Origin of the sequence: Methylosinus sp. Ce-a6, assembly GCF_009811655.1 — a bacterium.
Taxonomy (GTDB): Bacteria; Pseudomonadota; Alphaproteobacteria; order Rhizobiales; family Beijerinckiaceae; genus Methylosinus.
On the sequence record NZ_BGJX01000001.1, the window covers coordinates 165293 to 222727 of the forward strand.

Genomic DNA, 57435 nt, shown 5'->3' on the forward strand with positions numbered 1-57435 from the left:
CATAGAGCTTGCCCTCGGCTCTGCGTCCGTCGCCGCCGATCTGCACGAAATCGGCGATCATGACGGGAGACGAATTGAGCGAGGCCTCGGCGCGTTTGATCGCCTCCTCGCGCGTCGGCGGCGCCGGCGGCTGAGCCGCCACGATCGCGGCGCCTGCGGCTCCGCTCACGGCGGCCGCCCCCACGGCCGCTTTGGCGGCGTCGGCGGCGGGAGCGGCGCTCTTGGCGTCCGCGCTTTTGGAATCCGCGCTTTTGGGACTGGCGCTGGCGGCAGGCTTGGCCTCGGCCGATTTGGCCGTGACCTTGGCCTTGGCCTCGGGCTTGCCCTTCGCCGCGGCGGCCGCAGGCTTGGCCCCGTGCGCAGGCTTGGCCCCGTGCGCAGGCTTGGCCCCGCGCGCCGGAGCCGCGGCTGCATGGCCCGGAAGCGGCTTCTTCTTCTGCTCGGCGGCGGGGGCGCCGGAAGCGGCGAGCCCGGCGAGAAGCGCGAGGGCCAGAACGGCTGCGAGAGACGATTTCACGAGGCTTGGTGCTCCGGACCTGATTCGGCGCGGCCTATAGGCGCCGTCTATGCCGTCCCTTAAGACGGCGATATGGCTAATGTTGGATCATTTTCGGCGAGACCGGCTTGCCTCGCCCTGACGTCGCCGCCCTTTCGGCCGGCGGCCGCTCTCTGAACGTGCGCCGGCGCACATCCGACGGCGCTTTTCCGCGCGAGACGAGAGACAGAGCGCGAACGCGCCGGATTGCCGGAGAAGAATTTGATGGATTACGAAGCCCTTTCCAACCGCAGCCTGCTCGATGCGACATTATGGGCCAGGCAGGAATGGGTCACTGTGGGCGACAACGCCCATGGCGGCCGGGTTCGCGCGCCTTTCCTGGATTCGGTCCAGGGATTTCAGCTCGTCCCCGGACAGATGCGGCCTTTGGATCTCTACCGCGCGCCGAGCACGAATTTCGACGGTTTCGCGACGAGATGGGAGAAGCGCTACAGCATTCTCGTCGCCAATCGCAGCACGAAAATGTCGATCGCGCCGGTCGTCGATCAAAAGCCCTTCTACGCCTATGACCATCCGGTTCTCAACAAATTCGCCGCCTATCCGGTGGTCGGGCATTTCGGGAGAGTGCCGGTCGGGAACATCATCGTTCGACGCAAATTCGCGACCGAGAGCGACGGAGAGCGCCGCACAAGCGATCTGCAGGCGATATTGGACCAGGATATCGCCTATGTCGAAGAGGATTATCCGAACGCGGGCGATTGGGGGCCCTTCGCGAAATATCACAATGTCGGCCCGAATTACTTCGAGCTGCTGATCGATCCCGATGGCGTGATCCTGGCGATTCAGGGCTCCGGCGGAAGCGAGCCGGGCCTCGAGTCCGAAGACCCGCTGAGCTACGTCATGGCCGGCTATGGCCTCATCAAGCTCGCGACGCAGGGCGGCAGGGTCGTAATGAAGCTGCTGGCGAAACGGGCAGCCCGCAAGGCCGCGGAAACAGCCGCCTCGAACCCGGCGATCGCTCGGCTCATGAAGACCGCTGTCGATCTGCAGGGCAAGAATCCGGTCAGGACCGTCGAACTGCTGACGTCGTCGAGGGTCTTCCGGCATACGCTCACATCGGAGCTGAAGGGCGTCGCCTATGCGCGCATCGAGATGGAGGGCTCGCTGCGACTCTCCACGGGCATGGCCGCGCATTATGGCGAGGGCGTCTACGCCTGGCACGCCGGAGCGTCAGGGGTCGGCACATACATCGACATAGAGATCGCCGCCGGCGCGGCCGTCGAGACGCTGAAAGTGGGGGCGCAGAGCTGGGTCCGGATCGTCCCCGCGCAAGGCTCCGTGCTGAGCGTGCGGATCGTCGGAACGAATCTCGCCACGGAAGCGATCGAGATGGGGCGAAAACTCGTGAGATAGGCGCGGCGCGAACGTTCCCTGCTCGGAATCGCGAAGGCGAGCGATGCGTCTCACGCCGCGTCTATGTCGAACGCCCCGCGATCCACGCCGCCGCCCACCAGTATCTCGCGCTTGCCGGCGTGATTGGCCTGGCCGACGACGCCCTCGCGCTCCATCTGCTCCACCAAGGACGCCGCCTTGTTGTAGCCGATCGACAAACGGCGCTGAATGTAGCTCGTCGAGCATTTGCGGTCGCGCAGCACGATCGCGACGGCGCGATCGTAGAGATCGGCCCCCTCCTCCGCATCCATCGAGCCCGGCGCGGCGCTCTCCGCCGCCTCCTCGGAGGGCTCGTCCTCCGTGGTGATGGCGTCGAGATATTGCGGCTGCCCCTGCGTCTTCAGATGCGCGACGATCTTCTCGACCTCATTGTCCGAGACGAAAGGCCCATGCACGCGCGAGATGCGGCCGCCGCCGGCCATATAGAGCATGTCGCCTTGCCCTAAGAGCTGCTCGGCGCCCTGCTCGCCGAGAATGGTGCGGCTGTCGATCTTCGAGGTCACCTGAAAGGAGATGCGCGTCGGGAAATTCGCCTTGATCGTGCCGGTGATGACGTCGACCGAGGGACGCTGCGTCGCCATTATGAGGTGAATGCCGGCCGCGCGCGCCATTTGCGCGAGGCGCTGGATCGCGCCTTCGATATCCTTGCCGGCGACGAGCATCAGATCCGCCATTTCATCGACGATGACGACGATGAAGGGCAGCGGATGCAGATCCATCTCCTCGCGCTCGAAGATGGCCTCGCCGGTCTCCCTGTCGAAGCCCGTCTGCACCGTGCGGGTGATGATCTCGCCTTTCGCCTGCGCCTCGACGACGCGCTGGTTGAAGCCCTCTATGTTGCGCACGCCGAGCTTGGACATTTTCTTGTAGCGGTCCTCCATCTCGCGCACCGCCCATTTCAGCGCCACCACCGCCTTTTTGGGGTCGGTGACGACGGGCGTCAGCAGATGGGGAATGCTGTCATAGACCGAGAGCTCTAGCATTTTGGGGTCGACCATGATGAGGCGGCATTCTTCCGGCTTCATCCGATAGAGCAGCGACAGGATCATGGTGTTGATGGCGACCGATTTGCCGGAGCCAGTCGTGCCGGCGACGAGCAGATGCGGCATTCGCGCGAGATCGACGATGACCGGCTCGCCGCCGATCGTCTTGCCGAGCGCGATGGCCAGGCGATGCTTCGTCTTCTCGAAATCCTCGCAGGCGAGAAGCTCGCGCAGGAACACCGTCTCGCGGCGATGGTTGGGCAATTCGATGCCGATGGCGTTGCGGCCCGAGACGACGGCGACGCGCGCCGACACCGCCGACATCGACCGGGCGATATCGTCGGCGAGGCCGATGACGCGCGAGGATTTGATGCCGGGCGCGGGCTCGAGCTCATAGAGCGTGACCACCGGGCCGGGCCGGACATTGATGATCTCGCCCTTGACGCCGAAATCCTCGAGCACGCCCTCGAGCAGGCGCGCGTTCTGCTCCAGCGCATCCTGCGAGATTTTGGCGGCGGCGGCCTGTTTCTTGGGCTCGCTGAGCAGCAGCAGCGGCGGCAGCTCGTAGCGATGCGGATCGGCGCGGCCCTCGAACAGCGAGGGCTGGCGCTCGCGCATCACGCGCTTGCCCTGCTTCAGCGGGCCGGCGGCCTCCATCACCCGGGCCGTCGGCTGCGGCTCGTCATACTCCTCCTCGCGCGGCGCTGCGGCCGCGGCCCGCGCGGGCGCCGGCGGCGGAACAAAGGAGAAAGCGTCGAAGACCGGCTCGCGCCGGGCGGAGAGCAGCGGCGGCCCCGAAAGCTCGTCGAATTCGGCCGGCTTGCCGCGGCGTGAAAGAAGCGCGGCGAGCCGGCGCGCGACGAGCGTCTTGATCGTCAGCCCCGCGTGAATGAGCGCGCCGAGCGAGACGATGGCGACGCCCGGCTCATCGTCCTCGTCCTCGTCGGAGCGGCGCTCGTAAGGCTCGTCCTCCATGCGCCCCGCGGCGGCGGGCGCCTCGAAGCCGAAGCCTGCGGCGCCGGTGAGAGCGATAATGGCGGTTCCGGCGCCGATCAGCGCGACGACGGCCATGGCGGCCGCCGATTCGCCGAAGAGACGGCGCGGCAAAGCGAGCATGGCGTCGCCGAGCACGCCGCCGAGCCCTGTGGGCAACGGCCAGCGATCGGTGACGGGAAGCAAGGAGACGACGGCCGCCGCCGAAAAGGCGCCGACGATCCACAGGCCGAAGCGCAGCAGCGGGCGATGCAGCGCGCGCTGCGTGAGGAGCCGCAGCCCCTGGGCGGCGATCGGCAGTATGGCGGCGATGGCCGCGAGGCCGAGCATCTGCATCAAAATATCGGCGGCGACCGCGCCGCCGGAGCCGAGCAGATTGCGCACCCGCCCGCTCGTCGCGTGATTGAAGGAGGGATCGCGCGCCGACCAGGAGACGAGCGCCAGAGCCGCCGCGAAAGACGCCGCGACGAGCGCCGCGCCGACGAGCTCCGCCATCCGCCGCGCGGCGAATTCGCGCACGGGCTCGGAGAGGTGACGGAATGCGTTGCTGCGCATCATGAGACCGAGCCCGTTCATGCGACGAGTGTGAGACGAGGAAGCGCCCCGGGCGGGGGTCTTCGCCGAGGCGACGGCCGAGGGTAGGTAAGCGGGGTTAAGGGGTGATTAACCCTGACGGCTCCTCGGGGCGACGCCGCGAGGCGCGGGCTCTCGAGACGCGAGGGCGGACAGGCTCGCGCAATGCCCATGGCGTCGCCGCGAATGGCCCGGCGCTCGGCGGGCGATGGTCCCGCCATCGAGGCGACATTCGTCGCCGAATTCCAGCTAGAGCGTTTCCAGCCGAAGTGGACGCCGGTTCGGCGTCGGAAACGCGTGAAAACAAAAGCCTAGAGTCTTTCCGTGTTTCAATGAAACACGGAAAGACTCTAGGCTCAGACGCTCGACATTCCGCCGTCCACCAGCAGATCGACGCCGGCGACATAGCCGTTGGTCGCGAGAAACAGCACCGCCTGCGCAGTCTCCTCGGGCCGGCCGATGCGGCCGAGCGGTGTGCGCCTCGCGAGATAGTCGCGCAGCTCCTCGACCTCGCGCTCGGAGAGGCCGAGCTTGCCGTAGATCGGCGTCTCGGTCGCGCCGGGGCTCACCACATTGACGCGGATTCGGCGCTCTTTCAGCTCGCTCGTCAATGTGCGCGCGAAGGAGCGCACGGCCGCCTTGCCGGCGGAATAGACGCCGAAGGCCGGCGTGCCCTCGACGCTGGCGTTGGAGGAGTCGAGGATGATCGCGCCGCCGTCGACCATCAGCGGCAGCGCCTTCTGCACGGTGAAGAAGAGGCCTTTCACATTTATGTCGAACAGCCGGTCGAAATGATCCTCGAAGACCGCGCCGATCGGCGCGAATTCCGCGATCGCCGCATTGGCGAACAATATATCGACGCGGCCGAACTTTCGATTGACCTCGGCGTAGAGCGTGTCGAGCTCGGCGAGCTTCGAGACATCCCCCGCGACGCCATGGGATTTCGCGCCGAGCCGCGCGACGGCCTCCTCGAGCTCGCGCGCACGCCGACCCGTGACGACCACCTCGGCGCCGCGCTCGATGAAGAGCGCGGCGGTCGCGAGCCCTATGCCGCTCGCGCCGCCGGTGATGACGGCGATTTTTCCGTCGAGCTCCGCCATAGCGCGCCCTTTGCGCGTCGATCAGACGGCGACGAGACCGCCATCGACATAGAGATCGACGCCGGCGACATAGCTGCTGGCGTCGGAGGCCAGGAACAAGACCGCCTCGGCGATCTCTTCCGGCCTGCCGAAGCGGCCGAGCGGCACATTGTTCTCCAATTGCCCGGCGAGCTCGTCGCGCTGCTGCGACGAGAGGCCCATCGTGTCGAAGATCGGCGTCTCGATCGGGCCGGGGCTCACCACATTCACGCGGATTTTGCGGCTTTTCAGTTCGCTCGTCCATGTGCGGGCGAAGGAGCGGACGGCGGCTTTCGTCGCGGAATAGACGCCGAAGCCGGGCGTTCCCACCGTATTGGCGATGGAGGAGTTGAGCACGATCGCGCCGCCGTCTGAAAACAGCGGCAGCGCCTTCTGCACCGTGAACAGCAGGCCTTTGACATTGATGCCGAAAAGCTGGTCGAAGAGCGCCTCGTCGACGCCCTCGATCGGCGCGAGCCGCACGACCCCGGCGTTGGCGAAGAGAATGTCGATGCGCCCGAAACGCTCCTTCACCTCGGCATAGAGGCGGTCGAGATCCGCGAGCGCGGAGACGTCGCCCTGCACGCCGACGGCGCCGCCGCCGATGCGCGCAACCGCCGCGTCGAGCTCCGCCCGGCGTCGGCCGGTCACCACGACCTGCGCCCCTTCCTTGGCGAAAAGCTCGGCCGTCGCGAGGCCGATGCCGCTGTTGCCGCCGGTGATGACAGCGATCTTTCCTGAAAGCCGACCCATATTCGCGCTCCTTCCGCGCTAAATTCATTAGTTCAGAAATACGGAACTAATGCGCGAATGTCAATTCGTGCTAATTTGGCGCATGAGGAAGCTGCATCATCCGAGGCTCGAGGAGATCACCGTCGAGGCCATTCTCTACGCTCTGGCCGATCCCGTGAGGGTCGAGATCTTCACGCGGCTCGCCGCGTCGGAATGCGCGCAGAACTGCTCCAAATTCTTGAATATGCAGGAGCAGGCGCCACTGGCCAAGTCGACGCTCTCCCAGCATTTCCGCGTTTTGCGCGAGGCGGGGCTCATTCGCAGCGAGCGCCGCGGCGTCGAGCTCATCAATTCGACGCGCTGCGCGGAGCTGGCGGAGCGATTCGGCCCCATGGTGCAGTCGATCATCTCCGCCTATGAACAACAGAGGATCGAGGCGGCCGGAGGCGGCTCGAGAGGCGAAGACGCGGGGGACGGCGCCCGCGAGACGCCGCCTACTCCCTCCCAAGGCGAGTCCGGCGCCTGACGCCCGGTTGACAAGGGCGCTGCGCCCGTTTAGGGCTGTCCTGCTTCGTCGCGGCGGTTTCGCCGCGATTTTCTTTTTGCGTCCGCCCTTCATCGACGCGAAAAGCGAAGCCACAAAAACCGGTCAACTGCCAAAAAGCCGGCCGGCGGTCCGCCGCGAGAGCCGGGTCGAACACAGGAAAAAGAGATGTTCGCAGTCATCAAGACCGGCGGGAAGCAATATAGCGTCGCCGCCGGAGACACGATTACCGTCATGGCCCTCGAGGGCGCCGCCGGGGACAAAGTGTCCTTCGGCGAGGTGCTGTTCGTCGAGACCGACGGCGGCGCCAAGGTCGGCGCGCCGCTCGTGGCGGGCGCGAGCGTGACGGGCGAGATCGCCGAGCAGGCGCGCAGCCCCAAGACGCTCTCCTTCAAGAAGCGCCGCCGCCAGAACTCCAAGCGCAAGCGCGGCCATCGTCAGGACCTGACGATCGTTCGCATCACCGGCATAGAGGCCGGCGCCTAAAGAGCGAGCATGGCGCGACGCCGCCGATCGGCGTATAGACGAAACATGCGCGCCCCCTCGAGCGGGCGCGCCAGCAATTGATCGAGGCCGCCCGGGGCGGCCCCCGAGCCGCGGAAGAAGCGGTTCGGCTCGAGATTCGGGAGCGAGAACAATGGCTCACAAGAAAGCGGGCGGCTCGTCGCGCAACGGTCGCGACTCCGATGGTCGCCGTCTCGGCGTGAAGAAGTTCGGCGGCGAGGCGGTCATCAGCGGCAATATCATCATCCGTCAACGCGGCACGAAATGGCATCCCGGCCGCAATGTCGGCATGGGCAAGGACCACACGCTCTTCGCCCTCGTCGACGGCGTGGTCTTGTTCAAATCGAGCGGCGGCCGCGCCTCCGTATCGGTCGAGCCGGCGGCGGCCGCGGCCGCCGAATAGGCGGAGGATCAGCAAGGACCTCCGCCGGCGTTTTCGATCCCCGGCGGATTTGGTCCTCGGCTTTCGCGATATAGCGAAGCTCCAGGCGCAAAATCCGGAAAAAGGCCTCAAACGGTCGATAGGGGAAGCGGAACGCCGCTTCCCCTTCGTCATTTTTCGGCCTCTTTTCGCATCGGCCGCCATGGAGCCCTCGGATGTTTCCGGAAATTGCCCGCGACGATATTTTCAGATTGGAGACCCCGCGACTCTGGCTGCGCTGGCCGCGCGCCGCCGACCAGGGCTCGATCTGCCGTCTGGCCGGCGATCCAGAGGTCGCCCTGAAGACGGCGCGCATTCCGCACCCATATGAGCCATATCACGCCGAGGCCTTCATCCTCGCCGTGCGTTCGGAGAATGCGAGCGGGGCGGGCCTGACCCTCGCCTTGACGCAGAAGCGCCAAAGCGATGAGGCGATCGGCGTGATCGGCGTGCATGGCGCGAGCGCGCGCGGAGCCGGCGTGATCGGCTTTTGGCTCGGGCGGCCGTTCTGGGGACGCGGATTGATGAGCGAAGCGGCGAGCGCCTTCATCGATGTGGTGTTCGGCATGACCGGGCTCGAACGAATCGTGTCCTGCGCCCTGCCGACCAACGCCGCCTCGCTCCGCGTCCATGAGAAGCTCGGCTTCACCCGCACGGGTCGCGGGACATTCCCCGCCCCCGCCCGCGGCGGCGAGGTCGATGTGGAGCTCTTCGACCTGAGGCGCGGGGCCATCCCGACGAGCTTCGGCGCGCGCCGTCCGAAGCTGCAATCGACGTGAGTTCGAAAAGACCATGAAATTCCTCGATCAAGCGAAGATCTACGTGCGCTCGGGCGACGGCGGGGCCGGCTGCGTCTCCTTCCGTCGCGAGAAATTCATCGAATTCGGCGGACCGGACGGCGGCGACGGCGGCCGCGGCGGCGATGTGGTGGCGATCTGCGTCGACGGGCTCAACACGCTCATCGACTATCGCTATCAGCAGCATTTCAAGGCCAAGACCGGCGTGCATGGCATGGGGAAGAACCGCCATGGCGCCAAGGGCGCGGACGCCGTGCTGAAAGTGCCCGCCGGCACGCAGATTTTCGAGGAGGACGGCGAGACGCTCGTCGCCGACCTCACCGAGGTGGGGCAAACGGCCGTGATCGCGCGCGGCGGCAATGGCGGCTTCGGCAATCTGCATTTCACCACCTCGACCAATCGCGCCCCGCGCCGCGCCAATCCCGGCCAGCCGGGCGTCGAGCTCACGCTCATCCTGCGGCTGAAGCTCATCGCCGACGCCGGGCTGATCGGCCTGCCCAACGCCGGCAAATCGACTTTTCTGGCGAGCGTCAGCGCCGCCAAGCCCAAGATCGCCGACTACCCCTTCACGACGCTGCATCCGGGCCTCGGCGTCGTTCGCGTGGACGATCGCGAATTCGTCCTCGCCGACATTCCGGGCCTCATAGAGGGCGCGCATGAGGGCCACGGGCTCGGCGATCGCTTCCTCGGCCATGTGGAGCGCTGCCGCGCGCTGCTGCATCTCGTCGACGCGACCGGCGAGCACGCCGGGAAGGATTATAAGGTCGTGCGACGCGAGCTCGCCGCCTATGGCGCGGAGCTCGCCGAGAAGCGGGAGATCGTCGCTCTGTCGAAGATCGACGCCGTCGAGCCGGACCATTTGAAGAAGCAGAAGGAGCGGCTGAAGCGGGCGATGGCCTCCGCCGGGCCTGCGGGGGCCGCCGAGCGCCCTGCCCCGCTGCTCTTGTCCTCCGCCACCGGCGAGGGCGTGACCGCCGCCTTGCGGGCGCTGGCGAGCGCCAAGGAGACCGCGGCGAGAGAAGAAGCGACGGCCGCCGCGCCCACGCCGGTCTGGCGGCCCTGAAAAAACGGAAATGTGACGATTTTTTCTTTTCGAAGCTGGACATGAGCCGCGTCATTGGGTATTTGCACGCCTCGTTCCGCTCATTCGGCGAGAGCCGAAGCGACGGACGGGCGCATAGCTCAGTTGGTAGAGCAGCTGACTCTTAATCAGCGGGTCCAAGGTTCGAGCCCTTGTGCGCCCACCAATAAATAACAAATGCTTATTGCGGCCAAATTGCCACCCGGCCATTGGCTGGGCGAATGCGTCGCCGCCACATCGGCCACGGTCGCGGAAATCGCGGCGCTCGCTCCCTCACTTTCCGTCCAACCAATTCGGCTGCATGTCCATGGCAGGGCGCCGACTGCGAGCGAATCCGTTCGACTGCGACAAAATGCGCCGTGCCTTTACCGATCCGCGGCGCCATCTTTCTATCATGGCGCTGCCACGCGATCCCGCCCGGGAGCTTACGGTCGTTTCCGAGGCTCGAAGGTGCGCACCCGGGAGAGTGGCGGCAGGGCCATTTTACACCGTCGAGGTATCGAGGCCTCGACGGCGCCGTCGGGACGCGGCCCTCCGAAGCGCGAGCTTCCGGCGAGAGAGCGAGCGCCGGCTCACGCGACGTCATTCCGATTTCACGTGCGCTTCCCGCTCTTTTCATGTGCGCTTCCCGCTCTGAGGACAGCGATGGCCGCCCGGATCGCGTCTTCGGACGCCGCGGCTTCCTTCATCCCCGATTCGACGAGGGCGCCAGGTGAAGGCCGCGCGCCCGATGCTGGCGTGATCGCGATCCGGCGCCTCGACTCCCAGGACGGCGAGCTCGGCGGGCGCGCCGACACGGCCGCAAAGATCACGCCGCCCTCGAGGCTGCGGGCATGACCTGACAATGGCGAGGGGCCGGGTGAGGCCGATGACGGAAAAGCCGATATGGGCGAAGTCAAAACGAATCGCCAGCGCCGTCTCGCAGGCATACACGGGCCGCAGATGTGGAGAGCGCATCCACGGCGCGAACGCACTTCGCCTAGAGCGCTTCCAGCCGAAGCGGGCGCCGGTTCGGCGTCGGAAAAGCGTCAAAAACTCTAGGCGCGCAGCGCCTCGATACGTCCGAGAAGCTTCGCGAAGAGCTTGCCGACGCCTTGGCGTCTGGTCGGGGCGGGGATGCGCATATAATCGACGATGAACTCGTCGAAGACGTTCGGCGGGAGCTCGAAGTGACGCCGCAAATCATCATGTTCTGCGGCGACATAGAAGCGGTTGACGCCGTCGAAATAGGCGAAGCGATAATTCGCCTCGAGAATATGCGGCTCCCAGGCCGCGTGTGTCTCCTCGCGCGAGAGCGGCTTCGTCGCCTCGACCAGAATGATCCATGGACGAAAGCGCGCGAGGTCGAAGGCGTTGACCACATCGCTCTCGGCGCCTTCGCAATCGATCTTCAGGAAATGCACCTCTTTCGGCGCGAATGTCTCGAAGATCGAGTCGAGCTTACGCGTCTCCACCTCGACCTGCTCGTGACGATAGTCGAGGCGCTCGTGCATGGCCGCGATTTCCGGGCGTAGCGTCGAAATGCCCGTGCCGTGAATGAGCGTGATCTCGGCGACGCCAGGACGATCGCTCACCGCGACACAGAGATTGACGTCGCGGGGACGAGCCTGCTCGAGCATGTCGTGATAGGCGGGGTGCGGTTCGATATTCACCCCTCGCCAACCGCGCTCGTAGAAATGGCGAGTGACGGAATGGACGTTCGGATCCCAGGCGCCGACGTCGACATAGAAGCCCGCATCGATTTGCGCGAAGGCGCGCTGCAGCATCACGTCCTCGAAATTCTGGGAATAGGAGATCATGGCGCTGGTCCGTCGCGAGCCGTGGCGGCAACTCGAATTGCCCGACGCTCCATAGAGAGCACTTCGGCTTATACTTAGCCGATCAGGCTTTTGGCAAGTCCGCGGCTCGGCGCGCAGCCGCCGAGCCGCAGTCTCAGCCGCTCGACATAGAGGAAAACGACAGGGGTCGTGTAGAGCGTGAGAATCTGACTGATCAGCAGGCCGCCGATGATGGCGATGCCGAGCGGCCGGCGCGTCTCCGCGCCTTCGCCGGAACCGAGCGCGAGCGGCAATGCGCCGAAGAGGGCGGCGAGCGTGGTGATGAGAATAGGACGAAAACGCGCCACGCAAGCCTCGCGAATGGCCTGCTGCGACCCGAGGCCGCGTCGTTTGGCCGCGAGCGCGAAATCGATGAGGATGATCGCATTCTTCTTGACGATGCCGATGAGCAGCAGCACCCCGATCATGGCGATGATGCTGAGCTCCGTTCCACAGGCGAGCAGCGCGAGAAACGCGCCGACGCCGGCCGACGGCAGCGTCGAAAGAATGGTGAGCGGGTGCAGGAAGCTCTCATAGAGCATTCCGAGCACGATATAGACCGCCGCCAGCGCCGCCGCGATCATCAGCGGCTGATTGGCGAGCGCCTCCCGATAGCCCGCCGCATTGCCCGCGAAGACGCCTTGCAGCGTCGCCGGCGCGCCGGTCTTCGCCATCGCGTCCTTTATCGCATCCGCGGCGTCCCGCAGCGACTTGCCTTCCGCGAGATTGAAGGAGATCGTCACCGCCGCGAAATGGCCGTGATGATTGACCTGCAGAGGCGTCACGCCGTCGTCGAATCGCGCAAAGGTCGAAAACGGGACCATGGGCGTGGCGGCGGCGCTCACCGGGCTCGAGGCGCTCGTCGCATCGCGCGGCGAAAACGCCCGCGGCGCCGCGCCGGCGCCGCTTCCGATATAGAGCTCGTCCAGCGCGCGGAGAGTCTCGCGACGCCGCGGCGCCGCCTCCATCACGACATGATATTGATTGAGCGGCTCGTAGATCGTCGACACTTGTCGCTGTCCGAAAGCGTCATAGAGCGTGTTGTCGATCGCGTTCGCTGTCAGCCCGAGCCGCGACGCCTTCACGCGGTCGATGACGACGTCGCTGCGCAATCCCTTGTCCTGCTGGTCCGAGCTGACGTCGAGAAGCGCTCCGCCACGGCGCAGCGCCTCGACGATGCGCGGCGCATAGGCGCGCAGAACGTCGAGATCGTCGCAGAGAAGCGTGTATTGAAACATGGCGGCGCCCGTGCGCCCGCCGAGACGAATGTCTTGCACCGATTGCAGGAACAGGCTCGCGCCCGACACACGCGCGAATTGCGGACGCAGCCGCGCCATGATCTCGTTCGCCGAAGCCTTGCGCTCGGCGAGGGGCTTCAGCGTGACGAGCAGATCGGCGACATTGATCGAGCCGCCGGGACCGAAGCCGCCGCCGATCGCGCCCGTCGCTGTCGCGACGCCGGGATCGGCCTGCAAAATTGCTATGAACTGCTCGAGCTTCTCTTTCATCACGGGGAAAGAGACGCTCTGATCGGCGACGATGGCGCCGCGCATGCGCCCCGAGTCCTGGATCGGGAAAAAGCCCTTGGGCACGAGATCGAACAGATAGAAGTTGAGCGCGATTGTCGCGAGCAGCAGGCAGAGCGTCGCCGCCGGCCGACGCAATGCGGCGTCCAGCGTGCGGACATAGACGCCATGCAGCGCGGAAAATCCCGTCTCGCTCCAGCGCAGCAGGAAGAATCGCGGCGGCCGGGAATGGCTGCGCAGAAAGCGCGAGCACAGCATGGGCGTCGCGGTGACGGACAGAGCGAGCGAGACGAGAATCGCGACCGAGAGGGTCATCGCGAACTCCCGCATCATTCGTCCGACGATACCGCCCATGAACAGAATTGGCAGGAAAACGGCGACGAGCGAGAGGCTCATGGAAAAGACCGTCGACGCGACCTCGCGCGACCCCTCGAGCGCGGCGGAACGCGGGGATTCTCCCGCCTCCATTCGCCGGGCGATGTTCTCGACGACGACGATGGCGTCGTCCACTATGAAGCCGGTCGCGATGGTGAGCGCCATCAGCGAGAGATTGTTCAGGCTGTAATCGAGCAGATACATCGCGCCGACGGCGCCGATCAGCGACACGGGCATGGCGAGGCTCGGCGCGAGCGTCGCGCGCGCATCCTTGAGCGACAGATAGACGATGAAGACGACGAGGAGAATGGTGACGAGAAGCGTCGTCTCGATCTCTGCGAGCGAGGAGCGGATCGTCAGCGTGCGGTCCTGCACGATCCGCATTTCCGCGTCGGCAGGCAAAGCAGCCGCGAGCGGCGTCAGCAGCGCCTTGATGCGATCGACGACCTCGATGAAATTGGCTCCAGGCCGGCGGAAAATCTGCACCTGCACGGCGGTGCGGCCATTGCTCATTCCATAATTGCGCGTGTCCTCGACCGAGTCGACCACCTCGGCGACGTCGCGCAATCTGATCGGCGCGCCGCCGCGATAGGCGATGACGAGCCCCTCATAATCGGCGGCCCGGCGCGACTGGTCGTTGGCGTAGAGCGTGAGACGCCGCTCGCCTTCCTCGATCGCGCCCTTGGGGCCGTTGAAATTCGTCGCTGCGAGCGCGGCGCGCACATCCTCGAGCGCGACGCCATGGGCAAAGAGCGCCTGCGGATCGAGCTCGACGCGCACGGCGGGAAGCGAGGAGCCGCCAACGACCACCTGTCCGACGCCTTCGAGCTGCGCGAATTTCTGCTGCAGCACATTGGAGGCGATCTCGAACAATTGCCCCGGCGTCAAGCGTTGCGAGAAGAGCGCGATGACGACGACCGGCACTTCGGCGGGGTTGGAAGTGCGGAAGGTCGGATTGTTGCGCAGCGAGGCGGGAAGGTCCGCGCGCGCTGCGGCGATCGCGGCCTGAATGTCGCGCTGCGCCCCGTCGATGTTGCGGTCGAGATCGAATTGCAGTGATATTCGCGTCGCGCCGAGCGAGCTCGACGAGGTCATCTCGGTCACGCCGGCGATCTGTCCGAGGCGGCGCTCGAGCGGCGTCGCGACAGAAACCGCCATTGTCTCGGGGCTCGCGCCCGGCATGGTGGCGGAGACCGAAATCACCGGATAGTCGATATTGGGAACCGGCGCCTTCGGCAGCAGGAAAAGCGCCACGAGCCCAGCGAGCGCGAGCCCCAGCATCACAAGGCTCGTCGCCACCGGGCGCTCGATCGCTCTCGCGGTGACGCTCATGCGGCCTCGCGCTCTTTGATCTTCGCCGTGCGACGACGCAAGGATTTGGCCAGACCGTCGAAGGCGAGATAGATGACCGGCGTCGTATAGAGGGTGAGGATCTGGCTGAAGATCAGCCCGCCGACGATCGCGACGCCGAGCGGCCGGCGCAGCTCCGCGCCTTCGCCGGAGCCGAGCATCAGCGGCAGCGCGCCGAGGAGCGCGGCGAGCGTCGTCATCAATATGGGGCGAAACCGCAATATGCAGGCCTCGTAGATCGCCGCGCGCGGAGAGAGGTTCTCGTCGCGCTCCGCCTGAAGAGCGAAGTCGATCATCATGATCGCATTCTTCTTCACGATGCCGATGAGGAGAATGACGCCGATCACGCCGATGACGCCGAAATCCTCTCCTGCGATCATCAAAGCCAACAAGGCGCCTATGCCGGCGGAAGGCAGCGTGGAGAGGATCGTCACCGGATGAACATAGCTCTCATAGAGCACGCCCAGAACGATATAGACGGTGACGATCGCCGCTAGGATCAAGAGCAGCGTGGAGACCGACGAGGCGTTGAAGGCCGCGGTCGCGCCCTGGGGCGCCGTGATGACGCTCGCCGGCGTCTCGAGCTCCTTTTGCGCCGCCGCGAACGCCTCCATCGCCGCGCCGAGCGAATGGCCGGGCGCAAGATTGAAGGAGATCGTCGTCGCCGGGAATTGCGCGAGGCGGTCGATAGAGAGCGGGGCGGCGATCTCCCGGATTTTCACCATGGAGGCGAGCGGCGTCTCGCGTCCGCCATTAGCGGGAATGCGCAGATCGGCGAGCGTCTCGATGCCGGAATGGCCGCGCGTCGCGGTCTCGAGAATGACGCGATACTGATTGGTCTGCGTGAACAAGGTGGAGACGATGCGCTGGCCGAAAGCGTCATAGAGAATATTGTCGATCGTCGCGACGGAAATGCCGTAGCGCGCGGCCGCGTCGCGGTCGATCTCGACGTAGAGCGCGCGGCCGCTGTCTCGCGCGCTGCTCGACACATCGCGAAATTGCGGTAGGCTGGACAATCTGTCGACGAGGCGGCGTGAATAATCGGCGAGCGTCGCCGGATCGGCGTCCTGCAATGCGAAATAATATGCGCCGCGCGCGACGCCCGCATCGATGGAGAGGTCCTGCGCCGGTTGTAGGAAAAGCGAGCCGATCGCGTGATCGCGCGCCGCGTCTTGCAGGCGGCGCGTGACGGCGGAAATCGTATCGGCGCGCGCCGATTTCGGCTTCAGCTTGATGATGAGCCTGCCGCAGTCGAGCGTGCGATTCACCCCGTCGACGCCGAGATAGGACGAGACGCTCTCGACGGCCGGATCGCCGAGCAGAATTTCGACCAGCGCGAGCTGCTTGCTCCGCATCGCCTCGTAGTTCAGCGATTGATCCGCCTCGAAGAAGCCCTGCGCCAGTCCCGTATCCTGCACGGGGAAAAAACCCTTGCCGATGGCCGCGTAGAGGGCGCCCGTCAGCGCCAATGTCGCGGCGAAGGCGGCGAGCGTCGCGCGCGAACGAGCGAGCACGAAACGCAGCGAGACGCCATAGGCGTCGATGACGCGATCGAACCAGTCATGCGGGCCTTTCGCCTCATGCGTATGAGCGTCCTGCGCGCGCAGGAGCTTGGCGCAGAGCATGGGCGCGAGGGTCAGCGAGACGATCGCCGATATCACGATCGTCACGGCGAGCGTCACCGCGAATTCGCGGAACAGGCGGCCGACGACGTCGCTCATGAAGAGGAGCGGAATGAGAACCGCGATGAGCGAGATGGTCAGCGAGACGATGGTGAAGCCGATCTCGCGGGCGCCGACGAGCGCGGCCGAGAGCGGCGTCTCGCCACGCTCGATATGGCGGGAGATGTTCTCGATCATCACGATGGCGTCGTCGACGACGAAGCCGGTGGCGATGGTGAGCGCCATCAGCGTCAGATTATTGAGGCTGTAGCCGAGCAGATACATGGCCGCGAGCGCGCCGATGAGCGAGAGAGGCACGGCAACGCTGGGAATGATCGTCGCGCGCGGGCTGCGCAGAAAGAGAAAAATCACCGCGACGACGAGGCCGATGGAGAAAAGCAGCTCGATTTCGACATCGTGAATGGAAGCGCGGATCGCGGTGGTGCGATCGGTGAGCACGGTGAGATCGACGGCCGCCGGCAGAGATGCGGCGAGCGCAGGCAGCAGCGTCTCGATCTGATCGACGACTGCGATGACATTGGCGCCCGGCTGGCGCTGCACATTCACGATGATGGCGGGCTCGAGGTCCGCAAAGGCGCCGAGCTCGCGATTTTCCGAACCTTCCGTCACCTCGGCGACGTCGACGAGCCGCACCGGGCCGCCGTTGCGATAGGCGACGACGAGGCCTTCATAATCTTTGGCGTTGCGCAGCTGGTCGTTGGCGTCGACGGCGAATTGCTGCACGCGTCCGTCGATATTGCCCTTGGGCAGATTGACATTGGCGTTGGAGATGACGGCGCGCAAATCCTCGAGCGACAAGGAATGGGCGGCGAGCTTCGCCGGATCGGCGCGAACCACCACGGCCGGCCGATTGCCGCCGGCGACGCTGACGAGGCCGACGCCGGAGAGCTGCGAAATCTTCTGTGCGACGCGGCTGTCGGCGAGATCCTGAACCTGCTGGAGCGGCAGAGTCTTGGAGCGCAGCGCGAGCGTCAGAACGGGCGCGTCGGCGGGATTGATCTTGGCGTAGATCGGCGGGGCGGGAAGATCGCTCGGCAGAAAGCTCGCGGCGGCGTTGATCGCCGCCTGCACCTGCTGCTCGGCGAAATCGAGCGAGAGCTTCAGGCCGAACTGCAAGGTGATGATGGATGCGCCGCCGGAGCTCGTCGAGGCGATTTGCGCGAGGCCCGGCATTTGTCCGAGCTGACGCTCGAGCGGCGCGGTGATCGTCGCCGCCATCACCTCGGGACTGGCGCCCGGATAGAAGGTGCGCACCTCGATCGTCGGATAGTCGATCTGCGGCAGCGCCGAGACCGGCAGCAGTCTGAAGCCGATGGCGCCGGCGAGGAAGATCGCCGCCATCAGCAATGTGGTGGCGACCGGCCGCTCGATGAAGGGACGCGAGATATCGACGGCGCTCGAGGGTTTTGCGCTCACGGCGCTGCGGCTCTCGAGGCCGCGCGGCGCGGCTCGGCGGGCGTTCCCTCGCGCCCTTCCTTCGTCTGCGTCGCGCCGGCTGCGTGGGCGAGCGTGATCCGCGCGCCGTCGCGCAATTTATCGACGCCCTCCACCACGACGCGCTGGCCGGCCTCGACGCCCGCCTCGATCACCGCGCGCTCGCCGTCTGAGGGACCGAGCCGCACCGGTCGGACGACGACCTTGTCGTCGGCGTCGATCGCATAGACGAAAGGTCCCTTCGCCCCGCGCTGGATCGCGGCGGCCGGCGCGAGAACGACGCCTTTCAGCACTTCCACCGTCAGTTCGGCGTTGACGAATTGATTGGGGTAGAGCGTCTCGCCGTCATTGGGGAACTCCGCGCGCAGCTTCACCGTGCCGGAGGTCGCATCGATCTGATTGTCGATCGCATAGAGAACGCCGCGCGCCGGTTCGCCCGCATGTTCCCGATCATAGGCGATGACGGCCAATCGTTCGCCCGAGCGGAAGCGGCGAAGCAGATTTTGCAGCTTCACCTCCGGGAGGGTGAAGATCACGGTGATCGGCGAGAGCCGCGTGACCACCGCTATGCCGTTCGCATCATTGGTCTGCACGATATTGCCGGGATCGACGAGACGAAGGCCGATGCGGCCGTCGATCGGCGCGGCGATGCGCGTGTAGCTCAGATTCAATTCGGCCTGGCCGAGGAGCGCGCGATCCATCTCCACCGCGGCGCGATATTGGCCGATGAGCGAATGCTGCGTGTCGAGCTGTTGAGCAGAGACGCCGTCCTTGATCTTCGCTCGCAGCGTCTCGTAGCGGGAGAGATCGCGCTCGGCGTTCTGGAGCAGCGCCTCGTCCTTCTGGAGCTGCGCCTTCGCCTGCGCAACGGCGAGGTCGAAGGGCCGCGGATCGATCTCGGCGAGAATGTCGCCGGCCTCGACCGTCTGTCCCTCCGTGTATCTCACCTTCAGGAGCGGTCCGGAGACTTGCGCCTTGACGACCGAGGTCACCAGAGCGGTGACGGTTCCGAGGCCTGTGTAGACGACCGGGAAATCGCCGCGGACGATCTCCGCCGCGGCGACGGCGGTCGCAGCTCCGCGTCCGCCGCCGGGAGGCGGCGGCGGCTCCGCCGCACGGTAGCGCCAAGCGCCGAGCGCGAGCGCGCCGAGGAGCGCCGCCGTGATCCATCTGGCGAGATGGCGGCGCGGCAAGAGCCGCCTCGCCGCTCCGACGAAAGGAGGGGCGGCGTCGGTGATGTCGGAACTCATCGGATCGAACTCCGCGCGGATGCTCTTCCTGACGACGGTCTGCGCCGGTCGCGTCATCGTCTCCTCGTGAGGCCGTCGTCGAAAGCGTCGTCATTCGCCGATGAGCCACATCGAGAGAATAACTATATAATGTCGATAGAGATATGCAACTGATCTGTCCGGATCGCGTGGAGGTCTCGTCGCGTCAGCTGGTGGCGCGGTCGAGCTCGATGAGATGGCCGGCCTTGTCGCGCTTTGCAGCCAAATAGCGCAAATTATGCGTATTTCTCCTTCCGAGAAGGCGCTCTGCGTCGACTGCTTCGAGTCCCGCCTCCGCGAGCGCCGCGATCTTCTCGGGATTGTTGGTCAGCAAGCGCACGCGGCGGATTCCCAGAGCCTTCAGCATCTCCGCGGCGAAGGCGAAACGACGCTGATCGGCGCCGAATCCGAGCGTTTCATCGGCGTCGTAAGTGTCCAATCCCTGCGCCTGGAGATCATAGGCGCGGATTTTATTGGCGAGGCCGTTGCCGCGGCCTTCCTGATCGAGATAGAGCAGCACGCCGCCGCCGTTCTCGGCCATGTGACGCGCCGCATAGCGCAGCTGATCCCCGCAATCGCATTTGAGGCTGCCGAAAAGATCGCCGGTGAGGCAGGCCGAATGCAGACGGACGGGGACCGGCCTCGAGACATCCGGCGCGCCGATGACGATCGCGACCTGATCGCGCAGCCCCTCGCCGCCGCGGAACACGATGAATTCGCTGTCCGTCGCTCCTTCGAGCGGCACGCGCGCGCGAGACACGATGCGCAAGGAGGCGAGGCGGGCGAGAGAAAAGGATTTCACATCGGCGAGAGCGACGTCGAACATGCGCGGAAAAATCGCTTTCGCGCCGCCGCCGCGCGCGATGACGGCGGCCGGCAGAAGCTGTGCGAGCCGCATCAGCTCGAGCGCGCCCTCGTCGAGCGGCGCCAGCGGAGCGGCGGGCGCGTCGAGCCGCGCCGACGCATGGAAAGCGAGCGCATGCGCGCGCGCGACGTCGAGGACCGGCAGAGCGATCGCTCCGGCCTCGCGTCGAGCCGCCCCGAGACGTCGTAGCCGCGGCGCCGCAAGCGCCAGCAGCGTTCCGCCGCCAGACAGACGATCGAAGCGCGCAGCGAGATCGCCGTCGAGCGCTTCGCAAGCCAGAGCGACGATCATTTCCGCGTCGTCGTGGAGGATGACCGGCCGACCGCCGCGGATTTCCGAAATCGCGCGCTCGACGTCGATCTGGCCGGCTGCGTCGCGAAATTCCGGTCGCGAGGTTGAAATTGTCACGAGGCCTCCGTCGCTTTCTTTCCTGAGCGCGACTGATATAGTTTTTAGACTCTATATACAAGCACGAGTTATGTGGCGGCGGCTGGTCGGCGACGCGCCGCCGCCGGCGACGCGACATCGTGAAGCAAATCGGCTAGATTGCATTGGAAATACAACTTATCCTGCTTTCAGACGCGCCGCGGTCGACGAATTCCTTCTAATGTGGAGAACTCGAGCACTTTGCTATTTATCATAGCGACTATATGTGAATATAATGCGCCATCGCAGCAAGACGGGAGCGTCCGATGGCTGGCGAGAAGCATCGCTTTTCGATCAAAACCTTTCTCGAAGCGTCTATTTCGCGCGGCGCCTGCGCGGCCGTCCTGGTTCTGGCGGCGACTGTCGGCGCCACGGCGGAGCCCAGCGTCTATCCGACCGGCACGACGATCTACGATCCGGCGCGCGCCTATAATTCCTACGTCCTCTTCGCCGGCGGCGACGATGTGACGAGGCTCGTCGACCTCACCGGCAAGGTCGTGCGCGAGTGGAAATATACGGGCCAGCCGGCCGCCTTCATCGATCCGGCGCTCGCGGGCGGCGCGCGCGGGCATATCTTCATCACGCTGGAGAGCGAGGAGGGCAAGGGGACCGATCTCACCCCCGGGCGCGCCCGGACCCGCGTGCGCAAGACTGTCGGCGAGGTCGATTGGGACGGCAAGCCGGTGTGGAGCTTCGGGCCCGCGGCGCCGGGCGGCGTCGCGCGCCAGCATCACGACATTGCGCGCCTGCCCAACGGCAACACGCTGCTGCTCGCCAATGTCTCCTATCCGCTGCCCGGCTTCGCCGCGCCGCAAGTGCTGGACGACGTCGCCTATGAGGTGAATCCGGACGGCGAGATCGTCTGGACCTGGGCGGCCTCGGATCATCTCGACGAGATCGGCTTCACCGCCGATGAATTGAAGCTGATCAAGGGCTCGAAGAATCCGGATTATCTCCACGTCAATGATCTGAAGCCGCTCGGCCCCAATCATTGGTTCGACGAGGGCGACCAGCGCTTTGCCCCAGAAAATCTGATCTTCGACTCGCGCAACGGCAATTTCATCGCCATCATCGACCGCAAGACGCGCAAGATCGTCTGGACGCTCGGGCCGCATTTCCCGCCGGTGTCCGAGGACGGATCGACGACGTCGCGCAAGGTTCCGCGGCCCGTCGATCAGATCTCCGGCCAGCACGACGCGCAGATCATTCCCAAGGGCCTGCCCGGCGCCGGCAATCTGCTCGTCTTCGACAATCAGGGCGAGGCAGGCTATCCGCGCGCGTCCGTCTCTTTCACGGGCGGCTCGCGCGTGCTGGAGATCGATCCCGTCTCCAAGCAGATCGTCTGGCAATATACCGGCGCGAGCTCCGGCAATCCCGGCTGGACCTTCCGCAGCACGCATATCAGCAATGCGCGCCGCCTGCCCAATGGCGACACTTTCATCGACGAAGGGCAGATCGGGCGGTTCTTCCAGGTGACGCCCGACGGCGACATCGTCTGGGAATATCTCAGCCCCTATCCGCGCCGCGGCAAGGACGCCGAGACCGGACGGCCGACGCTCAATTACAGCGTCTATCGCGCGCAGCCGGTTCCCTATGACTGGGCGCCGGAAGGGACTCCGCGTTCCGAGACGGCCGTCGCGCCGCCGGAGAACGGCGCCTTTCGGCTGACGTCCAAATAACGCCTTCGATCGGCGTGGCGGCGTGAGCGCCGCTTTCGCCCGGGGCTCCCCGAGCATCGGCGCGTCGCGACGCGCCGGCGACGAGCTGTCTCACCTCAAAACGAAAGATGAGGTTCTCATGTCGATACCCAGATTCAAGACGATCGCCGGCCTCGGACTGACCGCCTCGGTCATTGCGGGCGCGGCGCAGGCCGCCTCGCTGCAGGAGGCGGCGACACTCGCTTCCGCCGCCAGCGTCAAGACGCTGGAATTCGCGGGCTCCGGCCATTGGTATCAGTTCGGCCAGGCGCCGATTCCGGGCGGCGATTGGCCGAAGTTCGACGTTTCCGCCTATAGCGCGGCGATCGACTTCGACAAAGCGGCCGAGCGCGTGCTGATCACGCGCTCGCAGACGCCCGACGGCCGTCCGCGGCCGGCGCCCGTCGAGCAGAAGCTCGAATGGTCCATCCTCGGGGAGAAGGCCTGGAACGTCGCCACTCCGCAGGGCGCCGCTCCTGGCACCGCGCCGGTCGCGACGCCCGCGCCTGCCGCCGTCGACGAGCGCGTCGCCGAAATCTGGACGACGCCGCAGGGCTTCCTGAAGGCGGCGCTCGCCAATAACGCCAAGTCCGAAACCGTCGGCGCCGGCGTCGAGGTCTCCTTCGCCATCGGCAATCGAAGCTTCGTCGGCCTCATCGGCGCCGACAATCATGTGTCGCGGATCAAGACCTGGATCGACACGCCGGTGCTGGGCGATACGCTCCTGGAGACGCATTTCTCCAGCTATAAGGATTTCGGCGGGCTGCATTTCCCGGCGGAGATTCATCGCAGCGAAGGCGGCCATGAAATTCTGCATGTCGTGGTCGCCTCGGCCAAGGCCAATGGCGCGGTCGACATCGCGGTTCCGGCCAATGTGGCGAGCGCGCCCACGCCCGTCGTCACCGTGGCGTCGGAGAAGCTCGCCGACGGCGTCTATTATCTCACCGGCGGCACGCATCACAGCGTCGCCGTGGAGGAGAAGGATCATGTCGTGCTGATCGAGGCGCCGCTGAACGAGCAGCGCTCGATCGCTCTGATCCAGAAGGTCGGCGAGATCATACCGGGCAAGCCGATCAAATATGTGGTCAATAGCCATGTGCATTTCGATCACTCGGGCGGCCTGCGCACTTTCGTCGACGCCGGCGCGGCCATTGTGACGCAGGACATCGGCAAGGCCTTCTACGAAAAGGCCTGGGCGGCGCCGCATACGCTGCGTCCCGACCGTCTCGCGGCCTCGAAGAAGGCGGCGAAATTCGAGACCTATGAGCACAAGCGCGCGCTCGGCGACGCTCATGCGATCGAGATCCATCACATCGCCGGCAGCGGCCATTCGGACGATCTCGCGCTCGTCTATCTGCCGAAGGAAAAGCTCGTCGTCGAGGCCGACGCCTATACGCCTGCCGCGGTCGGCGCGCCGCCGCCGGCGACGCCCAATCCTTTCTCGGTCAATCTCTACGACAATATCCAGAAGCTCGGCCTCGACGTGGAGCGCATCGCGGGCCTGCACGGCCGCGTCGCGAGCATCGACGAGCTGCGCGCGGCGATCGGCTTGAAGAAAGCCGCCGCCAATTGAGAAAAGCCCCGGCCGCGCAATGCTGCGAGGCCGGGGACATCGCCTCGGAGCCGAGAGTCTTTCCATGTTTCATTGAAATATGGAAAGACTCTCAGCTTTTGTTTCGACGCGTTTTCCGACGCCGAACTGGCGTCCACTTCGGCTGGAAACGCTTGGGCAAGGCGTCGCATCGCAGCGGTTTCGGCACCGTCCGAGGCGCGGAAGACATTGGAGAGAAGCGCCCGTCGGAGCCCCTCTACCAGTTGCAGTTCGCCGTCTGGCCATAGGTAGAACAGCGCATGGATCCGCCGCTCTGATAAGCCGGCTTGATGTTGGAGGCTATCTGACCGAGATCATTCGAAAGCGATTCCTGGAAGGCCGCATGTCGAGCGACGGCAAGCGCCGCCTCACGCTCTTGCGCATATGTTACTTCAAAGAATGTTTTCTCGACACATGCCGAGAACACGGGCGATCCGACAGCATGGCCGAACTTCGCGCAAACATCGCGCGCGGACGCTATGACGCGCTCGCGCTCTTCACGTGCTTGGGCGGCTCGTTCTTCTGCACTTTTGCATCCCTGAAGGGAAAGTATCGCGGCGACAAAAACTACAATACGCATACACCTCTCCAGTCTCTCGAATCTGGCACTGAGACCTCGGGTCGTAGAGCTGTAGGCAATCCAAATGCCGGACGAATGGAATTATGCGTCGTCTCTCCTAAACCCCGCGACAACCCAAGCAGCCGTATATCCAGCGGCCCATAGCAATGAAATCGGCACAAAGCACAACACAATATACAAAGCCGATGTGGCGATCAGTTCGTCACGTGTCATCGCTTGTTTCCTCGGGATCAGATCAGCGTACGGTGAAGGAGATCGTTCATATGGTATGTCATCAAATAGATGGCCGGCTCTATCATCTTGTTTTTGAATGAACTCTCCCTGCATTCCTGTGGACGCACTGGACCACGTTTTAGATGACCAACTCGGCCAATGGAGGCCGACAAATAGCGTCGTAACGACAAGAAGCCAGATCGTCGAAGTAACGACGCCGAGCCTCTGCCATCCGTTCAGCTTGCTCATCGATCGAATCTCTGCAACGCGCGCCGCAGAATGCAGCTCACGATTGGGGAGGTTGCCGCTGAAAGGTGATTCCGCACTTCTTTTTGATCGCCGCTTGTTCGATCGCCTCGGCCTCGCCTCGCAGTCGCGCGAGTTCGGCGGTCTGCGCATCATCTCCGCTCAGAGCGAACAGCGCCGGCCAAAATACGATCGCGCCGACCGTAGTCACGACAGCATCCTGTGTCGCCTTGTGATCTTGGATACCGGCCGCTTGTGCTGCGCGAGAGCTGATCCGTTGCGCTTCCTCGGCGATTTGCGGGCATGTGTAGGTCTCATATTGCAGCGGTGAGACGTAAACCGCCGCTACTTCGTCTGCCCGTTTTGCACAACTACTTGTTACGGCGGCGATTGCCGCCACAAGGAAAAGAACTCTCAACATTGAATAACCCGCCTCCGATGATCGACAATCATAAGCGGGGCCGTGCAGTTTGCAATCAAAGCGTTAAGAAATGGTTAATCTCGAAGCTTGCGGGGAAGCGCTCGGCGCCGATGTCGACGCCGTGACCGGAGCCTCTTCGACAAAGGCGTCGAGCTGGACGCGCAGGCGATTTACTCCGCGGGCGTCTTTGCAGGGCTGAGGGAAATCCTCACATTCAACGCGCGAAGCACGGCGCTGACCGTCTCGAACCGGGGATGCGAGCCGGGAGCGAGCGCCTTGTAGAGGCTTTCCCGGCCGAGGCCAGCGGCCGCGGCGACTTGCGCCATCCCGCGCGCCTTCGCCACTTCGGAGAGCGCCACGAGCAAAACATCCGGGTTCGCATCCTCGGCTGCGGCCGTGAGATATGCGGCGATCACCTCGTCATTATCGAGGTGATCGGACACGTCGAAGGCCGCGAAATCACTGCTCATCGTCCCGGCTCCTTCAACTCTCGCGCCATTTCCTTCGCCCGCTCGATATCGCGCCGCCCCTTTGTTTCCGCCGTTCAGCAATAAATAGATCGCGGCGCCGTTCCTGACGAAATAGACGCGATAGCCCGGCCCGTAGTGAATGCGCATTTCCGACACGCCCTCACCCACGGCTTCGCAGTCGCCGAAATTGCCGAGCGCCGCGCTCGTCAGACGCGCCAATATTCGCGCCTTGCCCTTCTGATCGGCGAGCCCGGAAAGCCACTCGTCAAAGGCCGACGATCGAACGAGGATAAACATGGGCGGCCATAGGCGAGCATCGGCAAGCGCTACATATGTATCCAAATGGATACTAACAATCAAGGGCAACCCCGGACAAATCGCGACCCGGCGCTACCGCCCCTTTCGTAGCCTCACGCCCGCCCCGCGGCTGTCTCCGGAATGAACGCGACGACTCCGAGGGCGCGCAGAATTTTTGCGAGCGTCTCGCCTTGCCCGCTCGATTGAACGGGAGGGAATCGCTCAGCTTGCGAAGGATATTGCCAAAAGGGCTCGACGGGGGAAGGCCTGCCGTCGCTTTGGAGCGAGCGCTGCCACGTGGCGACACAGGTCGAGCCCGGAATGCCGATTCCCCGCATAAGCTTTTGATTCGATGGTACCGCCACCCCGGCTCGAACGGGGGACCCCCAGATCCACAATCTGGTGCTCTAACCAACTGAGCTATGGCGGCACGCCAGCGGGGCGGAAACTAAAAGCATCGCGGCGCCAATGCAATGCGGAAATGCGGTCGGCGGAATGAAATTCCGTGTTTCTCGCCGCCACGCCGGTCTAGAATGGCCGCCCCGCGGCGGCGCGCGCCCCGCCGCCGTACCGCCTCTCGAAGCCAGAGCCCCCGAGATGAAAGTCACTTTGGTCCAGATGAATTCGGTCAGCGACAAGGCCGCCAATCTCGCCACGGCCCGCGCCCTCGTCGATCGTGCGGTCCGCGAGGAGCGCCCGGACTGGATCTGCCTGCCCGAGGTCTTCGATTTCATCGGCGGCAATCGCGCCGACAAGGCCGCGGCCGCCGAGGAATTGCCCGGCGGCCCCGCCTATTCGCTCTGCAGCGCCCTCGCGCGTGAATACGGCGTCTATATCCACGCCGGCTCCATTCTCGAGAAGGTTCCGGGCGAGGAACGCCTCCACAACACCACCGTCGCCTTCGACCGCAGCGGCGACGAAGTGGCGCGTTACCGTAAGATCCATATGTTCGACATCACCGCGCCGGACGGCGCGCAATATCGCGAGAGCGCGGCCTTCAAGCCGGGCGACGCCATCGTCACCTATGACTGCGACGGCCTGACCGTCGGCTGCGCCATTTGCTACGATCTGCGCTTTCCCTATCTATTTCAGGCGCTCGCCGACAAAGGCGCGGACATGGTCGCCCTGCCCTCCGCCTTCACGCTCGTCACCGGCAAGGACCATTGGGAGGTGCTCGCCCGCGCCCGGGCGATCGAGATCCAGGCCTATGTCTGCGCCCCGAATCAGACCGGCGCGCACAAGGCCGGGCATGAGACGCGCGTGAGCTATGGCAATTCGCTGATCGCCGATCCCTGGGGCCATGTCGTCGGCCGCGCCTCGGAGGGCGTCGGCCTCGTCTCGGCGCGAATCGACCGCGAGCGCATCCGCAAGGTTCGCGCCATGATCCCCGTCGCCAGCCATCGCGTCGCGCTGCCCGACTGAGCGCGCCTTTGCGCGCCAAGCCTCTGTTTCAACCTAACCAACGGAGCTGTCAGGGGAAATCCCAGGCGCACTTGCACGATTCGGGAAAGTGTGGCTACATTATTGTTTAGACTGCCGACAATCCGCAAAAACAGGATCGGCGCGCCGCAAAAAAATGGCGCCGGCAGAGGGGGGAGCAAAAGTAATGGCCTCGCGAACGATGAGCCGCGAAACGGGCGGGCTCGCGCCCGTACCGGTAGCATGACGAAGAAAATAGAACCAGGGCGCACTTTGACGCGGGCCGCCCTGCGTGAAGCGGTGTACAGCTGTTGTCCGACGCTGTCGCGAGCCGAAGCCCGCCAAATCCTCGACGCCACATTCGAGGAGATCAGCGAAGCCCTGGTGCGGGGGGAGTCGGTCAAGCTGCGCTCCTTCGGCAGCTTCAACGTCCGCTCCAAGCGCGAACGTGTCGGCCGCAACCCCAAGACCGGCGTCGAAGCGCCGATCTGCTCGCGCAAGGTCTTGACCTTCAAGGCCTCGCCCGTGCTCATCGCGCAGGTGAACGGCCTGCCCACCGAGCATCTGGAAGAGGCGGACTGACGTCGCTTCCGCATCTCGGCTCATGAAGCGAGCCTCCAAGGCTCGCGGTCCGGAGCGCGCATCGGACCGCGAGCCGTGGAGGCTCGCATCCGTTTGCGCAGGCCTGCCCGGCGGCGCGACGGCCCCCTCGCCTCTTCAGCCCGAGAGCTTTGCGACCAGCGCGTCCGACACTTCGAAATTGGCGTAGACGTTCTGGACGTCGTCATTGTCCTCGAGCGCGCCGACGAGCTTGAGGATCTTCTCGCCGGCCTCGTCGTCGACGGCGATCGTATTCTGCGGCCGCCAGACCAGCGCCGCCTTCTTCGGCTCGCCGAATTTGGCCTCGAGCGCCTTGGCGACGTCGCGCAGCCCCTCGACGGAGGTGACGATCTCATGCGCCTCCTCGGTGGTGGAGACATCCTCCGCCCCGGCCTCGATCGCGGCCTCCATCATCACGTCCTCGGAGGCGGCCTTGCGGGGAAACTCGACGAGGCCGACGCGGTCGAACATGAAGGAGACGGCGCCGGTCTCGGCGAGCGCGCCGCCCGCCTTGGTGAAATAGGAGCGGATTTCGCCGGCCGTCCGATTGCGATTGTCGGTCAGCGCCTCGATGATGACGGCGACGCCGCCCGGAGCATAGCCCTCGTAACGCACCTCGTCGTAATTCTCGGCGTCGGCGCCCGAGGCCTTCTTGATGGCGCGCTCGATATTGTCCTTGGGCATGTTCTCGGCGCGGGCGGCGAGCACGGCGGCGCGCAGACGCGCGTTCATATTGGGATCGGGCAGGCCCATTTTGGCGGCGACGGTGATTTCGCGGGCGAGCTTGGAGAAGAGCTTGGAGCGGATCGCGTCCTGCTTGCCCTTCTTGTGCATGATGTTCTTGAACTGACTATGTCCCGCCATCGCTCTCGCCCTGTGGTCCCGATCGGCGACGCGCTCCCGCGTCGCAATTCCGCCGCGTGATATACCTCCGCCGCTCCCGGAAATAAAGGAAGCGCGAGCGATCCTCGAGCGACGCCGCGCCCGGCGCGCGGCGGTCGACTTGCGCCGCCTGCGCCCTATGTCGGGGCCTTGTCGCGGCCGGCCCGCGACGCTTCGGCGCTTTCGTCGAGCATAGGGAGGACGATATGGGTCTGTTGGACGGAATTATCGGCGGCGCGATCGGCGTCGAGCTCGCCACGCTCATCAATGGCTATGTCGAAAAGCGCGGCGGATTGGACAAAGTGGTCGAGGACTTCGAGAAGAGCGGCTATGGCGAGAAGGTCAAGTCCTGGATCGGGACGGGCCCGAACCTGCCGATCTCCGCGGAGCAGGTCCAGCAGACGCTGGGCTCTGATCGGGTGAAGGAGCTCGGAGCCAAATTCGGCATTCCGGTCGACAAGGTATCGGCCGCGCTGGCGGAGTATCTGCCCAAGGTCGTCGACCAGGCGACGCCGGAGGGCAAGCTGCCACCCCAGAGTCACTAGAGCGTTTTTTAGCCGAAGCGGACACCGGTTCGGCGTCCGGAATCGCGTCAAAACAAAAGCCTAGGGTCTTTCCGTGTTTCAATGAAACACGGAAAGACCCCTAGAGCGTGTTCCCGAAAAGTGCGAAGCGGTTTTCGGAGAGGCCTGAGCGGCGAGAAACCTCCGGCTCAGGCCCGCTTCGATTGGGCGGCCTCGTCGGGCTCGGCGGCGGTCGCGGCGGCCATCTCGGCCATTCGGACGCCGAGATCGACGATCGCCTGCCGCAAGGCCAGAACCTCGCGGTCGCCGGTCGCCGCCTCGACGGCCGCGCCGTCCGCCGCGACGACTCCCCCGCTCGCGCCCGCCGCCAGCGACGCGCGCATATGGACATGCTCCTTGCGCAGCGCGTCCATCGCGCCTTGCAGCAGCGCATTGTCGGAACGGGCGGCCTCGAGACGATCGGCGTGGTCGCGCTCCTCCGCGCGGGCGACGCGCAGAGCGGCTTCGAGATGCTCGATCTCGGCCGCGGAGCTGCGCTCCAGCGCCGCGAGCCTGACGCGCGTCTCGTCGAGCTGCTTCTTCAGATCGGCCTTCTCCAGCACCGCCGCGTCGAGCTCGCGAGTCGTTCGCGCCAGAACGTCGTCGACGGCGGAAAGACGTTGCGCCACGGCCGAGACGGAGGCGAACTCCGTCTGCAGGGCGTCGAGCCTCTGGCGCAATTCGGCGTTCTGCACATGCAGGCTGGCGATGCTCGATTCATGGGTCGAGACCTGCACGCGGCTCTCGTCGCTCAGGCGCGCGAGCTGCTCCTTGTCCATTTCGACATTGCGCAGATTGGAGATCAGCGTCTCCACCCGGTCGGTCATGTCGTGCAGCGCGGTTTCGGTCGATTGCAGCAGCGCCGTCCGCTCCTCGAGAAAACCGCTGGTCTCCTTGAATTTGCGCTCGAATTCGTCGCCGCGCGCGAGCGCCACGGTCAGTTCGCCGTCGAGCTCGGCGATGCGCGCCGCATTGCGGCCGATCTCGATCATATCCTGCGCCTTGGTCGAGCGGACTTCGGCCATCTGCTGCTCGAGCCGGCGATAGCGGACGGCGAATTCGCCGCGCAGCAAATCGCGCTCCGCCGCCATTTTCTCGATCGAGAGCGGCGTCAGCATGTTGAGCCGGCGCAAAGACAAGCGCATGGCCCGCCGCCAGAAGGCGGGCAGGAACATCAGCGTGACGAGCCCGGCCGCGAGGAACCCGAGCGCGAAAAACATCGCTTGTTCGATCAAGGCGCGGCGTTCCTTCGCTCTTTTCGGGCGTACGAGGCTCTTTTTCAGCAATGTCGCGCTGCGACAATGCCACGTCGTCGCCCTGAAATCAAAGCGCTCGGGCGCGCCCCGGCTTAAGGGTTTTTGCCCCCTCCGCGTCCCCCCGAGGCTCAGCTTCGACCGAACAATTTCTCTATGTCGGCGAGCTTCAGCTCCACATAGGTCGGCCGGCCGTGATTGCACTGGCCGGCGCCGGGCGTTCGCTCCATCTCGCGCAGCAGCGCGTTCATCTCCTCCGGCGTCAGCCGGCGGCCGGCGCGCACCGAATGATGGCAGGCGACGCGCGCCAGAAGCGCGTCGAGCCGGCGCGTCAGCGCGCGCGCGTCGCCCTCCTCGACGAGAAGATCGGCGACGTCCTCGACGAGCCGCCCGACGTCTATGTCGCCGAGCGCGGCGGGCGTCTCGCGCACGAGCGCCGCGCCCGGGCCGAAGGGCTCGAGCGTCAGCCCGAGGGCGGAGAGCTCCGCCTGCGCCGAGAGCAGCGCGTCGAGCCGCGTCGCGTCGAGCTCGACGACGCGCGGAACCAGCAGCAGTTGGCGGGCGACGCCCTCCGCCTCGCGCTGGGCCTTCAGTTTCTCATAGACGAGGCGCTCATGCGCGGCGTGCTGGTCCACGATGACGAGCCCGTCTTTCGTCTGGGCGACGATATAGGTCTCGTGGAGCTGCGCCCGCGCGGCGCCGAGCGGCGCCTCGACCGCGGCGGCCGGCGCCGGCGCGGCCGCGGGCCGCACGTCGGCGGCGGGCGGCCCGACGTCGAAGCCCGCCTGCGCCGCCTCGGCAAATCCGGCCGGCGCGCTCGGCGAGCGCCGCGGGTCCCAATCGAGCGGCCGAGCCAGCGGCGGCCCGCCGAAGGCCGCAAAGCCCCCGCCTCCGGCGGCCGCCCGCGCGCGCGTCGCCAGCACATCGAGCGCCGCGCGGGTGGGCGTGTCGGCGCTGCGATGGAGGGCGGCGGCCAGCGCCTCTTTCAGCGCCCCCACCACCAGCCCGCGCGCGAGGCCGGGATCGGCGAAGCGCACCTCGGCCTTGGCCGGATGCACATTCACATCGACCGCGCGCGGGTCGCATTCCAGAAACAGCGCCAGCGCCGGATGGCGGTCGTGGGAGAGAAAATCGAGATAGGCGGCCCTGATCGCTCCGGAAAACAGCTTGTCGCGCACCGGACGGCCGTTCACATAGACATGTTGCATCTGCGCATTGGCGCGATGGAAGGTCGGCAGGCCGGCGAGCCCCTCCAGCCGGAACCCCTGCCGCTCCGCCCGCAGGGGAACAGAATTGGCGGAGAATTCCGCCCCCAGCACCTGGGCGACGCGCCGCGCCCGCCCCTCCTGCGAGGCGCCGCAGGCCGGATAGTCGAGGCCGGCCCCGGCGTCCGCCGCGAAGGAGAAGCGCACGGCGGGATTGGCCATTGCGAGGCGCTTGACGACATCGGCGACGGCCGCCGTCTCGGCGCGCTCGGATTTCAAGAATTTGAGCCGCGCCGGCGTCGCCGCGAAGAGATCGCGCGCCTCGACCCGCGCGCCCTTGGGCCAATTGCTCGCCTTCAGCCCGCGCTTCTCGCCGGCCTCGACCCTGATCTGAGCGCCGACCTCGGCGCCCGTCGCGCGCGCGTCTATCATCAGATCGGCGACGGCGGCGATGGAGGGCAGCGCCTCGCCGCGAAAGCCGAGCGTCGCGATCGCCGAGAGATCGCCGTCGGGGATTTTCGAGGTGGCGTGGCGCTCGACGGCGAGCTCCAGATCCTCGGCGCTCATTCCATAGCCGTCGTCGACGACGCGGATGAGCCGCCGCCCGCCGGCCTCTATGGCGACATCGATGCGCGACGCGCCGGCGTCGAGCGCATTTTCGACGAGCTCCTTCACCGCGGAGGCCGGCCGCTCGATCACCTCGCCGGCGGCGATGCGGTCGACGAGAATGGGATCGAGACGGCGAACGCGCATGAGGGGACCCGGCCTGGGTGGAGGGCCGGAATCTATATGAGTGGAACGATTCGGGGAAATTGAAGGGCGAGGCGTCTCGTCGTCGGCGTCGGCCCTCGATTTGGTCCTTACGAGCGGAACGACGATCGAGAGCAATGCGCGCGGCTCTGAATCGCTTCGTCTCTCCGCACCTTCGATGACGGGCGCGCCGCACACTCGCGGCGCGCCCGCGGCGCTCGTCACACCGTCGGCGTGGGGACGAGCATATGGACGATCGCGCCATGCAGAAAGGCCGCGACTATGCCCGTCACGAGAGCCGCCGCCGTATAGACGTCGGAATATTCCTCCTTGCTGCGCATGAGCCGCGAGACGCCGACATAGAAGAGATAGATCGCGTAGACGCCGAGCACGTCGAGCCAGCGCAGGCCCGGAACGAGGCCGAATACCTCGGCGAGCCAGATCGGCGTGTAGGAGTAGGCGACGAGCTTCAGAGCGCGCAGATCGTCGGTCTTGCCCTCGAAGCTCGGCGCGAGGCGCGAGATCACCAGAGCGACGCCATAGAGCAGCGGCAGGGCGAGCCCATATTGCAGGGCGGCGCGCATGAGGCCGCCGAACAGCGTGTAATGGACGACATTGTCGCCGCGCGAAAAGCCGAACAGCCAGCCGCCGAGGAAATTGGCGATCGCCGGCACGGCCGCCAGATAGAGGATGTAGTTGCGATAGAGATCGACCGCGGCGATGGGCTCGGCCTCGATCGCCTCCCATTCCGTCTTGGGCGACAAAATGATGCGCTTGGCGCGCTCGCCGATGTCCTTCAGCCGCTCCTTGATATCCATTGCTCTCTCCCCCTGCCTGGCGTCGTTGCGCCGCGGCAGGGAGACTGGCCCAAGCAGCGCCCGGAAACAAGCCGCGCGACGCCCGCCGGGGCGAGGATCAGTCGGCGCCCGTCCAATCCCGCGCCAGCTCGCTCGCGCCCATCAGTCGGGCGAAGCAGGAGAGAAGCGGCAGAGCGGCGGCGCGGGCGGCGGAAACCTCCGTTTCGTCATCGAGAGGAAACGGCCAGGCGTCTTTGACCACGATGATCGGATGGCCGGCGAGAAAACCGTCGACCGCCGTCTCCACGGCGAGATCGCCGAGCTCGTCGCCGAGCAGAATCAGCAGCGGCCCGCCGAGACGCTCGAACAGCCGCACGAAGCTCGGATCGCGCAGCAGCGACGGCCGTTCCGCCCGGAGCAGGAAGCCGTCCGCCGTCGGCCGCCGCGCGGCGTGGACCGCCTCCCCGGCGAAGCGCGGCGGGCCGGCCGCCGCCGCATCGGAGGCGGTCCGCTGCAAAGCGAGATCACGCTCGACAAAGACGAAGGGGAGGCCGGTCGTCTCCCATCGTCGCAGCAGCGTCGCGCCCGACAATTCGAGCGCGCCCGGCGGTCGCGCCCGTCGCGGCTCGCGCGGCGGGCGCCTGTCGGCGATGCAGACCAATAGGGCTCTGGCTCGCGGCTCGGCGATTTGCGATCGAAACACAGCAGCTTCCGTTCCAAAATGCGCCACCGAAGCGTCAGACTCGGTTGCCGCGCTCGCGAGGGCCAACGCAAAATCTCGACTTTTCTACCTATACGCGCATGATAGCAGAGCGTCACAATCCCACAGCCAATTTTCGATCACCCATCGTGCGGCGCTTCGTCCGGCCTTTCGGCCTCGCGGTCGATCTGCGGCGGCTGCACGAGCGACATGCGCACGAGCTCCGGCAGGCTGCCGGCCTGCATTTTGGCCATCACATTGGCGCGATGGACCTCGACCGTGCGCACGCTGATGCCGAGCTCATGGGCGATGATCTTATTGGGCTGGCCCTTGAGCAGCGCGGCGAGCACCTCGTTCTCGCGGCTCGTCAGCGTGGTGAGGCGGCGCTGGATTTCCTGCGCCTGCAGATCGCGCGCCCGCTTGCCGCTGTCATAGGCGAGCGCCTGGCGCACGGCGGACAAGAGGGATTCGTCGGTGAAGGGCTTCTCCAAGAGATCGAGCGCGCCTTCCTTCATCGCCTGCACGGCGAGCGGCACATCGGCGTGAGCGGAGATCACCACGACGGGCAGGGACAGGCCCATGTTCTTCACCCTCAGCAAGAGCTCCATGCCGGTCATGTCCGGCATGCGCACGTCGGTGATGATGCAACCCGTGCCCGAGCGATCGACGCCGGCGAGGAATTCGACCGCCGATTCATGCGTCACGACGTCATGTCCTTCGGTCGTCAGCAGCAAGCGCAGCGCGTCGCGGACGGCGGCGTCGTCGTCGATCACATGAACGGTCGGCTCGCTCACTCTTCCTCCTCCGTCGCGGCGAGCGGCAGGGTGAAGCTGAATGTCGCGCCGCCGTCGCTGTTGGGCCCGGCCCAGATCGTTCCGTAATGCGCCTCGACGATCGAGCGCGCGATGGTGAGGCCGACGCCGAGGCCGCTCGGCTTCGTCGTGGCGAAAGGCTCGAACAGGCTCGCGCGCGCCTCCTCGGAGAGGCCCGATCCCGTATCGGCCACGTCGAGGCGGATCATCGATCGGCCCGCAGGCGACGTCGAGATCGTCATCCTGCGGGTGCGCGAGGCGCTCATCGCATCGCGGGCGTTGCGCATGAGATTGACGAGCACCTGCTTGATCTGCACACGATCGGCGAGAATGCGGTCGTCGCCGGCGTCGAGGCGGAACACGACATTGATGCTCGACCGCTTGGCCTCGACGATGACGAGCTCATGCGCTTCGTCGACGATGTCGTGCAGGTTCTGAAGGGTCTTGTCCGGCTCGCCGCGCGCGATGAACTCGCGCAGATGAGCGATGATCTGGCCGGCGCGCACGATCTGCGTCGCGGCGTTGTCGAGCGCGTCCTCCACATTGGCGGGCCGCTGATCTTCGGGCATTTGCAGAAGCCGGCGCGCCGCCTTCAGATAGATGGCCGTGGCCGAGAGCGGCTGGTTGAGCTCATGCGCGAGGCCGGCCGCGAGCTCGCCCACCGCATCGAGCCGCTCGGCGTGCAGCTTCCGCATGCGCGCTTCGATCTTGCGCCGTTCGGTCAGATCGCGGATGAAGGCGATATAGAGGCGGCGTCCGTGATAGGAGGCCTCGTTGACGGCGAGATCGACAGGAAAGAGCGCGCCGTCCTTGCGGCGGCCCTGCGTCTCCACGACATTGCCCAGCGTCTCCCGGCTGTCGAAGAAGCGCGCGCCGACGCTGGCCTTGCGGCCGCCGAACAGGCGCACCGGCACGAACGTCTCGACATGCGCGCCGATCGCCTCTGCCTCGGCGTAGCCGAACATGCGCACTGCGGCGGAGTTCAACGACTGGATGACGCCCTTCTCGTCCAGGGTGAGGATCGCATCATGCGCGCCCTCGACCGTCGCATGGAGACGCGCCTCCTTGTCGACGAGCGATTGCTCGATGCGCTTGCGCTCGGTGACGTCCTGCAGATAGCCGTGCCACATCATCGCGCCGTCGGGCTCGCGCGTCGGCCGCGATTGCGCCTCCACCCAGATCCAGCCCTTGCGCGGATGATTGTAGCGATAGCTCTCGCGCCACACGGTCATCGAACGCGCCGATTCGGCGATGCTCGCGAGCACGCGCGGCAGATCGTCCGGATGCAGGCGCGCGAATTTACCGTCGCCGCCCTGGCGCAGCGACTCGACGTCCATTCCGTAGATATCCTCGACATTGGCCGAGGCGTAGGGCATGGTGGCCTTGCCCTCCGGCCCCAGCCGATAGGATGCGATGAGCCCCGGCACGGAGGCGGCGATGCCGGCGAGCTGATCGGCGAGGCGCGCCTTCTCGCGCAGCTCCGCCTCTGTCGCCTTCTTCTCCGTTATGTCGATGACGACGCCGATGAGGCGGATGGCGCGGCCGTTCTCGAACAGCGTGCGGGCGCGCGAGGCGATCCATCGCTCGGCGCCGTCGCTCATCCGGCGGATGCGATATTCGGCCTCGCGCCGGCCTTCCTCGCGCGCATCGAGCGCGCAGCGCATCGAATCTCGCGCCGCGGCGACGTCGTCTGGATGAACGAGCGCGAAGAGGATATCCAGAGCGAACGGCAGATCGGCGGGAAGTCCGAAGATTTCGCGATATTTCTGGTCGGCGTCGGCGACGCCTGCGGCGACGTCGTATTCCCAGCTGCCGATGGCGCCCGCGGCGAGCGCGAGGCGCAGACGCTCATTGCTGCGCCGCAGAGAATCCTCGATCTCGCGCCGATCGGTCACATCGATCGCGGCGCCGATCGCGCGCGTCGCGACGACGCCGCGCGACGTGCTGCGAAATTCGAATTTTCCGGCCAAGGCGATCCAGCGCAGGGCGCCGTCCATGCGCCTCATGCGCATCTCATGGCTCCATTCGCCATTCTTCGCGCCCATGCGGGCGTCGAGAAGCTTCTTCTCGAAATCCCGCTTGTCGTCCTCGAGCAACATGGCGTCGGCCTCGGCGAAGCCAAGCGTCTGATCCGGCGCCAGACCGAGGATCTCGTGCATGGTGACAGAAAAGCGGCTCGCGCCGGTGACGAGATCGACGTCGAACGTGCCGACGCGGCCCGCCGCGACTGCGAGGCGCGACCATTTCTCACGCTCGCGCAGCGCCTCGGTCGCCGCGAAGGAGCGCTCCATCCATTTCGTCTGGGTGAGATCGGTGACGATGGCGAGGCGCGGCCGCGCGCCATCGGCCGCCACCACGCCGAGCGCGACGCTCACCGGCAACAGCGAGCCGTCGGCGCGGCGAAGCTCGAACTCGCGGGCCGCCGTCTCCGGCGCTGCGAAGAACGCCGCGAAGCGTTCCGCCTGATCGGGCGCGACATGGTCGAGAATGTCGTCGCCGATGAGCTGCGCCGCCGGTCGCCCGATCATTTCGCGAAATTGGCGATTGCAACGCAATATCGCGCCGTCGGGCGCGAGCTCGAGCGAGCCTTCGCGCATCTGCTCGAGCAGCCTGCGGCAGAAATGCGTCGAGTCGTCGCGCCGCGATCTTTCGGACGACGGCGCCGTTTCGGCGTCGCCGAGGTCGCGACTCTGCCCGGCCTCGACGAGAAGCCGCCGCAGATCCTCGATTTCCCGAACCTGATCGCCCTGTTCGTCCACCGACATCCTCTCCCCTTCCGCGGAACGCGGGCGTCGTGTGCGCCCGAGCCGGGAAAGTCCTTCCCGCCGTGGCGCGACCGCGGGCGGCGCTCGCTGGAAGGTCGCGTTCGAACCGTCGGCGCGCGCGCGTTCCGGCTCGATATGGAGGCGAGAGCTTGCGCCTCGCGAGGGATCGGCAGCTTGATAAGGCAGGCGCGCGCGACAGACTTCCTGTGGAAACTACTTAGCCGCGCGGCCGCTGAAGGCTAGAGCGCTTTCCGATCGAACGGAATCGTTCGATCGATCAGAATTCGCTCCAAAGAAAGAAAGTTAGAGCGCTGTCCGATCCTCCTGGATCGGATAGCGCTCTAGGGGATCAGAACTCCTCCCAGTTTTCGTCGGCTGCGGGAGCCGGAGCGCCGCGACCGCCGGCCGAGGCGAGGCGTCGAAGCGCGGCCGCCGCCTCGCCGCGCCGCTCGCTCGCGCGCGGGACCGAGGCAGGACGCGCGCCGTCGCTCCGCCCGAAGCGGAACGCGGAGATGAGGCCGGCGAGCTCCTCCGCCTCATGACCGAGGCTGTGACTCGCCGCGGTCGTCTCCTCCACCATGGTGGCGTTCTGCTGCGTCATGCTGTCGAGCTGACCCACGGCGCGGTTCACCTCGGTGAGGCCGGTCGCCTGCTCGCGAGAGCCGGCCGCAATGTCCGTCACGACACGGCTCACCTCGCCGACCTGCGAGACGATGCGCTCCAGCGCCGCGCCGGTCTCCGTCACCAGCACGACGCCGCTCTCGACTTGCGCGGTCGAAGCGGCGATCAGAGCCTTGATCTCCTTGGCCGCCTCGGCCGAGCGCTGCGCCAGCGCGCGCACTTCGGAGGCGACGACGGCGAAGCCGCGCCCCGCCTCTCCCGCGCGCGCCGCCTCGACGCCGGCGTTGAGCGCCAAGAGATTGGTCTGAAACGCGATCTCGTCGATGACGCCGATGATCTTGCCGATGTCGCGCGTCGAATTCTCGATGCGCCGCATCGCCTCCACCGCGTCGCGCACGATGACGCCGCCCTTCTCGGCGTCGGAACGCGTCACCTCGAACACCTCGCTCGCATGGCGCGTGCTGTCGGCGGTCTTGTTCACCGTCGCGGTGATCTCCTCGAGCGCGGCCGCCGTCTCTTCGAGATTGGCGGCCTGCGCCTCCGTGCGCCGTGCGAGATTGTCGGACGCTTTGGCGATCTCGACGCTCGACGAGCGGATCGCGCTCGCCGATTCGCCGACCTCGGAGAAGGCGGCGGAGAGCTTGGCGGCCGCATTGTTGAAGTCTTCCTTGATCTTGTCGAAGCCGCCGGCGAGATGGTCGGTGACGCGCCGCTGCAGATCGCCGCGGGCGAGCTCCCCGAGCGCATTCGCCATGACATCGAGCGCATGGCGTTGATGCGCCTCCGCCTCGGCGCGCTGTTCCTCCGCCGAGCGATGGCGCTCGCGCAGCACGTCGAGATAGACCGAGACGGAGAGATTCATGTCGAGGAAGACTGCCTTCACGAGCGCCGCGACGCCGCGGGAAGTGCGATCGACGCGAGCCTTGCCGGCGAGCATGGAGCCCGAGAGGTTGTCCTCGACAATGGCCTGGATCAGGCTCTCGGTGATGAACGCATAAGCGGAAATATAGAAGCTCGGCTCGAGACCGATGCGCGCATGGGCCTGACCGACGGCGGTCACCATGCGCACATATTCGGCGCCGAACTCGGCCTCTGTGATCTGCGCCCAATGACGCATCTGCGCGGATTTCGCCGCCGCCATATGGCGATCGTCCGAGAAGAAGCCGCGCAATTTCGCATCGCCGCGAACCTTGTCGTAGAAACGGTCGAGAACCGGACCGAGCGCCTTCGAGACGACAGGCTTGACCTGGCGAAGGGCGATGCGGGCGGACTCGTCCATCTCCATGAACGCCAAACTATCGTCGAGCGACGAGCCACCCTTGAAAGACCCGGTCATTTTTTCCTCCCGCAATTCTTGTCGACCGCCGGACGCGCTTGCCGCTGGGCGAATCGCCGCGCGCTCTCCCCGACCGGATCGATTAAGCGATTTCGGGAGTTTCGGCATTACTAACGAGACACAATTCGTCATTGCATCGCACTGACGCAATCAGTGCAACACTGTAACGTCAGTTCGAGGCAAGCTCGCCTCGCTAGTCGAAGGTTTCGTCCCTCTGCGCCGAGGCTACCTCGTTGAAATCGAAAAAGCAGAAACGATTTGACGGCGCGCCGACGCCGACAGACGCGAGCGCGTTTCTCGCCGATCTCATGGCGAGCCTGCAGTCCGAGGATCTCACGAGCGCGGTGCGCAAAATTGACGCATGCCGCGCGCTGGTCGACAAACACGCCTTCGCGAGCTATCTCGCCGGCCTCATTCGCGTCGCGCTCGGGCAGGACCAAGCGGCGATCGATCATTTCGGCAGAGCGATCGCGATTGATCCCGATCATGCGCAGGCGCTCTACGGGCGCGCGGTCACGCTGCAAAAATCCGGACGCTTGGACGCCGCGATCGCCGATCATGAAAGATCGCTGCGACTCGACCCCGGCAATATCGAGGGCTGGCTGAATTACGGCGCCGCGCTGCAAATGGCCGGGCGCAGCGCCGCGGCCGTCGAAGCCTACGGAAAGTTATTGGCGCAGGCGCCGAACCATGCGCAGGCCCTCGCCAATCGCGGCCTCTCGCTGCACGCGATCGGCGAGGACGCGCGCGCGATAGAGGATTATGACCGCGCCCTCGCGTCGACGCCGGCCGATCCCGTGCTGCTGCGCAACAGAGCGGTTTCGCTCGCGCGCCTCGAGCGCCACGAAGAGGCGCTCGATTGTTTCGCGCGCGCTTTCGCTCTCGACGCTTCTTGTCTGGATGCGGCCGACGGCGCGCTGGCCGCGCTCGTCGCGCTGCGCCTCTTCGAGGAGGCCGCTTCTTTCTGCGATACGGTGCTGTCGATCGCGCCGGGCCATGCGCCCGCGCTTTTGACAAAAGCCAATGCGCTTCATGAAACGAAGCGACATGGCGCGGCGCTGGCGGTTTTCGACGAGGCGCTCGCGCGCGCGCCCGATGATCCGAAGCTTCTCACCAATCGCGGCATGACGCTATTCGAGCTCGGCCGGCTCGAGGAGGCGCATGCGTCCGCGCGCGCCGCCATCGCCGTCGATCCCATATTCGCGCTGGCGTGGCGCTGCCGCGGAATGGTGGAGATGCGCCGCGGCGAGCTCGACGCCGCGCTCTCCTCCTTCGACGAGGCCCTGCGCCTCGCCGATTACGAGGCCGATGTGCATTGCGGCCGCGGCATCGTGCTGAAAGAGCTCGGCCGCTTCGACGAGGCGCGCGCCGAATTCGACCGCGCCCTCGCCATCGATCCGCGCCATGCGGAGACGAAGGCCAATAAGGGCGCGCTGCTGCTGCTGCTCGGCGAATTCGAAGAGGGCTTGGAGCTTTTCGAGCATCGCTGGGTGCTCGACGACCGCCCCAAGGCGGATGTCGCCTATCGCTGGCCGGAATGGCGCGGCGAGCCCGTCGCCGGCAAATCGATCATCGTGCTGGACGAGGCGGGACTGGGCGACGCGCTGCAATTCATCCGCTATGCGCCGATGCTGGCGCGCGCCAGCGCGAAGGTCGCCTATCATTGCCGCCCCTCGCTGCAACGCGTGATGCGCGGCCTCGGCGAGGAGGTGGAGATCGTCGCCGCGCCCCCGGAGGACGCGGCCTATGACTATTGCGTCACGCTATGCAGCCTGCCGCGCGCCTTCGGGACGCGCGCGACGACGATATCGGGCGAGCCTTATCTTCGCGCCGAGCCAGAGCGCATCGCGCTGTGGCGCGAGCGTCTTTCCGGCGAGGGATTGAAGGTCGGAATCGCCTGGCACGGCAGCTCGCATTCGCGCTCCGACCATATGCGCGCGGCGCCGCTCGCCGCCTTCGCGCCGCTCGGCGCCGTCGGCGGCGTGCGGCTCATCAGCCTGCAGAAGAATTTCGGCGCCGATCAATTGCGCGACGCGCCCATGCGGGTCGAGACGCTGGGCGAGGATTTCGACGCCGGACCGGACGCCTTCTTGGATACGGCGGCGGTCATCGAAAATCTCGATCTCGTCGTGACGATCGACACCTCCATCGCCCATCTCGCAGGAGCGCTCGGCAAGCCGGTGTGGATCGCGATCAAACATGCGCCGGAATGGCGCTGGCAATTGGAGCGCGAGGATAGTCCCTGGTATCGCAGCGCGCGGCTGTTCCGTCAGCGCGAGCGCGGCGATTGGCGCGACGTCTTCGCGCGCATGGCGCGAGAGCTCGAAGCGCTCGCGGCGCCTAGAGCGCTTCCAGCCGAAGTGGGCGCCGGTTCGGCGTCAGGAAACGCGTCGACACAAAAACCGAGAGTCTTTCCGTGTTTCATTGAAACACGGAAAGACTCTAGCGCCCGGCCCGCCGAGGCGGAAGCCATTCTCATTCCGGGTTCTGTCGGCGATCTCATCGATCGCATCACCATTCTCGAGATAAAGGCGGAGAAGATCGCCGACGCCGAAAAGCGCGCCAATGTGGCGCGCGAGCTCGCATTGCTGCAAGGGCTGCGCGACGATCGCGGATTTGCGGGCGGCGCGCTCGACGCGCTGGCGCGACAGCTCAAGGACACCAATCTCGCGCTCTGGGACATCGAGGACAGCATTCGCAATTGCGAGAAGCGCAGCGATTTCGGCCCGCAATTCATCGCGCTCGCCCGCAGCGTCTATCAGCGCAACGACCATCGCGCGGCATTGAAGCGTCGCATCAATCTCGCCTGCGGCTCGGCGATCGTGGAGGAGAAATCCTACGACGAGGCCCCGCGCGTCTCGTGAGGCGGCGACGTGATGTCGTACTGCGGCCGTCATCGCTTCGTCGCTACGCTCCTCGCGATGACGGACTGCTATATTCCGCTCGACCTCGAAGAGAATTCGAAGCCCTCGATCAACATCGGCGGCGCGCAGATCGCAGCGCCCCCCATCTCCGTCTTCACGCGCTCGCTGTTGCCGATCGCCGCGATGCGCGAGAAGACGCCGCCCAGATTCACATTGAAGCGCATATTGCGCGCCGGCGCGACGATCTCGCCATTCTCGACGAGGAAATTGCCGTCGCGCGTCAGCCCGGTGAGCAGAAGGCTGCGCGGATCGACGAGATTGGTGTACCAGAAGCGCGTCACCAATATGCCGCGCGGCGTGCGGCGGATCATCTCCTCGAGGCTGGTCGGCCCGCCCGCCACGGTGAAATTCGCAGCTTGCGGAATGGCCTCAGCCCCCGTCTTCCGCGCCCAGAATCGCGGACGCGACAGGCTCTCGAGCACGCCCTTCTCCACCCAGCGCCGCGGCGCCTGCGCGAGGCCCTCCTCGCCGAAGGGGGCTTCCGGCGCGATCTCGTCGCCCGGATCCGAGCGGATGGAGAAATCGGCGCCGAACAGCCTCTCGCCGAGCTTGGTTCCGCCGCCGGGGCGGGAGAAGAAGCTGCGGCCCTCGTCGGCGGGACGCGCGCGCAGCATCCACATCAGCCATTGGGCGAGCTCGCCCACCGCCGTCGGCTCGAGGATCACCGTGTAGCGTCCGGGCTCGAGATCGAGCGGCTCCTCGTCGCGCGCGGCCTTCAGCGCGGCGCGGCGGCCGATGGCGGCGGGATCGAGGCGAGCCATGGCGAAATGGCGCGCCCCCGCCCAGCCGGACCAGCCGTCGCTCCGATGGCGCGCCGTCGTCGAGAGATCGATGAAGCTCTCCCGGTCATAGGCGAAGAGGCCGCTGCTCGACGCCAGCGCCGCAAATCGCCGCCCGGCGGCCGCGCAGCCGAACATATTCACCGAGCGCGCGGCTCCCTCGGCGATGACGCGCGCCGACGCCTCGGCGAGAAAGCCGAGATCGAGCGCGGCGGTCGCCTCGTCGTAGCGCGCGGAGACGGGATAGGCCTGCGCGCCGAGCGGCGCCAGAAATTCCGGATCCTCCGGCAGCAGGCGCGCGATCTCCTCCGAGCGCGCCACGGCGCGGGCGAGCTCGCCCGCGTCGAGCCCGCCCACGGAGACCGCGCCGATGCGCCCGCCGACATGCGACTCGATGCGCGTCTTCACCCGCGCGGTCGCGACATTGGTGGTCACGCCGCCGCCGGCGAAACGCAGGCTCTGCGCCTCCTCGCCGTCGACGTGAAGCACGCAGGAATCGGCTTTCGACAAGGAGAGCAGGCGCAAGGCGAGGGCATGAGCGTCGTCTCGCGTCAGGAACATGGCCGGCCTCTCTTCATTCGACTGGGCTCCGGCGCCCGCCGGACCCGTCGCGGAATATAATGCGCTCCGGAGCCTGTGTCCGCCGCGCAACGGCGGCTCGGATATTGGGACGCCTTTGCGCCGGCTCATCGACCGCCCGAGCGACGTTGCGAGCCGCAGGCGACAGTCCGCAGGCGCGGGGCGGCCCCTCAGATCGCTTCGCTGCGCGCGCGATGACGAGACGATGCAAATCGATTGCTTCGCGCATCGCCCGGTAGCCGCGTCTCCCCGTGAGCGGGAGGAAAGAATCACACCTCGCGCGCCGTGTTCAGCACGGTCACATCGCGGAAGCGCGCGGCCGGCGCGCCATGGGAGACGGGCGCGAGCTGCATCGGCTCGGCCTTGCCGCAAGTGAAGGAGCCGCAGAGCCGATAGGTGGAGGAATCGCCGAGCCCGTCGAGTGAATTCCAGAACGATATGGTGCGTCCCTGATAGGCGGCGTCGCGCACGGGCTCGCCGAGCTTGCCGTCGCGGATCTCGTAGAACATCTGCCCGCCGAATTGGAAATTGTCGCGCTGCTGGTCGATGCTCCAGCTTCCCGCGCCGACGATATAGAGGCCTTTCTCGACGCCGCCGATCAGCTCTTCGAGCGAGCAGCGGTCGGGATTGGGCGCGAGCGAGATGTTGGGCATTCGCTGAATGGGGAAGGCGGTCGTATCGTCCGCATAGGCGCAGCCGTTGGAGCGCTCGGCGCCGATGAGATGCGCCTGTCCGAGCGCCATCTGATAATTGCGGAACACGCCTTTGGAGACGATCTCGAATTCGGCGCGCTCGCGCGGCGCGCCATCGTCGTCGAAGGCGACGCTGGCGAGCCCGCCCTCCTGCGAGCGATCGGCGAGAATCGTCATCAGCTCGCTGCCGAAGCGCAGCGTGTTCAGCATATGCGGCTTGACGAAAGACGTGCCGGCGAAATTCGCCTCCCAGCCGAGCGCGCGGTCGAGCTCGGTCGAATGGCCGACGGTCTCGTGAATGGTGAGCCAGAGATTGGTGGGATCGATGACGACATCGGTCACGCCCGCCTCGACCGGCCGCGCGTCGAGCTTTCGGCGCGCGTCCTCGACCGCTCGGGCCGCCTCGCCGATCAGATCGCAGGAAAGCGCATAGTCCCAGCCGGCGGCGCGCGCCGGGGCGAGGCTCTCGCGCGTCGCATAGCGGCCGGAGCCCTTGTCGATCACCGTGACCTCGAAAGAGGGCTGCGCGCGCGTGCGCGACTGGAAGATGCGGCTGCCGCGGCTGTCGGCGAAGAGCCGCTCCTCCGTGGCGAAGGAGAAGGAGGAGACGCAATAATCCGCGCCCGCCGCCAGCGCCGCGGCGTTGACCTCGATGAGGCGACGAACCTTTTCCGGCGCGTCCACGGCGAAAGGATCGATCCCGAGCGGCATGATCCACTCCGCCTCATGCGGTTCGGTCTCCTCGAGCCGCACCGGCGCGACGCGGATGGGCGCGACGGCGCGGGCGTTGTGGATGGCGCGCTCTGCCGCCGCGGCCATGGCTCCGGGCTCGAGCGCGCGCGCGCCGTAAAAGCCCCAGCAGCCGTCGACGAGCACGCGCAGGCCGAAGCCGGGGCTGGAGCTCTCGAAAAATTCGTCGAGCCGCTCTTCCTTGGCCTGGACGAATTGGCGGCGCGTCTCGCCGATGCGAATATCGGCGTAGCTCGCCCCGGCGCGCGTCGCGGCCGTGAGCGCCGCCTCCGCCAGTTCGGCGAGACGGGCGCGGTCGAGGCGCGGTAGAGACGCCGCCTGCCGAGCCGCCTCGGGATTTTGCGCAATGGTCATTGGTCCCTCGCCGCCCGGGTCCCTCGCCGCCCGAAGATAACCTCGGAGCGACGGCGAGGGAAAGCCGAAAGCCGCGCGGCGCGCAGCCGCGCCTTTGTCTGTCGGTCAGCGCAGAACGGCGAAGCCCTGCTTCTTATAGAAGCCCGCGGCGTCCGGACCCTTCAGATAGGCGAAGAATTTCGCCGCGGCGTCGCTCGTCGAGGAGGCGGTCAGCGCGAAAGGATAGACGATCGGCGGATGGGTGGACGCCGGGAAGGTGGCGACGACCGAGACTTTCGGCTCGGAAAGCGCGTCGGTCAGATAGACGATGCCGAGCGGCGCCTCGTCGCGCGCGACGAAGAGCAGCGCGGCGCGCACATTCTCCGCGAAAGCGAAGCGCGATTCGAGATCCTCCCACAGATTGAGCTGCTGCAACGCCGCTTTCGCATATTTGCCGACCGGCACCGAGGCCGGATCGCCGGTGGCGATGCGGCCGCTGTCGCCGAGCGCGCCGAGCAGCGCGCTTTTTTCCAGCGTGACCTTCTTCCCGCCCGTGATCTTCGGCGCGACGAGCACGAGGCTGTTGCCGAGCAGATTGGTGCGCGCGCCCTCCTTCAGCAGGCCGCGCGAGGAGAGATAATCGGCGGAGGCGGTGTCGGCCGAGATGAAAATATCCGCCGGCGCGCCGGCCTCGATCTGCTTGGCGAGCGGCAGCGAAGCGGCATAGCTGATCGAGACCTCGACGCCCGTCTTCTTCTTATAGGCCGCTGCCGCGTCGTCGAGCGCATTTTTGAGGCTCGCCGCCGCGAACACCGTCACCGTCTTGGCGCCGGTTGCCTTGTCGGCGCCGGCCGCAGGCGCTTCGGCGAAGGCGGGGGTGAAATTCAGCGACAGAAAAGCGGCGACGAGCGCCGGACTTGCCAGTTTGGCCATGAGAACCACTCCGATGTTCGGCCCGATGTGCGAGCCCTGTCACAGTTATGCATATATTTTTCCGAACGGTGAGTCTTTTACATGAATTTGCATGAAAAAGCCGCATGCCGTCGCGCGGACACGCGCAAATCATGCGCTTTCAATTTGCAGATGAGATTGTCGACGGCCGAACGTCATGTTATTTTTTCCGCGTATCGGAAAAAACGCACAATGTCTGAATTTCTCACCACGCGCGAGCTCGCCGCCCTTCTGCGCGTCAAGGAACGCAAGGTCTACGATCTCGCCGCCGAAGGCGCTCTGCCGGTGCGCCGAGTGACCGGCAAGCTGCTGTTTCCGCGGGGCGAAATCGAGGAGTGGCTGGCGGCTGGCGCGAGCGGCCGGGCGCCTCGCGCGGAAACCGCGTCGCGGCCGCTCGTCGTGGCCGGCGGCCATGACCCGCTGCTCGAATGGGCGTTGCGCGAATCGCGCTGCGGCGTCGCCGCTCTGCTCGACGGGGCGCTGGACGGACTGGAGCGGGCGGCCGCGGGCGGCTGCATCGCCGCGGGCCTGCATATTCCCGAGCCGGGCGGCGGCTGGAATGTCGAGACGGTGGCCAAACAACTCGCGGGAGAGCCGATCGTCGTCATCGAATGGGCCGAGCGCCGTCGCGGGCTGATGTTTCGCAAGGGACTGCCGCGGCGTATCGCCTGCCTCGCCGATGCGCGCGACCTCGCCTTTCAGTCGCGTCAGCCGGAGGCCGGCAGCGAGCTCGTCCTGTCCCTGCTGCTCGAGCGAGAAGGGCTGAAGCGCGAGCAATTGCGCCTCGTTCCCGCGGTGGAGCGCACGGAGACCGATCTCGCCTCGGCGATCGCCGCGGGACGCGCCGACATCGGCCTCGGCCTCGAGGCGAGCGCGCGTCAGTTCGGCCTCGACTTCGCGCCGCAGATCGTCGAACGCTTCGACCTCGTCGTCTGGCGCAAGGCCTATTTCGACCCGCCCTGGCAGAGGCTGATGCGCTTTTGCGCGGGCGAGACGTTCAAGGAGCGCGCCGCGCGGTTCGGCGGCTATGACGTCTCACATTTCGGCGCCGTGCGCTTCAACGCGGATTAATGCGTTTCCGGCCGAAGCGGAGGCCGGTTCGGCGTTGGAAACGCGTCAATGAAACATGAACAGACTCCAGCGACCTCTGGCGCCCGCCTTGCTGTATCGTCACAGGAACAGGAGGAGAGACAATGTCGGATTCCCCCGAAGCGAGCGTCGTGACCGATCGCGCGACGATCGAAGTCGCGATCTCGACCTGCGTTCGCGCTTTCTACGACAAGGGCCTCGCCGACCCGCTGCTCGGCCCGATTTTCGGCGCCATACCGGAACTCGACCATCATCTCGACGTCATCGCGAATTTCTGGTCGAAATCGCTGCTCGGCACGGATCGCTACCAGGGACATCCTTTCGCGGTTCACATCGATCTGCCGGTCGAGCCCGAACATTTCGCGCGCTGGCTGGAGCTCTTCACAGAGGCGGCGCGCGAAAATCTCCCCTCTGTCGAAGCCGAGCAGGCCATCGCCAAGGCGACCCATATGTCGCAATGTTTCCAGGGCGGGCTGTTCCCCTTCACCGGGGCCGACGGCAAGCCGTCGTCCCGGCTGCCGCCGCGCTGAGCAAAGCTCCGCTTTTCTACGGCCGGCCGAAGGCGCGCGCGATAAAACGTGCGAAGACCGCGCTCGGATCGGCGTTCATCGCTCGCACGAATTCGACGAACTCGACCACGTCGAGGCGGCGCTCACCTCGCTCGCACTTCGATATGAAGGACTGCGTCGCGCCGAGACGCTGCCCGAGCTCCGCCTGAGTGAGATTGGCTTCTTCACGCGCGGCGATCAAAACCGCAAGGAGATCTTTATAGGCTTCGCTGTGGACCGAGTGGCCCATGCCGCGCGGCTCCGGTCGCGAGGGATGAGCTTCGGCACATAAAGCCCTTTTCAGACTAGTCCAAAATCGACTATTATGGTCTGGACCAACGCTCAATCAGACTCGTCGGCACATTTCATTCGAAACTCATATTGCGGAGTATCGTCGTGAGAAGCCGAATAACCATTACGGATTTAGATCGCCCGAAAGAATCGCTCGAGGTCGAACTCGTCGCGTCCGATAAGCAAGGCCTCACGCTGGCTGTTCCAAATACGCTCGTCCAATTCAGAATGTCCCGCCGCGGGCCGAGCGATTTCTATGTAGGATCGCTGGGAGGGCGCAGCTATTATTTCAACCCGCCCCCGGGCGATGAAGTCCTACTCGGCTCGTCTCTGCGCCTCGACTAGATGGAGAGCCCGCCGCCGCCCTCCAGAAAGGCGTCCCATGAGAAGGGCGTCCAACCTTCCGCCTGCATCTCTATGGCGAAGGACACGCCGCGCGCGATGAGCCGGTTGCGCGCGGTCATGCCGGCGACCTGAGCGCCGCTCGAGGCGGCGATGTCGGCGACGGGCGTGCCGATGGCGACCGCCCTGCCCTGCTTGATGATCCCGCGGATGCGGCCGCCATAGGGCGTGAGGACCGGCGCGCCGTCGATCGCGCCGAAGGCTTCGCCCGCCTCGACGATATTGCCTATGTCCTTGAACATTTTGAAGAGTCCGGCGGCCGGCGCGCGAATGGGCTCCGCCTCCGCCAGATCGGCCTCCGCGCGCGGGCCCGGCCCGTCGCCGGGCCGACGAATCGCGCCCGGATCCTTGCCATAGGCGTCGACGGCGAGATCGCAGTTCTCGCCCGGATTGGAGCCCGGCGCGACGCCTATGGTGAGGCCGGCGAGATTTTTGACCGAGAAAGGGTCCTTGCGCGGCGCCATTTCGGCGTCGACGACGACCTCCCAGGGCCAGCGCTCGAGAATTTCATTGAGCGGATGCGTGAGCACCGGCACGAACATGCGGCTGCGCAGGCCGAGCATGAATTCGGCGACGAGATCGGCGCGGCGCGCCTCCACGCCCTCGAGCACGCTCGAACCGTCGAACCAGGCGTCCGAAAAGGTCATTTTGCGGCGCAGATCGGGCGGCGGCGCCGCCTCGTGAAGGGCGACGATATGATCGGCGAGGAACAGCTCACGCGCGATGGCGGAGGCCGTTTCGCCGATGCCGAGAACGAGGACGCAGGAATGTCTGTCGGACATGACGGCTCTCATCGGCTTCAGTTGATACGGGTTTTGCGAGCAAGCAAGAATCTGGCCTTTCTTGCGAAAGCGGCGCCATTCGCAGCGCATTCGCAGCCCCGGCGCGCATGACGACGGTGACCTTATGCCGCAGGCGAAAATCTCCCAGTCTGGAACTTTTGCAATATAGTTTGGTATACGGCTCGCATAGAAGGAAATGTTTTCGGGCAAAGACGCCGGCTCGGCCGATCCGTCGAAGGCCCGAGAATTCGGAGAGCGCCGCGAAACACGGCGAAGATGGAGGACGATGTGCAACCGAATGTTTCTTCAGAGGTCTCGACGGAAGTCGGCCATGTCGCGACTGTCCCCGCGAATGTTCCCTCGGCTGTCGAGCCGGCGGAAAAGGACGCCAGCGTCGCGACCGCGGTCGGCGACAATGTCATCATCATGGTGCGTTTCCGCCCCGATACGACCGTCTGGGAAATCAATGGACTTCCCGCCCATCTCGACAAGCAGGCTTGGTTCAACCTGCTGTGCAAGCGCGCCGGCGACAAATTCGAGGCGCGCGCCGGCGGCCGCGGCTATTTCCGTCTGACCCGCGAGCAATATGAGGCGATCGCCGCCCGCAATCCGAACTGACGAATCGACGGACGCCGCCGCGCGGCGTCCGTGTCCCGGCCGAGGCCCGTCGACGCGCCTTATGCGCCGTTTTCGCTGTAAAAAGCGCCCATTTCCCTATTAAAATATGAGATTGGCGTATTTCTCGCTTGCTCGGCGATCATGCTGGACAAGACGACGCCGCTTTTCGCTCGAACCCATGATTACGTGTCGGTTTTTCCGGCGCGCGTCCTGCGTCACGATGCGCAGGCCGGCCTCTCGACGCTGTTCTTCGCCGGGGGAGAGTTGCGTGTGCCGCTCGTCGAGGCCGCGGTCGGCGCGGCGATAGAGGCGCAGATCGACGCGCGCGACGTCTCCATCGCCCTTTCGCGGCCGATGGATGTGTCCATTCTCAATCGCCTGCCGGGCAAGATCATCGAGATCGAGGTTCTGCCGCCGCCCTTCGCGCGCGCCGGCATTTCGCTCGGCGGCGCGCGCGTCGACGCGCTGATCACCCATGAATCGGTGGAGCGGCTCGCCCTGGTCGAAGGACTGTCGGCCTGGGCGATGATCAAGACGATCGCGATCAGCGGTCGGACGCTCGATCCCGACGAGGCTCCGGTTCCGCGTCATTGGCCGTCTTCTGATAGGACCAGTCGAGCGCGCCGATGATCTCGTCCAGCGTGCGCTTGGCCGAATTGGCCGCATGGCGCTCGATGGAGCGATAGACGCTCACCAGCCGCTCGCCGAAAGGCGTGATCTGCGCCCCACCCTCGCGCCGGCCGGGGAAAGTCGCCACGACCGGGCTTTCGAAGGTCCGGTTGAGCGCGTCCACCGAGAGCCAGCATTTGCGATAGGACAGGCCGAGCGCCCGGCTCGCGCCGATGATCGAGCGCTCCTTGCGCACGGCGTCGATCAGCTCGAGATCCGCCGGCGCGAGCACCCCGCCATTGGGCAGCTTCAAAATCACGCCGACCTGCGGCGCATCCGTATCCGTTCGCATCTTACGGCCTCCTCGAGACGCCGCGACCTGTATGTGACAAAATATAGCTGAAATGCGACGCCGCTGTCACATTGGGGACAGGAATGTCAGTGTGCGACAAAAGGCCCGTCGATCGGCGTCGCCTCGCGTTTGGCGAGCTCGACGCGGATCGCCCGGCCGACGGCGCTCGCGACCAGCGCCGATCGCTCGTCTATGCCGGTCCATTTGGCGGAGCGGCCGCGCGGATCGATCTCGAGAAGCTTGACCCCAGCAGGGATTTGCAGGCCGTCGCGGGCCACGCCGCGCAGCACGCCGTCGAGCGGCGCGGCGACCGGCTCGCCGTCCAGATGGCCGACGACGAAATCCTTGAACACGAGGACGCCTATGTCGATCGCCGAATGCCACAGGCCCTGCTTGGCCGAATAGGCGAATCGCTCCTCGCCGACATCGCCGAGGCGGTTCGGAACATGGTCGGCCGGCTCGGTCGCGCCTTCCCGAACGATGAGGCCGGCCTGCGAGGGCTTGGTCTCGATGGCGATATCGCAATTGCGGCCGACGGCGAAATTGGGCCCGAGCCCGACCGCGACCTTGGCGAGATGCCTGAGATCGGGCGTCGCGCGATATTTCTGCAGGCGCGCGTCGACGAGCGCATGGGCCGTGCGCACCGCCACGAGATCGTGGAACTGCATCGGCGTCACCGCGACCTTGGTCGTGTAGTCGAGGATTTCGACGAGCTCCATCGTCGTGTCGGCGCGTTCGGCGGCGACCTCCTCGAGTGTGATGCGCTCGCCATAGAGACAGTCGTGAAACGCCATCCGGCGGCGAATGACGGGCGGAAATGGATCATGGCTGAGCACGCAGGCCCAGCCGATCCGGTTCATATGCACGGCGACCGCCGAAGCGATCTCATTCGTTCCCAATATGACGGCCAAGGGGCGCTTCCGCCGCGGCGTCAAAAATTCGTGTCGAGGGCGCATCGCTCACTCCTGATCTTGAAGCAGGGGGAAGCAAGCCGCGCGCCAGCGCTCATGCAATATATTTTCTAGTAGAATCAGTCAGATGATATAATTCATCGCGCCGGCGACGCCGGCTATCCTATATTGTTATGTATATAACATGGGCGGTTTCCGACAGGCGGGCGCCGCGTCAGGCGCCGTCGCCGCGGAAATGGACCGCGAGCCATACGGTCGGCAACGCCGCATCGGTCCATTCCACCCGGTGGAGCCGATGCGCGGCGATCTCGAGATAGTCGCCGGGCGCGAGAACGAAAATCTCTTCGCGATCGGCGAAGCGCAGGCCCGCGGAGCCGGCGAGAAGGATCACCCATTCCGCCTCCTCCTGATCGTGCCAGAAGCCGGGAGGGCTCGCCTGGCCGAAGGAGACGATTCGCTCGACGAGAAGGCCGGGCGTGGTGAGCAGAGGGAGAAACTGCTCCTCCTGCGCCTTCTCCGGCAGATCGACGAAAATATTGCGCGGGCCCATGCGTCTTCTCCCTCGGCCGGGCGGCCGCGCTTGTCGGCCGCGCCCCGAATAAGTAAGCCATTCGTGCGACGATGCGGCGAAATCCGGCCCGCAAGATGAACGAGCATGATGAACGAGGAAGAAACGCCCGCCTTGGAGGAATGGACGCGGCGGCAGCTCGAAGCGTCTCTCACGCTCATGCTCCGGTCGATCTCCGCGACGGGGCTCACGCGAGAGCGCCCCGAATTCTTCCAGAAGATCACCCCTCGGCCGGGCTCGGTCGTCGCCTCTCCCGAGACCGACCCTGCCGCCAAGCCCGATTACTTTTTCCATTGGCTGCGCGATTCCGCGGTCGTCGTCGACGCGCTCGCGCTCGCCATCGAGCACGGATGGGCCGATCGCGCCCATCTGCGCCATTTGCGGGACTTTGTGCAGTTCAGTCTCGAGGTCGGTCGGCTCGACGGCCCCGCCCTGCTCGCGAGGCGCGGCGCGGGGACGACATCGCAGCCCGAGCTCGCGCGCTATCTGCGCAGCGAGACCGAGCTCGCGGAGATCGTGGGCGATCACGCCCTCGCAGAGGCGCGGGTCAATCCGGACGGCAGCCTCGACCTGCTGAAATGGGCCAGGCCGCAATATGACGGCCCGGCCTTGCGGGCTCTGGCGCTGCTGCGGCGTCTGCCGCTGTTCGCGCAGGACGCGCCGCAGGCGGCGCAGGCTCTGCTCGAACGCGATCTCGTCTACCTCGCCGCCAAAGTGGACGAGCCCTGCTTCGATCTCTGGGAATATCGCTTCGGCCATCACTACAACATGCGCCTCGTCGGCCTGGCGGCGCTGACGCGCGGGGCCGAATGGGCGCGGGAGGCCGGATTGGGGCAAACCGCAGCAGCCTGCGAGGCGGCGGCCGTCCGGGCGCAGGCAGGGCTCGAGCATCATTGGAGCGCGGAAAACGGCTATTATCTCTCGGCGATCAGAGCCGCGCAGACGCCGGGCGATCTCGATCTCGATTCGGCCGTCATCCTCGCCGTCGTCGAGGCGGGCTTGCCGCAGGGACGGCACAGCGTCCTCGATCCGCGGGTTCAATCGACCCTCGAACGGCTGGAGCGTCTGTTCGGCGAGCTGTTTCCGCTCAATGCCGATCTCGCGCCGCAGGACGCGCCGCTGCTCGGACGCTTTCGCGGCGATGGTTATTACGGAGGCGGCGTCTTTCTCTTCGCGGCGCTGGCGGCCGCCGAGGTCTATTATCGCCTCTGCGCGCATGTGGCCTGCGGCGGCGCGCTCGTCGCCGAAGAAGAGAATCGGCGCTTCCGCGAGTCTCTCGGCGCCGCGCAGGGCGACGAGCTCGCGCTGCGCCTGAGACGGCGCGGCGATTCCATTCTGCGCGCGATCGCCCGCCACACGCCCGAATCCGGGGAAATGTCCGAGCAGCTCGACAGGGCGACGGGCGCGCCGGCCTCGGCGCGCAATCTCGCCTGGAGCTATGCCGCTTTCGTCTCCGCTTTGGCCGCGCGAGAAAAGTCGATGGCGCCGACGCGCTGATCGCCAACGCCGGACCGGCGTCCACTTCGGCTGGAAGCGCTTTATTCCGCGGCCTCACGCAGGCGGGCGCGGGCGACGGCGCGCAAATCGTCGATCGGCGCGAGGCCTGAGCCCGATTCGAAATGCCAGAAGGTCCAGCCATTGCAGGCGGGCAGGCCCTGGACCAGCGCGCCGATCTTGTGAATCGATCCGACCACCGGGCCGATGGTCAGCGCGCCGTCGGCGCGGATGACGGCCTTGTGGCGGCGCCCGGCGTCGGTGAGCGTCGCGCCCGGCGCGACGAGCCCCGCCTCGACGATGGACGCGAAGGGGATGCGCATCTCGCCGCGCTTGGTCGGCGCCGGCGCGACCGCCTCGGCCGGCAGAGGCGAGACCGCCGCAATGCGCGCGCGCGCCGCGGCGGCGTAGACCGGGTCGCGCTCTACGCCGAAATAGTCGCGGCCGAGCAGCCGCGCCGCCGCTCCCGTCGTGCCGGAGCCGAAGAAAGGATCGAGCACGAGATCGCCCGGATTGCTGGCGGCGAGCAGAATGCGCGAGAGCAGAGCCTCGGGCTTTTGCGTCGGATGCGTCTTGCGGCCGCTGGCGTCTTTCAGGCGCTCGCCGCCCGAGCAGATCGGCAGCAGCCAGTCCGAGCGCATCTGGCAATCCTCATTGCCGGCTTTCAGCGCCTCGTAATGGAAAGTGTAATTGCGCGCCGAAGCGTCGCGCGCCGCCCAGATCAGCGTCTCATGGGCGTTGGTGAAGCGACGGCCGCGGAAATTCGGCATCGGATTGTTCTTGCGCCACACGATGTCGTTCAGGATCCAGAATCCGAGGTCCTGCATGATCGCGCCGACGCGGAAGATATTGTGATAGGAGCCGATGACGAAAATGGTGGCGCAGGGCTTCATCGCCCGCCGCGCCGCCGCCAGCCAATCGCGCGTGAAGGCGTCATAGGCGGAAAAATCGGCGAATTTGTCCCAATCCTCGTCGACCGCGTCGACGAGGCTCTGATCGGGCCGCGTGAGCTTATTGGCGAGCTGGAGATTATAGGGCGGGTCGGCGAAGACGAGATCGACGCTCTCCTCCGGCAGGCTCAGCATGACCTCGACGCTGTCGCCGACGACGACCGCGTTGCGGGAAATCGCGCGGCTAGGCGCGCGAGGCGGCCCGAAATTCGACGCCCCAGTACGCGAGACCTTTATCTGGGACTTGGGGCGGGCCGCCCCGACGCGCGCGCTACTCATGAACGGAACACCGCCTACGCAACCAACGCTGCGAAGATTGCCCGATCGCGGTAAAAGCCGGGTTTAGGAAGCCCGTGCGCGGCTGTCTCTTTTCCGCACGGCTTCGTTAAGAAATCGCAAGTTCACCAGATATTTACAAAACGTCAGGGGGCGTTTGCGCGCGCCTCTCGCAGCGGCGAGAAGCTCATGCGGTGGAACGGCGTCGGCCCATGCGCCCGCAAGGCCGCGAGATGTTCCGGCGTGCCATAGCCCGCATTGGTCGCAAATCCGTAATGGGGGTAGAACGCGGCGAGGCGACGCATCTGGCGGTCGCGCAGGATTTTGGCGACGATCGACGCTGCGGCGATGGAGAGACAAATCGCGTCGCCCTTGACGATCGCCTCGCCCGGGCAGGCGAGCTCCGGCAGATCGCGGCCGTCGACGAGAACGAAGCCCGGCGCGATATGAAGCGCGGCGACGGCCCGCGCCATGGCGAGCAGGCTCGCGCGGCGGATATTCAGCGCGTCGATCTCCTCGACGCTGGCGAAAGCGACGCCGATCGCCAATGCGCGCGCGGCGATGCGCTCGAAGGCCTCCTCCCGCGCCTTGGCCGACATGGCTTTCGAATCGTCCACCCCGTCCGGCAGGCGCTTCGGATCGAGAATGACCGCCGCCGCGGCGACCGGCCCGGCGAGGGGGCCGCGCCCGACCTCGTCGACGCCGGCGACGGGCCGACGACCCTCGCCCAGAATGCGCGTCTCGGTGAGAAAATGGGGAGGCATTTCGGGCTGGCTGTGCTGCGGGTCTCGCTGCGCAAGAAAGCATGAACAGCGAGCGCCGGCAATCGGCGCTAGAGCGCTTTCCGATCGAACGGAATCGTTCGATCGATCAGAATTCGCTCCAATGAAAGAATGTTAGAGCGCTATCCGATCCAGTCGGATCGGATAGCGCTCTAAAAAACGCTCTAAAACAGGCTGAGCTGCTCGGCGCCGCAGCGGGGCGGCCGAAAGAGATCCGCGCGCAGCCGCGTGCGGGAAAAGCCGAGCCGCGTCGAAGCGAGCTCGAAACGGCGCCCGGTCATCCAGGCGTAGGGGCCGTCTCCGGTCATGCGCTTGTCGAAGGAGGGATCATAGAGCTTGCCGTCGCGCGCCGAGCGCACGAGCGACAGCACATGCCGCGCCTTGGCCGGAAAATGCGTGACCAGCCATTCGCTGAACAATTCCCGCAATTCGAGCGGCAGGCGCAGCATCACATAGCCGGCCTCCCGCGCGCCGGCGGCGTGGGCGCGCGTCAATATGGTCTCGATCTCGGCGTCGTTGATCGCCGGAATGATCGGCGCGACCAGAACCGCGACGGGAATTTTGGCCTCCGCCAGCCGCTCGATCGTGGCGAGGCGCCGCTCGGGCGAGGCGGCGCGCGGCTCCATCGCCCGCGCCAGCGCGGGATCGAGCGTCGTCATCGAGATCGCGACCTTGACGAGTCCCTTGCGCGCCATGGGCGCGAGAATGTCGATGTCGCGCACGACGAGCGAGGATTTGGTGACGATGCCGATCGGATGATCGGCGCGGCTCGCGACCTCGAGCAGGCTCCGCGTGACGCGGTAGCGCTTCTCCAGCGGCTGATAGGGGTCCGTATTGGCGCCGATGGCGATCGTCTTCGGCGAATAATTGCGCGCCGACAATTCGCGCTCGAGCAATTGCGCCGCGCCCTCCTTGACGAAAATCTCCGTCTCGAAGTCGAGCCCCGGCGAGAGGCCCATATAGGCGTGGCTCGGCCGCGCGTAGCAATAGACGCAGCCGTGCTCGCAGCCGCGATAGGGATTGATCGACCGGTCGAAGGAAATGTCCGGCGAATCATTGCGCGTCACAATCGTCTTGGCGCGCTCCATATGGACATTGGT

Annotated in this window: 49 protein-coding genes and 2 tRNA genes (2 of these 51 only partly in view); 19 read left to right on the forward strand and 32 right to left on the reverse strand. The window is 66.0% G+C overall.

What is annotated here, in order from left to right; all coding sequences use genetic code 11:
• A protein-coding gene (locus Mspo_RS00895) for an outer-membrane lipoprotein carrier protein LolA (protein WP_159726054.1) crosses the window boundary here: on the reverse strand, positions 1–517 show its 5' portion. The gene continues 425 nt to the left of window position 1, outside the view; only the first 517 of its 942 coding nucleotides appear in the window; it begins with the start codon at positions 515–517; its stop codon lies beyond the left edge, outside the window.
• Positions 518–760: 243 nt separating this feature from the next.
• On the opposite strand from Mspo_RS00895, the gene Mspo_RS00900 reads away from it, so the two are divergent.
• A complete protein-coding gene (locus Mspo_RS00900) occupies positions 761–1909 on the forward strand; it encodes a hypothetical protein (protein ID WP_159726055.1) in 1149 nt (382 codons plus the stop codon).
• A 50-nt stretch (positions 1910–1959) separates the two neighbouring features.
• On the opposite strand, the gene Mspo_RS00905 is transcribed toward Mspo_RS00900, so the two are convergent.
• The 3 genes from Mspo_RS00905 to Mspo_RS00915 all read right to left on the reverse strand — a co-directional run bounded on the left by Mspo_RS00905 (position 1960) and on the right by Mspo_RS00915 (position 6368).
• Positions 1960–4479: a DNA translocase FtsK 4TM domain-containing protein gene (locus tag Mspo_RS00905; protein ID WP_201281597.1), complete on the reverse strand. Its 2520-nt coding sequence runs from the start codon at positions 4477–4479 to the stop codon at positions 1960–1962.
• Positions 4480–4853: 374 nt separating this feature from the next.
• Entirely contained in the window at positions 4854–5597 is a 744-nt protein-coding gene (locus tag Mspo_RS00910) for an SDR family oxidoreductase (protein ID WP_159726057.1), read from the reverse strand.
• A 21-nt stretch (positions 5598–5618) separates the two neighbouring features.
• A complete protein-coding gene (locus tag Mspo_RS00915) occupies positions 5619–6368 on the reverse strand; it encodes a glucose 1-dehydrogenase (RefSeq protein WP_159726058.1) in 750 nt (249 codons plus the stop codon).
• A gap of 82 nt (positions 6369–6450) precedes the next feature.
• On the opposite strand from Mspo_RS00915, the gene Mspo_RS00920 reads away from it, so the two are divergent.
• The 7 genes from Mspo_RS00920 to Mspo_RS00950 all read left to right on the forward strand — a co-directional run bounded on the left by Mspo_RS00920 (position 6451) and on the right by Mspo_RS00950 (position 10531).
• Positions 6451–6873: a helix-turn-helix transcriptional regulator gene (locus tag Mspo_RS00920; RefSeq protein ID WP_159726140.1), complete on the forward strand. Its 423-nt coding sequence runs from the start codon at positions 6451–6453 to the stop codon at positions 6871–6873.
• 186 nt (positions 6874–7059) lie between these two features.
• Positions 7060–7377 carry a 50S ribosomal protein L21 gene (rplU, locus tag Mspo_RS00925; RefSeq protein WP_159726059.1) on the forward strand — a complete coding sequence of 106 codons (318 nt, stop codon included), beginning with the start codon at positions 7060–7062 and terminating at the stop codon, positions 7375–7377.
• Between the two features lie 151 nt (positions 7378–7528).
• The gene (gene rpmA / locus Mspo_RS00930; protein ID WP_159726060.1) at positions 7529–7798 is read left to right on the forward strand and encodes a 50S ribosomal protein L27; all 270 of its coding nucleotides are present in this window, start codon (positions 7529–7531) and stop codon (positions 7796–7798) included.
• Positions 7799–7992: 194 nt separating this feature from the next.
• Positions 7993–8595: a GNAT family N-acetyltransferase gene (locus Mspo_RS00935; protein ID WP_159726061.1), complete on the forward strand. Its 603-nt coding sequence runs from the start codon at positions 7993–7995 to the stop codon at positions 8593–8595.
• 13 nt (positions 8596–8608) lie between these two features.
• Positions 8609–9676: a GTPase ObgE gene (gene obgE / locus Mspo_RS00940; protein WP_159726062.1), complete on the forward strand. Its 1068-nt coding sequence runs from the start codon at positions 8609–8611 to the stop codon at positions 9674–9676.
• 108 nt (positions 9677–9784) lie between these two features.
• Positions 9785–9860 (forward strand) — tRNA-Lys (locus tag Mspo_RS00945).
• Positions 9861–10339: 479 nt separating this feature from the next.
• Complete coding sequence (locus Mspo_RS00950) at positions 10340–10531, forward strand: hypothetical protein (RefSeq protein WP_159726063.1); 192 nt, start codon at positions 10340–10342, stop codon at positions 10529–10531.
• A gap of 200 nt (positions 10532–10731) precedes the next feature.
• Here Mspo_RS00950 and Mspo_RS00955 read toward each other — a convergent pair whose 3' ends face one another.
• The 5 genes from Mspo_RS00955 to ribA form a co-directional block, all read right to left on the reverse strand.
• A complete protein-coding gene (locus Mspo_RS00955; protein WP_159726064.1) occupies positions 10732–11493 on the reverse strand; it encodes an FkbM family methyltransferase in 762 nt (253 codons plus the stop codon).
• Positions 11494–11567: 74 nt separating this feature from the next.
• Complete coding sequence (locus Mspo_RS00960; RefSeq protein WP_159726065.1) at positions 11568–14744, reverse strand: efflux RND transporter permease subunit; 3177 nt, start codon at positions 14742–14744, stop codon at positions 11568–11570.
• On the reverse strand, positions 14741–17860 hold the full coding sequence (locus Mspo_RS00965) for an efflux RND transporter permease subunit (protein ID WP_256366330.1): 3120 nt from the start codon (positions 17858–17860) through the stop codon (positions 14741–14743). The genes Mspo_RS00960 and Mspo_RS00965 overlap by 4 nt, the downstream gene beginning before the upstream one ends.
• Positions 17857–19185 (reverse strand): efflux RND transporter periplasmic adaptor subunit, encoded by a 1329-nt coding sequence (locus Mspo_RS00970; protein ID WP_244613015.1) that lies wholly within the window; start codon positions 19183–19185, stop codon positions 17857–17859. The genes Mspo_RS00965 and Mspo_RS00970 overlap by 4 nt, the downstream gene beginning before the upstream one ends.
• 127 nt (positions 19186–19312) lie before the next feature.
• Positions 19313–20419, reverse strand: a complete 1107-nt coding sequence (ribA, locus tag Mspo_RS00975) for a GTP cyclohydrolase II RibA (protein ID WP_159726066.1) — start codon at positions 20417–20419, stop codon at positions 19313–19315.
• Between the two features lie 284 nt (positions 20420–20703).
• Here ribA and Mspo_RS00980 point away from each other — a divergent pair, with 284 nt between their 5' ends.
• Together Mspo_RS00980 and Mspo_RS00985 are read left to right on the forward strand one after the other, a co-directional pair.
• The gene (locus Mspo_RS00980) at positions 20704–22116 is read left to right on the forward strand and encodes an aryl-sulfate sulfotransferase (protein WP_244613017.1); all 1413 of its coding nucleotides are present in this window, start codon (positions 20704–20706) and stop codon (positions 22114–22116) included.
• Positions 22117–22234: 118 nt separating this feature from the next.
• Positions 22235–23707 carry an MBL fold metallo-hydrolase gene (locus Mspo_RS00985; RefSeq protein ID WP_159726067.1) on the forward strand — a complete coding sequence of 491 codons (1473 nt, stop codon included), beginning with the start codon at positions 22235–22237 and terminating at the stop codon, positions 23705–23707.
• A gap of 235 nt (positions 23708–23942) precedes the next feature.
• Here the strand turns inward: Mspo_RS00985 and Mspo_RS00990 are convergent, their stop codons facing one another.
• From Mspo_RS00990 to Mspo_RS01010, 4 genes are all read right to left on the reverse strand, one after another.
• Positions 23943–24305 carry a hypothetical protein gene (locus Mspo_RS00990; RefSeq protein WP_159726068.1) on the reverse strand — a complete coding sequence of 121 codons (363 nt, stop codon included), beginning with the start codon at positions 24303–24305 and terminating at the stop codon, positions 23943–23945.
• A gap of 499 nt (positions 24306–24804) precedes the next feature.
• Positions 24805–25185, reverse strand: a complete 381-nt coding sequence (locus Mspo_RS00995) for a hypothetical protein (RefSeq protein ID WP_159726069.1) — start codon at positions 25183–25185, stop codon at positions 24805–24807.
• 170 nt (positions 25186–25355) lie between these two features.
• Entirely contained in the window at positions 25356–25952 is a 597-nt protein-coding gene (locus Mspo_RS20175) for an addiction module antidote protein (protein WP_306344906.1), read from the reverse strand.
• Positions 25953–26305: 353 nt separating this feature from the next.
• Positions 26306–26382: transfer RNA gene (locus Mspo_RS01010), tRNA-His, on the reverse strand.
• A gap of 167 nt (positions 26383–26549) precedes the next feature.
• Between Mspo_RS01010 and Mspo_RS01015 the strand changes: the two genes are divergently transcribed.
• Both Mspo_RS01015 and Mspo_RS01020 read left to right on the forward strand, forming a co-directional pair.
• Positions 26550–27374 (forward strand): carbon-nitrogen hydrolase family protein, encoded by an 825-nt coding sequence (locus Mspo_RS01015; RefSeq protein WP_159726071.1) that lies wholly within the window; start codon positions 26550–26552, stop codon positions 27372–27374.
• A gap of 240 nt (positions 27375–27614) precedes the next feature.
• Positions 27615–27953 carry an integration host factor subunit alpha gene (locus tag Mspo_RS01020; protein ID WP_159726072.1) on the forward strand — a complete coding sequence of 113 codons (339 nt, stop codon included), beginning with the start codon at positions 27615–27617 and terminating at the stop codon, positions 27951–27953.
• A 135-nt stretch (positions 27954–28088) separates the two neighbouring features.
• On the opposite strand, the gene Mspo_RS01025 is transcribed toward Mspo_RS01020, so the two are convergent.
• Positions 28089–28835, reverse strand: coding sequence for a YebC/PmpR family DNA-binding transcriptional regulator (locus tag Mspo_RS01025; RefSeq protein ID WP_159726073.1), 747 nt, complete (start codon positions 28833–28835; stop codon positions 28089–28091).
• 224 nt (positions 28836–29059) lie between these two features.
• Between Mspo_RS01025 and Mspo_RS01030 the strand changes: the two genes are divergently transcribed.
• Positions 29060–29398, forward strand: a complete 339-nt coding sequence (locus Mspo_RS01030; protein WP_159726074.1) for a YidB family protein — start codon at positions 29060–29062, stop codon at positions 29396–29398.
• A gap of 167 nt (positions 29399–29565) precedes the next feature.
• On the opposite strand, the gene Mspo_RS01035 is transcribed toward Mspo_RS01030, so the two are convergent.
• The 7 genes from Mspo_RS01035 to Mspo_RS01065 form a co-directional block, all read right to left on the reverse strand.
• On the reverse strand, positions 29566–30651 hold the full coding sequence (locus tag Mspo_RS01035) for a hypothetical protein (protein ID WP_244613019.1): 1086 nt from the start codon (positions 30649–30651) through the stop codon (positions 29566–29568).
• A gap of 149 nt (positions 30652–30800) precedes the next feature.
• Positions 30801–32627, reverse strand: a complete 1827-nt coding sequence (mutL, locus tag Mspo_RS01040) for a DNA mismatch repair endonuclease MutL (protein WP_159726075.1) — start codon at positions 32625–32627, stop codon at positions 30801–30803.
• A gap of 218 nt (positions 32628–32845) precedes the next feature.
• Complete coding sequence (locus Mspo_RS01045; protein WP_159726076.1) at positions 32846–33442, reverse strand: Yip1 family protein; 597 nt, start codon at positions 33440–33442, stop codon at positions 32846–32848.
• Between the two features lie 97 nt (positions 33443–33539).
• The gene (locus Mspo_RS01050) at positions 33540–34124 is read right to left on the reverse strand and encodes a hypothetical protein (protein ID WP_159726077.1); all 585 of its coding nucleotides are present in this window, start codon (positions 34122–34124) and stop codon (positions 33540–33542) included.
• A gap of 137 nt (positions 34125–34261) precedes the next feature.
• Positions 34262–34915: a response regulator FixJ gene (gene fixJ / locus Mspo_RS01055; protein ID WP_159726078.1), complete on the reverse strand. Its 654-nt coding sequence runs from the start codon at positions 34913–34915 to the stop codon at positions 34262–34264.
• A complete protein-coding gene (locus Mspo_RS01060; RefSeq protein ID WP_159726079.1) occupies positions 34912–37698 on the reverse strand; it encodes a PAS domain S-box protein in 2787 nt (928 codons plus the stop codon). Before Mspo_RS01060 ends, fixJ begins: the two co-directional genes overlap by 4 nt.
• A gap of 349 nt (positions 37699–38047) precedes the next feature.
• Positions 38048–39655: a methyl-accepting chemotaxis protein gene (locus Mspo_RS01065; RefSeq protein ID WP_159726080.1), complete on the reverse strand. Its 1608-nt coding sequence runs from the start codon at positions 39653–39655 to the stop codon at positions 38048–38050.
• Between the two features lie 233 nt (positions 39656–39888).
• Here Mspo_RS01065 and Mspo_RS01070 point away from each other — a divergent pair, with 233 nt between their 5' ends.
• Positions 39889–42519 (forward strand): DUF6165 family protein, encoded by a 2631-nt coding sequence (locus Mspo_RS01070; protein ID WP_159726081.1) that lies wholly within the window; start codon positions 39889–39891, stop codon positions 42517–42519.
• Between the two features lie 68 nt (positions 42520–42587).
• Here Mspo_RS01070 and Mspo_RS01075 read toward each other — a convergent pair whose 3' ends face one another.
• The 3 genes from Mspo_RS01075 to modA form a co-directional block, all read right to left on the reverse strand.
• Complete coding sequence (locus Mspo_RS01075) at positions 42588–43919, reverse strand: TldD/PmbA family protein (protein WP_159726082.1); 1332 nt, start codon at positions 43917–43919, stop codon at positions 42588–42590.
• Positions 43920–44206: 287 nt separating this feature from the next.
• On the reverse strand, positions 44207–45733 hold the full coding sequence (locus Mspo_RS01080) for a TldD/PmbA family protein (protein WP_159726083.1): 1527 nt from the start codon (positions 45731–45733) through the stop codon (positions 44207–44209).
• Positions 45734–45838: 105 nt separating this feature from the next.
• On the reverse strand, positions 45839–46645 hold the full coding sequence (gene modA, locus Mspo_RS01085; RefSeq protein ID WP_159726084.1) for a molybdate ABC transporter substrate-binding protein: 807 nt from the start codon (positions 46643–46645) through the stop codon (positions 45839–45841).
• Between the two features lie 210 nt (positions 46646–46855).
• Here modA and Mspo_RS01090 point away from each other — a divergent pair, with 210 nt between their 5' ends.
• Together Mspo_RS01090 and Mspo_RS01095 are read left to right on the forward strand one after the other, a co-directional pair.
• Positions 46856–47734 (forward strand): helix-turn-helix transcriptional regulator, encoded by an 879-nt coding sequence (locus tag Mspo_RS01090; protein WP_159726085.1) that lies wholly within the window; start codon positions 46856–46858, stop codon positions 47732–47734.
• Between the two features lie 122 nt (positions 47735–47856).
• Positions 47857–48282, forward strand: coding sequence for a group III truncated hemoglobin (locus Mspo_RS01095; protein ID WP_159726086.1), 426 nt, complete (start codon positions 47857–47859; stop codon positions 48280–48282).
• Positions 48283–48298: 16 nt separating this feature from the next.
• Here the strand turns inward: Mspo_RS01095 and Mspo_RS01100 are convergent, their stop codons facing one another.
• Positions 48299–48550, reverse strand: a complete 252-nt coding sequence (locus tag Mspo_RS01100) for a helix-turn-helix domain-containing protein (protein WP_159726087.1) — start codon at positions 48548–48550, stop codon at positions 48299–48301.
• Positions 48551–48932: 382 nt separating this feature from the next.
• Positions 48933–49775, reverse strand: coding sequence for a hypothetical protein (locus Mspo_RS01105; protein WP_159726088.1), 843 nt, complete (start codon positions 49773–49775; stop codon positions 48933–48935).
• Positions 49776–50063: 288 nt separating this feature from the next.
• Between Mspo_RS01105 and Mspo_RS19760 the strand changes: the two genes are divergently transcribed.
• Together Mspo_RS19760 and Mspo_RS01115 are read left to right on the forward strand one after the other, a co-directional pair.
• The gene (locus Mspo_RS19760) at positions 50064–50393 is read left to right on the forward strand and encodes a hypothetical protein (protein WP_244613021.1); all 330 of its coding nucleotides are present in this window, start codon (positions 50064–50066) and stop codon (positions 50391–50393) included.
• A gap of 141 nt (positions 50394–50534) precedes the next feature.
• Complete coding sequence (locus Mspo_RS01115) at positions 50535–51023, forward strand: TOBE domain-containing protein (RefSeq protein WP_159726089.1); 489 nt, start codon at positions 50535–50537, stop codon at positions 51021–51023.
• Here the strand turns inward: Mspo_RS01115 and Mspo_RS01120 are convergent.
• From Mspo_RS01120 to Mspo_RS01130, 3 genes are all read right to left on the reverse strand, one after another.
• On the reverse strand, positions 50938–51354 hold the full coding sequence (locus Mspo_RS01120) for a winged helix-turn-helix domain-containing protein (protein ID WP_159726090.1): 417 nt from the start codon (positions 51352–51354) through the stop codon (positions 50938–50940). The two genes, Mspo_RS01115 and Mspo_RS01120, sit on opposite strands and share 86 nt — an antisense overlap.
• A gap of 86 nt (positions 51355–51440) precedes the next feature.
• Positions 51441–52310, reverse strand: a complete 870-nt coding sequence (locus tag Mspo_RS01125; protein ID WP_201281594.1) for a xanthine dehydrogenase — start codon at positions 52308–52310, stop codon at positions 51441–51443.
• A 169-nt stretch (positions 52311–52479) separates the two neighbouring features.
• Complete coding sequence (locus Mspo_RS01130) at positions 52480–52815, reverse strand: cupin domain-containing protein (protein ID WP_159726091.1); 336 nt, start codon at positions 52813–52815, stop codon at positions 52480–52482.
• A gap of 108 nt (positions 52816–52923) precedes the next feature.
• Between Mspo_RS01130 and Mspo_RS01135 the strand changes: the two genes are divergently transcribed.
• Complete coding sequence (locus Mspo_RS01135; protein WP_159726092.1) at positions 52924–54330, forward strand: glycoside hydrolase family 15 protein; 1407 nt, start codon at positions 52924–52926, stop codon at positions 54328–54330.
• A 41-nt stretch (positions 54331–54371) separates the two neighbouring features.
• Here Mspo_RS01135 and Mspo_RS01140 read toward each other — a convergent pair whose 3' ends face one another.
• The 3 genes from Mspo_RS01140 to Mspo_RS01150 form a co-directional block, all read right to left on the reverse strand.
• Positions 54372–55556 (reverse strand): site-specific DNA-methyltransferase, encoded by a 1185-nt coding sequence (locus Mspo_RS01140; protein WP_305847240.1) that lies wholly within the window; start codon positions 55554–55556, stop codon positions 54372–54374.
• A gap of 143 nt (positions 55557–55699) precedes the next feature.
• Positions 55700–56317: a ribonuclease HII gene (locus tag Mspo_RS01145; protein ID WP_159726094.1), complete on the reverse strand. Its 618-nt coding sequence runs from the start codon at positions 56315–56317 to the stop codon at positions 55700–55702.
• 182 nt (positions 56318–56499) lie between these two features.
• Positions 56500–57435: the 3' portion of a PA0069 family radical SAM protein gene (locus Mspo_RS01150; RefSeq protein WP_159726095.1), read on the reverse strand. The gene runs 246 nt beyond the window's last position; 936 of the gene's 1182 nt are visible here — the last part of the coding sequence; the start codon falls outside the window, past its right edge — the gene reads right to left on this strand; its stop codon occupies positions 56500–56502.

Bases quoted from the DNA above. Each gene is read 5' to 3' on its own strand.
- Mspo_RS00915 (WP_159726058.1), bottom strand. From the start codon at position 6,368: ATGGGTCGGCTTTCAGGAAAGATCGCTGTCATCACCGGCGGCAACAGC.
- modA (WP_159726084.1), bottom strand. From the start codon at position 46,645: ATGGCCAAACTGGCAAGTCCGGCGCTCGTCGCCGCTTTTCTGTCGCTG.
- Mspo_RS00995 (WP_159726069.1), bottom strand. From the start codon at position 25,185: ATGTTGAGAGTTCTTTTCCTTGTGGCGGCAATCGCCGCCGTAACAAGT.
- Mspo_RS01120 (WP_159726090.1), bottom strand. From the start codon at position 51,354: ATGCGAACGGATACGGATGCGCCGCAGGTCGGCGTGATTTTGAAGCTG.
- Mspo_RS00905 (WP_201281597.1), bottom strand. From the start codon at position 4,479: ATGCGCAGCAACGCATTCCGTCACCTCTCCGAGCCCGTGCGCGAATTC.
- Mspo_RS00985 (WP_159726067.1), top strand. From the start codon at position 22,235: ATGTCGATACCCAGATTCAAGACGATCGCCGGCCTCGGACTGACCGCC.
- Mspo_RS01075 (WP_159726082.1), bottom strand. From the start codon at position 43,919: ATGTTCCTGACGCGAGACGACGCTCATGCCCTCGCCTTGCGCCTGCTC.
- Mspo_RS01065 (WP_159726080.1), bottom strand. From the start codon at position 39,655: ATGACCGGGTCTTTCAAGGGTGGCTCGTCGCTCGACGATAGTTTGGCG.
- Mspo_RS00920 (WP_159726140.1), top strand. From the start codon at position 6,451: ATGAGGAAGCTGCATCATCCGAGGCTCGAGGAGATCACCGTCGAGGCC.
- Mspo_RS01020 (WP_159726072.1), top strand. From the start codon at position 27,615: ATGACGAAGAAAATAGAACCAGGGCGCACTTTGACGCGGGCCGCCCTG.
- Mspo_RS00960 (WP_159726065.1), bottom strand. From the start codon at position 14,744: ATGAGCGTCACCGCGAGAGCGATCGAGCGCCCGGTGGCGACGAGCCTT.
- Mspo_RS01045 (WP_159726076.1), bottom strand. From the start codon at position 33,442: ATGGATATCAAGGAGCGGCTGAAGGACATCGGCGAGCGCGCCAAGCGC.
- rplU (WP_159726059.1), top strand. From the start codon at position 7,060: ATGTTCGCAGTCATCAAGACCGGCGGGAAGCAATATAGCGTCGCCGCC.
- Mspo_RS00910 (WP_159726057.1), bottom strand. From the start codon at position 5,597: ATGGCGGAGCTCGACGGAAAAATCGCCGTCATCACCGGCGGCGCGAGC.
- Mspo_RS01125 (WP_201281594.1), bottom strand. From the start codon at position 52,310: ATGCGCCCTCGACACGAATTTTTGACGCCGCGGCGGAAGCGCCCCTTG.
- Mspo_RS01025 (WP_159726073.1), bottom strand. From the start codon at position 28,835: ATGGCGGGACATAGTCAGTTCAAGAACATCATGCACAAGAAGGGCAAG.
- Mspo_RS01115 (WP_159726089.1), top strand. From the start codon at position 50,535: ATGCTGGACAAGACGACGCCGCTTTTCGCTCGAACCCATGATTACGTG.
- Mspo_RS01030 (WP_159726074.1), top strand. From the start codon at position 29,060: ATGGGTCTGTTGGACGGAATTATCGGCGGCGCGATCGGCGTCGAGCTC.
- Mspo_RS01105 (WP_159726088.1), bottom strand. From the start codon at position 49,775: ATGTCCGACAGACATTCCTGCGTCCTCGTTCTCGGCATCGGCGAAACG.
- Mspo_RS00950 (WP_159726063.1), top strand. From the start codon at position 10,340: ATGGCCGCCCGGATCGCGTCTTCGGACGCCGCGGCTTCCTTCATCCCC.
- Mspo_RS01090 (WP_159726085.1), top strand. From the start codon at position 46,856: ATGTCTGAATTTCTCACCACGCGCGAGCTCGCCGCCCTTCTGCGCGTC.
- Mspo_RS01135 (WP_159726092.1), top strand. From the start codon at position 52,924: ATGAACGAGGAAGAAACGCCCGCCTTGGAGGAATGGACGCGGCGGCAG.
- mutL (WP_159726075.1), bottom strand. From the start codon at position 32,627: ATGCGCGTTCGCCGTCTCGATCCCATTCTCGTCGACCGCATCGCCGCC.
- Mspo_RS00990 (WP_159726068.1), bottom strand. From the start codon at position 24,305: ATGCGTATTGTAGTTTTTGTCGCCGCGATACTTTCCCTTCAGGGATGC.
- Mspo_RS01145 (WP_159726094.1), bottom strand. From the start codon at position 56,317: ATGCCTCCCCATTTTCTCACCGAGACGCGCATTCTGGGCGAGGGTCGT.
- Mspo_RS01140 (WP_305847240.1), bottom strand. From the start codon at position 55,556: ATGAGTAGCGCGCGCGTCGGGGCGGCCCGCCCCAAGTCCCAGATAAAG.
- Mspo_RS00970 (WP_244613015.1), bottom strand. From the start codon at position 19,185: ATGACGCGACCGGCGCAGACCGTCGTCAGGAAGAGCATCCGCGCGGAG.
- Mspo_RS01130 (WP_159726091.1), bottom strand. From the start codon at position 52,815: ATGGGCCCGCGCAATATTTTCGTCGATCTGCCGGAGAAGGCGCAGGAG.
- Mspo_RS01080 (WP_159726083.1), bottom strand. From the start codon at position 45,733: ATGACCATTGCGCAAAATCCCGAGGCGGCTCGGCAGGCGGCGTCTCTA.
- Mspo_RS00980 (WP_244613017.1), top strand. From the start codon at position 20,704: ATGGCTGGCGAGAAGCATCGCTTTTCGATCAAAACCTTTCTCGAAGCG.
- Mspo_RS01100 (WP_159726087.1), bottom strand. From the start codon at position 48,550: ATGGGCCACTCGGTCCACAGCGAAGCCTATAAAGATCTCCTTGCGGTT.
- Mspo_RS20175 (WP_306344906.1), bottom strand. From the start codon at position 25,952: ATGTTTATCCTCGTTCGATCGTCGGCCTTTGACGAGTGGCTTTCCGGG.
- Mspo_RS01015 (WP_159726071.1), top strand. From the start codon at position 26,550: ATGAAAGTCACTTTGGTCCAGATGAATTCGGTCAGCGACAAGGCCGCC.
- Mspo_RS00900 (WP_159726055.1), top strand. From the start codon at position 761: ATGGATTACGAAGCCCTTTCCAACCGCAGCCTGCTCGATGCGACATTA.
- obgE (WP_159726062.1), top strand. From the start codon at position 8,609: ATGAAATTCCTCGATCAAGCGAAGATCTACGTGCGCTCGGGCGACGGC.
- Mspo_RS01060 (WP_159726079.1), bottom strand. From the start codon at position 37,698: ATGTCGGTGGACGAACAGGGCGATCAGGTTCGGGAAATCGAGGATCTG.
- rpmA (WP_159726060.1), top strand. From the start codon at position 7,529: ATGGCTCACAAGAAAGCGGGCGGCTCGTCGCGCAACGGTCGCGACTCC.
- Mspo_RS00955 (WP_159726064.1), bottom strand. From the start codon at position 11,493: ATGATCTCCTATTCCCAGAATTTCGAGGACGTGATGCTGCAGCGCGCC.
- Mspo_RS00935 (WP_159726061.1), top strand. From the start codon at position 7,993: ATGTTTCCGGAAATTGCCCGCGACGATATTTTCAGATTGGAGACCCCG.
- Mspo_RS01095 (WP_159726086.1), top strand. From the start codon at position 47,857: ATGTCGGATTCCCCCGAAGCGAGCGTCGTGACCGATCGCGCGACGATC.